Source organism: Rhodococcoides corynebacterioides (assembly GCF_019834675.1).
GTDB lineage: Bacteria > Actinomycetota > Actinomycetes > Mycobacteriales > Mycobacteriaceae > Rhodococcoides > Rhodococcoides corynebacterioides_A.
The window spans coordinates 741,361-798,177 of the sequence record NZ_JABUBU010000001.1; the positions used below are offsets into that span (position 1 = coordinate 741,361).

A 56,817-nucleotide genomic window follows, 5' to 3' on the forward strand; every position below is an offset into this window, starting at 1 on the left:
ACCTCGAGAACCATCGAGCGGGCGACGATGTCGCGGGGCGCGAGGTCCTTGATGGTGGGCGCGTAGCGCTCCATGAACCGCTCGCCGTCCGCGTTGCGGAGGATGCCGCCCTCGCCGCGGACCGCCTCGGAGATGAGGATGCCCAGGCCCGCCAGACCCGTCGGGTGGAACTGGTGGAACTCCATGTCCTCGAGCGGCAGACCCTTGCGGAAGATGATGGACATGCCGTCACCGGTGAGGGTGTGCGCGTTGGACGTCGTCTTGTAGATGCGTCCCGAGCCGCCGGTCGCGAAGACGATCGACTTGGCGTGGAACACGTGGAGCTCGCCGGTGGCCAGCTCGTAGGCGATGACGCCGGTGGCGACGGGACCGTTCTCGGTCTCGGTCAGCGCGACGTCGAGCGCGTAGAACTCGTTGAAGAACTCCACGTCGTGCTTGACGCACTGCTGGTAGAGCGTCTGCAGGATCATGTGACCGGTGCGGTCCGCGGCGTAACACGCACGGCGCACGGGTGCCTTGCCGTGGTCACGGGTGTGACCGCCGAAGCGGCGCTGGTCGATCTTGCCCTCGGGGGTGCGGTTGAACGGCAGCCCCATCTTCTCGAGGTCGAGCACCGCGTCGATGGCCTCCTTGGCCATGATCTCGGCGGCGTCCTGGTCGACCAGGTAGTCACCACCCTTGACGGTGTCGAAGGTGTGCCACTCCCAGTTGTCCTCCTCGACGTTGGCGAGGGCGGCGCACATGCCGCCCTGCGCCGCGCCGGTGTGGCTGCGGGTGGGGTAGAGCTTGGTCAGCACCGCGGTGCGGGCGCGCGGCCCGGCCTCGATGGCGGCGCGCATACCCGCGCCACCGGCACCGACGATGAGCACGTCGTAACGATGTTCCTGCATGTGCCTGCCCCCTTAGCCTGCGGAGATGTTGGGGTCGAAGGTGAAGATCACGTAGGTGCCCAGGCCCATGATCAGGATCATGGACAGCACCAGCAGCGTCGTCAGCCAGAACCGGGTGGAGTCCTTGCGCGAGTAGTCGTTGATGACCGTGCGCAGACCGTTGCCGCCGTGGAGCTGGGCGAGCCAGAGCATGGTCAGGTCCCACACCTGCCAGAACGGGCTGGCCCAGCGGCCGGCCACGAAGGCGAAGTTGATGCGGTGCACGCCGTCGTCGAGCAGCAGCATGATCGACATGTGCCCGAGGACCAGGATCACCAGGGCCAGGCCGGAGAAGCGCATGAACAGCCAGGCGTAGAGCTCGAAGTTTCCGCGGTTCTTGCGGCGCGGCGAGCGAGGGTTGTCCAGACCGGCGGGCCGGTCGTGGGAGGTCCCCAGCGTGATGGCGCGCGCGGAACCGGCGTCGGTGGTCGCCATGGTCAGTGCCCCCCGGTGAAGGTGTTGTAGAGGATGCGGCCGGCGGCGGGAACCATCAGCACGAACCAGAGGCCGAGGATGACCCACAGCATCAGGCGCTGGTACTGGGTGCCCTTGGACCAGAAGTCGACGAGCATGACGCGGATGCCGTTGAGTGCGTGGTAGAGCACGGCGGCCAGCAGGCCCAGCTCCATCAGACCGACGATGGGCGTCTTGTAGGTGTCGATCACCTCGTTGTACGCCTGCGGATCGACACGCACGAGCGCCGTGTCGAGCACGTGGACGAACAAGAAGAAGAACGTGACGACGCCGGTGATCCGGTGCAGAACCCAGGACCACATGCCCGGATCTCCGCGGTAGAGAGACCGCGTGCGCTCCCGCGCGGGCGCGGTCTCGGTCGTGGTAGCCATCGAGTGCAGTGCCTCCAACATCGGTGATGGACGCGACGAGCGCAGACTCCCCGTGGACACCGGAAACATCCAGCTCGATCGTGTATGTGAAACGACTGAGAACGACTGTAATCCCCTTCTCGGAGAGGGAACTAATTCGCCTGTCGTTCACGATTCGCGTCGTCAATAAAGTTAGGTTTGCCTGCCCAATCAGCAGGTCGGGTCGGCGCGAGTGCCTGCGGTGAGCGGTCGGACGTGACAGGATCGGCGATCGTGCAGGACATCGACTGGAAATCGTTGCGAGACAGTGCTCGTGACGCCATGAGCCACGCCTACGCGCCGTACTCGAACTACCCCGTCGGCGCGGCCGCCCTGGTGGACGACGGCCGGGTGGTGACCGGGTGCAATGTGGAAAATGTCTCATACGGTCTGGGCCTCTGCGCGGAGTGCGGGCTGGTGTCCGCGCTGAATTCCAGCGGCGGCGGTCGACTGATCGCGTTCGCGTGCTGCGATTCCCGCGGCGCGATTCTGCTGCCGTGCGGGCGGTGTCGGCAGTTGCTGTTCGAGTTCGGCGGCACCGAGTTGCTCGTGGACACCGCGTCCGGAGTGCGTCCACTGGGCCACCTCCTCCCCGATGCGTTCGGCCCCCACGACCTCGCCGCGGGGCAGGTAGTCAACACCGCGTCGTCCCCCTCGGCGGTGCAGCATGGCTGATGCCGTGTCCGTCATCGCGGCCAAGCGGGACGGCGACACCCTGAGTTCGGACCAGATCGCGTGGATGGTCGACGCGTACACCCGCGGGGAGGTCGCCGACGAGCAGATGTCCGCCCTCACGATGGCGATCCTGCTGCGCGGCATGGACCGACGCGAGATCGCGGACTGGACGGCGGCGATGATCGCCTCCGGTCGCCGAATGGACTTCTCGACGCTCGCGCGTCCCACCGTCGACAAGCACTCGACCGGCGGTATCGGCGACAAGATCACCCTCCCGCTCGCGCCGCTGGTCGCCGCGTGCGGCGCCGCCGTCCCGCAACTGTCCGGCCGCGGCCTCGGCTACACCGGCGGGACGCTGGACAAGCTGGAGTCCGTTCCGGGGTGGCGCGCCGACCTCACCGCAGAGGAGATGACGCGCATCCTCGACGACCCGGCCGTCGGGGCGGTCGTGTGCGCCGCAGGAGCGGACCTCGCGCCCGCGGACAAGAAGCTCTACGCCCTCCGCGACGTCACGGCCACCGTCGAGTCGATCCCCATGATCGCCGCGTCGATCATGAGCAAGAAGATCGCCGAAGGCACGGGCGCGCTGGTCCTCGACGTCAAGTGCGGCTCCGGGGCGTTCATGTCCACCCTGGACGACGCGCGGGAGCTCGCCCGCACCATGGTCGACCTCGGCACCGACGCCGGGGTCCGCACCGTCGCACTGGTGACCGACATGAACACCCCGCTCGGTCGCACCGCCGGCAACGCCCTCGAGGTCGAGGAGTCGGTGGAGGTGCTCGCCGGCGGCGGCCCGGCCGACGTCGTCGAGCTGACGCTCGCCCTCGCCCGCGAGATGGTCGCCGCGGCGGGCCTCGACGTCGACCCGGCCGACAAGCTGGCCGACGGCACCGCGATGGACCGGTGGCGGGCGATGATCGCCGCGCAGGGCGGTGATCCCGACGCCCCGCTTCCCGTCGCGCGCCACACGCACGAGGTGACGGCGGAGCGCTCCGGAGTGCTCACGCGTCTCGACGCCCGCGCCGTCGGCATCGCGGCGTGGCGGCTCGGGGCCGGTCGCGAACGGCAGGGGCAACCCGTCCAGGCGGGTGCGGGCGTGCGGTGGCACGCCGCGCCGGGTGACACCGTCACGGCGGGTCAGCCGCTGCTCACGCTGTGCACGGACACGCCCGAGCGGTTCGAGCGCGCGCAGGATGCGCTGGCCGGTGGCTGGACCATCGAGGACGGGGCCGCGCAGGAGCGGCGGCTGATCCTGGACCGGATCGGATGATCGCCGGGAGGCGGCGCGTCGGCGCGGTCGTCGCGGCGCTCGCCGCCGTGCTCGCCCTCCTCGGGGTGGCCGGCTGCTCGTCGGGCAGCGGCGCGTCCGACCTCGACGACGGGGTGCTCGTCGTCGGCACCGAGGGCACGTACAGCCCCTTCAGCTTCCAGGGCGACGACGGGCAGCTGACCGGATACGACGTCGACGTGGTGCGGGCGGTCGGGGAGCGGCTCGGCGTCCGCGTCGACTTCGTCCAGACCCCGTTCGACTCCATCTTCGCGGGGTTGCAGAGCGGTCGGTTCGACCTGATTGCCAACCAGGTCACCGTCAACGACGAGCGCCGCGAGCGCTACGACCTCTCCCGGCCCTACACGGTGTCGGAGGGCGAGATCCTCGCCCGGACGGGGGACACGTCGATCACGTCCCTCGCCGATCTGGCCGGGCGCACCACCGCGCAGTCGTCCACGAGCAACTGGGCCGAGGTGGCGGCCGACGCCGGCGCTCGCGTCGAGGCCGTCGAAGGGTTCGTCCAGGCCGTCCAACTGGTCAAGGACGGGCGCGTCGACGCCACCGTCAACGATTCCCTCGCCGTCGCCGAGTACTTCGCGCAGACCGGTGACACGGGCGTCGCCGTCGCGGCGCAGACGGGCGACACCAGCCTGCAGGCCTTCGCCGCACGCAAGGACAGCGGCCTGATGGACCGCGTGAACGAGGCCCTGCAGGGTCTCTACGACGACGGCACGCTGACGCGGATCTCCGAGCAGTACTTCGGGTCCGACGTCGCGGTGCCGGACGAGGCCGAGTTCGCGGCGACCGAGGAGGCGACCGGCGGCTCGGGGACGTCGACCGGCGACCTGATCGCGCGCAACCTCGTGCCGATGCTGAAGGCGACCGTCACGATGACGTTGCCGCTCACCGCCATCAGTTTCGTGATCGGGCTGGCGATCGCGCTGGCCGTCGCGCTGGCGCGCATCTCGTCGATCCGGCCGCTCGCCCTCGCCGCCCGGTTCTACGTCTCGATCGTGCGCGGGACGCCGCTGCTGCTGCAGCTGTTCATCGTGTTCTACGCGCTGCCGCAGTTCGGCGTCGTCATCTCGCCGTTCCCCGCGGCGGTCGTCGCGTTCAGCATCAACGTGGGCGGATACGCCGCGGAGATCATCCGTGCGGCGATCCTGTCGGTGCCGAAGGGGCAGTGGGAGGCGGCGCAGACCATCGGCATGGGCTACCGCACCACGCTGCAGCGCATCGTTCTGCCGCAGGCCCTGCGGACCGCCGTCCCGCCGCTGTCGAACACGCTGATCTCGCTGGTGAAGGACACCTCGCTGGCGTCGACCATCCTGGTCACCGAACTGCTGCGCACCGCGCAGTTGGCGGCGGCCCCGACGTTCGACTTCTTCGCTCTGTACTCCGTTGCCGCGCTGTACTACTGGGTGATCTGCATCGCCCTGTCGTTCGTGCAGGGGCGGCTCGAGACCCGACTGGACAGGTACGTGGCGCGATGACCGCACCCTTGATCGAGGTGACCGGACTGCGACGCGCGTTCGGCGACCGCACCGTCCTGGACGGCATCGACTTCACCGCCGAGCGGGGGTGCGTCACCGTCGTCATCGGCCCGTCGGGATCGGGCAAGACGACGCTGCTGCGCGGCCTCAACGCGCTCGACGCGCCGGATGCGGGTCAGGTGCGCATCGGGGACGCGGCCGTCGATTTCGGTGCGCTGCCGTCGGGGCGGGGCGAGGCCCGTCGGGCGATCGCGCGGCTGCGGGCGCAGAGCGGCATGGTCTTCCAGAATCACAACCTGTTCCCGCATCGCACGGTGCTGCAGAACGTCACCGAGGGACCGGTGGTGGTGCAGGGGCACGCGCGCGCCGACGCCGAGCGTGAGGCGAAGGAGCTGCTCGATCGCGTCGGGCTCGCCGGCACCGAGGATCGCTTCCCGTTCCAGCTGTCCGGAGGCCAACAGCAGCGCGTCGGTATCGCGCGGGCGCTCGCGCTGCACCCGGAGATCGTGCTGTTCGACGAGCCGACGTCGGCGCTGGACCCGGAACTGGTCGGCGAGGTGCTCGCCGTGATGAAGCAGCTCGCGAGCGAGGGGTGGACGATGGTCGTGGTCACCCACGAGATCCGGTTCGCCCGGCAGGTGGCCGACCAGGTCCTGTTCCTCGACGGCGGGGTGGTGGCCGAGCGGGGAAGCGCCGAGCAGGTGCTCGAACACCCGACGCAGGAACGCACGCAGCGCTTCCTCACCCGGATTCTCGACCCGCAGTAGGGTCGGAGGCATGGCTGCGGTGGAGGAGATCGGAACGAACGGGACGACCACGGGCGGCCCTGCGCCGCTCGATCTGCGCACTCTCGCGCAGGCACCGAAAGCCCTGCTGCACGACCACCTCGACGGTGGGCTGCGCCCGTCGACCGTGGTGGAGCTCGCCGCCGACTGCGGGTACGACGGGCTCCCCGCGGCCGACGCCGAGAGCCTCGGCCGGTGGTTCCGCGACGCCGCCGACAGCGGGTCGCTCGAGCTGTACCTCGAGACGTTCGCCCACACCGTCGCGGTGATGCAGACCGCGGAGGGCCTGCAGCGGGTGGCGCGGGAATGCGCCGAGGATCTGGCGGCCGACGGCGTGATCTACGCCGAGGTGCGGTACGCCCCCGAGCAGCACCTCGAGAAGGGGCTGACTCTCGACGAGGTGGTGCAGCACACCCTGGAGGGATTCCGGCAGGGCGAGAGCGCGGCGCGGGCGGCGGGCAAGCAGATCCGCGTCGGGTGCCTGCTCACCGCGATGCGCCACGCCGCGCGCTCGCGGGAGATCGCGGAACTGGCCGTGCGGTACCGGGATCAGGGTGTGGTCGGCTTCGACATCGCCGGCAAGGAAGCAGGGTTCCCGCCCAGCCGCCACCTCGACGCGTTCGAGTACATGCGAACGAACAACGCGCACTTCACCATTCACGCGGGGGAGGCGTTCGGGCTGCCCTCCATCCACGAGGCGATCGCGTTCTGCGGTACCGACCGCCTCGGCCACGGCGTCCGCATCGTCGACGACATCCACACCGGGGACGACGGCACCCCGCAGCTCGGCCGGTTGGCGGCGTACGTGCGAGACAAGCGCATCCCCCTCGAACTGTGTCCCAGCTCGAACGTCCAGACGGGCGCGGTGGCGAGCATCGCCGAGCACCCCTTCGACGTCTTGGCGCGCTTGCGGTTCCGCGTCACCGTCAACACCGACAACCGACTGATGAGCGACACGTCTATGAGCCGCGAGATGAAGGCCCTCGTCGACGCCTTCGGCTACGGGTGGTCGGACCTCGAGCGGTTCACGATCAACGCGCTGAAGTCGTCGTTCCTGCCGTTCGACGAGCGCCTCGCCCTCATCGACGACGTCGTGAAGCCGGGATATGCGGTGTTGCTGGGGTAGACGCCGGGACCGCCCGATCCGCTTCCCCGCGCAGTTCGGTGCAGTAGTCCACCCGGGAGGTGGACTACTGCACCGAAACCCGTCAGGCCGTCAGGTCGTACATCTGCACCCCGTCGACCGTCTGCGCGGTGAAGGTGGCTTCCACCCATGCCGCGATCTCGGCGGCGGGTCCGGAGCTGCGGCCGCCCTGGCCGCCGGCGAGGAAGTAGTGGATCCGCCGCTCGGCGACGTACTGCTGGAACTGCTCCAGCGTCGGCGACGGGTCGGATCCGTTGAAGCCGCCGATGGGCATGACCGGATCCTCGGTCGCCAGTTGGTAACCCGAGGCAGCGTTCGATCCCACGGTGGCGGCCACCCAGGTGTAGTTCCCGGCGTCCTGCTCGAGCAGCGCGGTCAGCTCGGCGCCGGGAGTGCTGCCGGTCAGCAGTCCACCCGCGCCGCCTCCTGGAGCACCGTCCGATGCGGGAGCGCCGGGCGGGGGACCTCCGGCCGGCACACCTCCGGTCGGAGCTCCGGGGAACCTCCCCGCGGCCTGGCCGTCCCCGCGTCCTCGCCCGTCGCCGGGCCCGCCCATGCCGCCGCGTTCACCCTCGACGGACGGGCCGGCGGAGACGATGGAGCCGGTGTGCGGAGTCGCGATGGTGTGCACCGTGTAGGCCGCGGGGCCGGCGAGCCCGGCGATCAGGGCGGCCATCACGGTGGCGGCGGCGAGACGACCCCGGGTGAGCCGGGGCACCAGCAGGCCCACCACGGCCACCACAGCGGCACCGACGACGACGAATCTGAGCCACGGAACGAAATCGGCGCTGCGCGACAACAGGATCCACGCGGTCGCGACGGTCGCGATCACCGCCGCGGCGAGCACCAGTCGCGACGCGATGCGGTCCCGTCGACGCCAGACCACGACCGCCCCGGTACCCACCAGGGCCGCGACGGCGGGGGCGAGCGCCACGGTGTAGTACGCGTGGAAGATGCCGGCCATGAAACTGAACGTCAGGCCGGTCACGACCAGCCAGAGACCCCACAGCACCACTCCCGCGCGCAACCCGTCCGTACGAGGGGCACGCCCGCGGAGCACCAGTGCGGCGAGTCCGAGGATCAGCGCGGCCGGAATCAGCCAGGCGATCTGACCGCCCTGGGCCGGCTCGAACAGTCGGAGGATGCCGGTCTCGCCCCACTGTCCACCGCCGCCCCCGCCGCCGGGCACCACCGAGCCGGTCTCCTCACCGTTCAGACGGCCCAGGCCGTTGTACCCGAGCGTGAGCTCGAGGATCGAATTGTTCTGCGACCCACCGATCCACGGCCTCGACGAGGCGGGCCACAGCTCGACGACGGCGATCCACCACCCGGCGGTGACGGCGGCGGCACCGAGGGCGGCGACCGACTGAACGACGCGGCGGGGCAGCGACACCGGGCCGGCGAGGAGGTAGGTGAGCGCGATCGGCGGCACGACCAGCATCACCTGAAGCTGCTTGGTGAGGAAGCCGGCTCCCACCGCGGCGCCGGCCAGGACGAGCCAGCGGGTGCGACCGTCGTCCACGGCGCGCAGCGCGGCCCAGACGGCGACGATCATGAGCAGCACCAGCAAGGCGTCGGGGTTGTCGAACCGGAACATCAGCGCCGCAACGGGTGTCAGCGCGAGGGTGAGTCCGGCGAGCAGACCCGCGGCCGGACCCGCGTGGCGGCGCACCGTGCGCCACAGCAGCGCCACCGAGGCCGCCCCGACGATCACCTGCGGCGCCAGCACCGACCACGAGTTCAGGCCGAACAGGCGGACCGACAATCCCATGACCCACAACGACATCGGCGGTTTGTCCACCGTGATGGAGTTCGCGGCGTCCGAGGATCCGAAGAAGAAGGCCGTCCAGGACTGCGAACCCGCCTGCACGGCAGCGGCGTAGAAGGAGTTGCCCCATCCGCTCGCCGAGAGGTTCACCAGATAGGCGACGGCGGTGCCCACGATCAGCAGGGTCGCGGCGGGTGTTTCCCAGCGGGGTGTCCGGCGGGACGGCGCCGGGGTGGGTGAGGGCCGCGTGGGCAGCAGCGTGGTCATCGAGCGAGGTCCTTTCCGGACGGACGAACGGCGGGGGAGCGGAAGACCCGGCGGAGGGCGACGAATCGGATGACGGTGGCGACGGCGTTGGCCAGGACCAGGACGGTCAGCTCGAGGTGCTTCGACGCGTCGGGACTCCAGCGGTGCAGCAGCAGAAGCGATCCCGCGGTCACGGCCCACCCGAGCGCGAAGATCGCCAGACCGTGCAGGTGGTGGCCGACGGCGCCGGCGGCCCCGCGAACACCGAAGGTGACGGCGCGGTTGGCCGCGGTGTTGAGGACGGCCGTGATCGCCAGAGCGAGGAGGTTGCTCGTCTGGGCCCCGAGCACGGGGTGGAGCAGCAGGTAGAGGACTCCGTAGGCGATCGTGCTGAGCCCTCCGATCCCGGCGAAGCGCACCAGTTGTCCCACCATGCCGATCGGCACGCCCTGGACCAGCGGCTCCCGCCCGACGCTCCGGCGCAGATCGCCGAGCGGCAGAGCGCCCGTGGCCAGGGCGCGGCCGACTCGCCAGCACCCCTTCAGGTCCGCGACCGCGGTGGCGGCGATGTCCACCGTCGAGTGCGGATCGTCGACCCAGTCCACCGGAACCTCGTGGATGCGCAGGCCGGCTCGCTCGGCGAGGACCAACAGTTCCGTGTCGAAGAACCAGCCGGTGTCCTGCACCAGCGGCAGCAGTTCCCGCGCGACGTCGGTGCGCAGGGCCTTGAACCCGCACTGGGCGTCGGAGAATCGCACGCGCAACGATGTCCGCAGGATGAGGTTGTAGCTGCGCGAGACGATTTCGCGCTTCGGGCCGCGGACCACCCGCGACTGCGGGGCGAGCCTGGACCCGATGGCGACGTCGGAGTGTCCCGACGCCAGCGGGGCCAGGAGCGGAAGCAACGCGCGGAGGTCCGTCGAGAGGTCGACGTCCATGTACGCGACGATCGTGGCCGACGACGTCCGCCAGACGGCATCCAGCGCGCGGCCGCGCCCCCGGAGGTCGAGACGGACGACCTCCACGCGGTCCAGTTCGGCCGCGAGGGCGGCCGCGACGCCGGGGGTGTCGTCGGTGCTGGCGTTGTCCGCGACGACGATGCGGGTCCGGTAGGGCACGTGAGCGGCGAGGTGTCGGTGGAGACGCCGGATGCTGTCCGCGAGGACGGCGGCCTCGTTGTACACGGGGACGACGATGTCGACGGTGACGGCCGTGGACGGAGGTCCGTCCGGTCGCGTCACGAGCCGGCCGGTGGCGAGTTGTTCGGTAGTCATGGGATTCGACGGTCGTGGGCGCGCCCGGGACGGGCCCGGGTCCGCCCCGGGAGTCACCCGGGAGTCGCGACGGTTCCCGGGAAGTTCCCGGGTTCGTCCCGGGAACCGCACGGGCTCGGGGCCGATCCTGGATCCGTGAGCGAGAATGCGTCGATGACGTCCGATACGGTTCCCGGCGCCCCGGAAGCGACGGTGCTGGTGGTCGACGACGAGCCGACCATCGTGGAGCTGCTCGCCGTCAGCCTGAAGTTCCAGGGCTTCGCGGTGCGCACCGCGCGCAGCGGACCGGAGGCGATCGACGTCGCCCGCAGCCTGCGGCCGGACGCCCTGATCCTGGACGTCATGATGCCGGAGATGGACGGGTTCGGGCTGCTGCGGCGACTACGTGCCGACGGGATCGACGCGCCGGTGCTGTTCCTCACGGCGCGGGATGCCGTGGAGGACAAGGTCACCGGTCTGACGATGGGTGCCGACGACTATGTCACCAAGCCGTTCAGCCTCGAGGAAGTCGTGGCACGACTGCGCGTGATCCTCCGTCGACGCATTCCGGGAACCGAACCGCAGCCGTCCCGCATCACGTTCGCCGACATCGAACTGGACGACGACACGCACGAGGTGTGGAAGGCAGGAGAGCCGGTCTCGTTGTCGCCCACGGAGTTCACGCTGCTGCGCTACTTCATGGTCAACGCCGGAACGGTGCTCTCCAAGCCTCGCATCCTCGATCACGTCTGGCACTACGACTTCGGCGGGGAAGTCGGAGTGGTCGAGTCGTACGTGTCCTACCTGCGGCGCAAGATCGACACCACGGAACCCCGTCTGCTGCACACCCTTCGCGGCGTCGGCTACGTGATGCGGGTGCCGCGCCGGTGAGACGACCGAACGCCGTGCCGTTGCGCGTCACCCTGGTCGCCGCGCTGCTGCTGCTGGTCGCGGTGGGTCTGGCGGCGTCCGGACTCGCGGTGACCACCGCCCTGCAGAACACTCTGCTGGCCCGCGTGGACACCCAACTCGAGGAGGCGGCGTCGGGCTGGGCGCGTCCCCGCGAGGACCGCCCACCCCCGCCGTCGGGGGACATCGGGCCGGGTCGCCCGCCGACGTCGTTCTACGTTCGGTCCGTCACGGCGGACGGCACCGTGCGCACGTCGATCAACGACAACTCCTCGCCGGGACCGGATCTCACCGCGGTCGCGTCGCCGACCCCGGTGACGGTGGGGTCGGCGAACGACGGCGACGAGCAGTGGCGCGTGGTCACCGTGTCGAACCAGGACGGATCGACCACCGTCGGGGTGTCCCTCGCGGAGAACGCTGCGATCGTCGGACGCCTGGTCGTCCTCGAACTCTCGATCGGTGCGGGCGTCCTGGTGGTCCTGGGCCTCGTCGCCTGGTGGGTGGTGCGGCGCAGTCTGCGCCCGCTGCGGGAGGTGGAGGCGACGGCGGAAGCGATCGCCGCGGGTGATCTGCATCGCCGTGTCCCCGAACGCGATGCGCGGACCGAGGTCGGCCGACTGTCGGCCGCGCTCAACGGGATGCTGGCGCAGATCCAGCAGGCGGTCGCGGAATCCGCTGCCTCGGAACGCACCGCGCGCGCGTCGGAGGACCGGATGCGACGATTCGTCGCCGACGCCTCGCACGAACTGCGCACCCCGCTGACGACGATCCGGGGCTTCGCCGAGTTGTATCGGCAGGGCGCGAGCACCGACGTCGAGCTGATCATGACGAGAATCGGTGGCGAGGCGGCCCGCATGGGGCTGCTGGTGGAGGATCTGGTGATGCTTGCGCGGCTGGACGCGGAACGTCCCGTCGCCAGCGCGCCCGTGGACCTGTTGCAGATCGCGGCCGACGCGGTCCACGACGCTGCGGCGGCGGCCCCGTCGCGCACGGTCGATCTCGAGGTGCTGCCCGGCAGCGGGGTGCCCGAGGTGCTCGGCGACGACGCCCGGCTGCGTCAGGTGCTGGGGAACCTGGTGAGCAACGCGCTGCGCCACACGCCGGACACCGCGTCGATCACCGTGGCCGTCGGCACGGTGGGGGAGACGGCGATTCTCCGGGTGCGCGACACCGGACCGGGACTGTCCGACGAGGACGCCGGCCGCGTCTTCGAGCGCTTCTACCGAGCCGACCGATCCCGGACCCGGGAGAGCGGCGGCAGCGGGCTCGGGCTGTCCATCGTGGCGGCTCTCGTCGCCGCACACGGGGGTCGGGTCACGGTCGATTCGTCGCCGGAACGGGGGTCGACGTTCACCGTGGAACTGCCACTGCTGCAGCGCGAGTCGGCTCCGGCGGAGTGAGGACACGGCCGACGACGGTGCTCACGCCGGTCTCGACCGGAACAGCGCGCTCCACGTGGAGACGGCGGCGCCCGCGAGCAGCCCCCCGGTCAGGACGAACACCGCACCGGCCCCCGCGGATCCGGCGATGGCGCCGGCGGCGAGCGGAATCACCACCTGCCCCAGTCGGTTTCCGGTCAGCCGCAACGACAGTGCGGAGGCGCGGTTGGACGGGTTGACCAAGCCCGCCACCCAGGTCATGGTCAGCGGTTGCGCCAGGCCCCAGAAGAATCCGGCGATCGAGACGAGAATGCCGACCACCCAGGGTTGGGGGAGTACCGGCACGAGAATCATGGGGAGCGCCGAGCACAGACTCCCCGACACCAGGAGCCAGTTCCGGGGCGCCACCGCGAGCAGGCGGGTCAGCAGGGTGCGGGAGACGATGGCGGCGACGGACCGCGCGGTCAGGATGACGGTCACCACCATTACGCTGTAGCCGTGGTGCTCACCGAACACGGGCAGATAGGCGATCATCAGGTCCATCGACGTCAGGATGATGAGGCTCGAGAAGACCGCCGGCCGCATACCGCGGGTGGTGAGCATCGCGCGCGTCGACTGGGTCTCGTACTCGGCCCGCACCTGCGCGGAGTCACGGCTGATGGTGAGCGACGGTGCCGCGGTCAGAGCCGTGGCGACCGCGGCGACGCCCAGCATCGCGATCAGCGCACCGGTGGTGTCGACGTGCCCGATGTCGCTGCGCGAGGCGAGAACGCCCACCACCGGAATGCCGATCGACTGACCCACCGAGATCCAGACGGTGAGGCCGCCGAAGCGGCGGTCGTAGTTCTCCGGCCGTGAGCGGACCGGAACGTATCCCTGGCTCGAGACCATCGTCAGGATGTGGCTGAAGCCCAGCAGGACACAACCGAGCGCGAGGAGGGGAATCGCCGAGCTCACCAGCACGATGGCCACGGCGACGAGAGACAGGGCGGTGCCGACGCGGAGGATCGTGGCGGCGCGTCGGCCGTCGACCGCACGGCCGATGCGCATCGCGGCCATTAGTGGCACCAGCGAGTAGAGCGCGGTGAGGATGCCGACGGTCACGCCGTCGCCCCCGAGTTCGAGGGCCTTGTAGGTGATCATCACGCGGACCGCGGCGTACACGGCCTGGATGAGTGCCGTGGTGGCACAGAGCATGACGAACCACGATCGCGTCATCGCACGTGTTCCCGAGCCGTGGCGCCGCGGCGCCCGGTCGGGGCGTCAGGCATTCGAGAAGTTCTCGGTTTCGTCCGCCCCGGATGCGCGCAGATCGGGCTGCTGCTCGCGGATTCGACTGGCGCGCGCGACGTGGTCGGCCGTCAACCGTCCCGCCGCCTCGGCGTCGCCCCGTTCGATGGCGTCGAGGATGCGGTCGTGGTCGGCCTGGAGCTCGGCCGCGTCCGCCGGGTGGCGCCACACGGTGGTGCCGGGAGTGAAACGCGCCCACAACAATTCGAGGTGTTGCACGATGAGCGGCGACGTCTGCCGGTAGATGGCGAAGTGGAACGCGCGGTTCAGCACGGACAATTCGGCCGGTGCCGCGGTGCCCGCGGACTGTGCGGCCGCCAGGGCCGCATGCGCCGCGCGGATCTCCTCGAGTCCACGAGGAGTCATGCGCTCGACGGCCATCTCCGCGGCCGTGCGTTCGGCGGCGGCGCGGAGCCGGTAGAGGTCGCGGGCCGTGTCCGGGGTCATCTCACGCACCGACGCGCCCTTGTGCGCGTCGTAGGAGACGACGCCGTCGGCTTCGAGCATGCGCAGTGCCTCGCGCACCGGCGTGGCGCTGACGCCGTACCGCTTGGCCAGCACGGTCTGCTTGATCAGCTCACCCGGCTTGATGGCGCCGCTCGCGACGTCCTCCTTCAGGCGTTCGACGACGTATTGCGTCCGGCTGACCGGGGGAGCGGAACTCTCGACACTCATGCCGGACCCTTTCTCGCGTGTGTTGCGTGGTCGACAGCAGCGCTGCCGTTCGTTCTGCGTTCTACATTCTCTACCCCATCGAGTGCCGAGCATACGTCCGATACGGCGCCGTTGAGTGCTTTCTATGAACGGTAGACAACACTCTATAGAGTGTGTAACGTGCGTCACGAGGCCGAAAGGGTGTGACCGACACCTCCCCGCCCGACATGCTTGTCCCGCCGATCGTCGCAGCGGGACGATGACCACCACCCGAAGACGGAGATGCCCATGAGCTCCCACGCCACCCTCACCCGCACGGTCGCGGAGTGGATCGTCCACCAGAGCTCGACGGCATTGCCCGTCGAGATGGACCACCACGTGCGCCGCATGCTCCTCGATCACCTCGCGGGTGTCGCGGCGAGTTCGGTCGGCGAGGTCTCGGCGGCGGTCGGCGTCCACGTCGCCCGAACCTACCGAGGGTCGACGGCCACCGCGATCGGCCACGGCCGCACGTCGGCGCTGGGGGCCGCCGTCCTCAACGGCACCAACGGACACGGCATCGAATCCGACGAGGGCTACACCCCGGGTTCGATGCACCCCACGTCGGTGGTCTTCCCGGCCGTGTTCGCCGTCGCCCAGGAGCGAGGCATCAGCGGCGATCGCGTGCTGCGCGCCGCGGCCATCGGCATGGAGCTGGCCTGCCGCCTCGCCGACGCCGGCCACCCCGCCACGCGGAACCGGCACTTCCACAACACGCCCGTCGCCGGTGTCTTCGGGGCTGCGGCCGCCGTCTCGGTGTTGCTGGGCCTGGACGAGGACGGCGTCGCCAACGCCCTCGGACTCGCCGGATCGCACGCCGGCGGCGTGTTCGAGTTCCTCGGTGGGTCGGCCGAGGTCAAGCGGTTCCATCCCGGCAAGGCGGCGCGGGACGGCATCACCAGCGCGGACTTGGCCGAGGCAGGGTTGACCGGTCCGACCACGATTCTCGAGGGTCGCGACGGCTACTTCGCCGCCTTCGCGGGGGAGGAGGGCACCGACTGGTTCGCCGACACCGTCACCCGCCGACTAGGCGAAGAGTGGGTGCTGCTGCGGACCTACGTCAAGCCCTACCCCTGCTGCCGCCACCTGCACGGCGCCATCGACGCGATGCTGGCGCTGCGGGACGAATTCGACCTCGACCCCGAGTCCATCACCTCCATCGAGGTCGGCACCTTCGCCATCGCGACACGTCACGCCGGCCGCGTCCTCGACACGGTTCTGCAAGGCCAGCTGAGCCTGCCGTTCACCGTCGCCGTGGCTGCACTCACCGGATCGGTGACGCTCACCGACTTCTCCGAGACCGCCCGACAGGACCCTCGCGCCCTCGCTCTGATGGACAAGGTCGTCGTCCGTCTCGACGAGGCCGCCGATGCCTCCTACCCCAAGACCGGGCGTCCCGCCGACGTCACCGTCGTGACCTCCGACGGCGCGCGCTACCAGCATCGCGTCGAACAGCCCTACGGCGAACCGACCAACCCCATGTCGGACACGGACCTCGAGGTCAAGGCCTACGGGTTGCTCGAACCCGTGATCGGCCTCGCCGGGGCCAAGACCCTCGTCGAGGCCTGCTGGAACTTCGACACCCTCGACTTTCTCGACGAACTCGACGCAGCCGTTCGGTCCGCCAAGCCCGTCTGACCCCTCACGCCCACTCCGGCGCCTGCGGGCGGTCGGACACCAGAAAGGACCTCTCATGGAGGTTGCAGTACACGATCTGGATCTCGCCTACGGCGATTTCACCGCGATCAAGAGTCTCGATTTGACCATCCCCGACGGCGAATCCGTCGTCCTGCTCGGCCAGTCCGGCTGCGGCAAGACGAGCACGATGCGGTGCATCGCCGGCCTCGAGACGCCCACCGGCGGAACAATATCCATTGGCGACAAGACCGTTTTCGACGGCAACTCCGGTCGCGTTGTTCCCGTGTACAAGCGCAACGTCGGCATGGTCTTCCAGTCCTATGCGGTCTGGCCGCACAAGACGGTGCTCGAGAACGTCGCGTTCCCGCTCAAGATGAAGGGCGTCGCCAAGGCCCGCCGCCGCACCGAGGCGCTCGCCGTTCTCGAACTCGTCGGGCTCGCCCACCTCGCAGATCGGGGAGCAAGCATGCTGTCCGGTGGTCAGATGCAGCGCGTCGCGCTTGCTCGGTCGATGGCGATGTCGCCGAGCGTGTTGCTGCTCGACGAGCCGCTCTCCAACCTCGACGCTCGGCTGCGGGACGACCTGCGCGTCGAGCTCCGCCGCATTCAGACCGAGCGCGGACTCACCAGCCTCTACGTCACGCACGACCAGCAGGAGGCGCTGGCGCTGGCCGATCGGATCGCGATCATGCAGGCCGGTCGTATCAGTCAGCTCGGGACGCCCGAGGAGATCTACGGCACGCCCGCCAGCGCGTCGATCGCCAGCTTCCTCGGCGTGACCAACGTGTTCCCGGTCGCACCGGGATCCACCTCGCGCGCGCTCGAGCTCGCTGACACCGAAGTCGTGTTGCGCACCGACCGGGCCGTGCCCGCGGTGGCGTCGAGTGCCTGCATACGCCCCGAGGACATCACGGTCACGCTCGATTCCGGCAACGACGTCAGTGACCTGTCGGGCAAGCGAGGCGACGCCAATCACCTGGGCGGCGTCGTCCGCATCGCGGTGTTCCAGGGCTCGACCATCCGCTGCAAGGTGGAGATCGACGGCGGCATCGAGCTCGACGCGGTGTGCCCGCCGCCCTCGACCGGTGTCCTCGCGCCCGGCGCCCGCGTCACGGTGTCCGTCGACGCTGCCGCGGTCAAGGTTCTGCCGGACGAGGTTCCGTCCGCCGAGACCCGGGCGGCGGTGGCGGCATGAGCCAGGCCGTGCTCGACCGACCCGCCGCCGACGTGCCCACGCCGCCGCCGGCTCGCAAGCGCAACCGCAAGATCGGCCGTCGCGGGAAGCTTGCCAGCATCCCGCTGCTCGCCGTGGTGGCGTTCCTGGTCCTGGTGCCCGCCGGCTTCGTGCTCCTCGCGGCCTTCAGTGAATCGGTGCCCCGCCCGGGCAGCATCTCGTTCGATCTGACGCTGCGCAACGTCGACGTCCTCCTCGAGGCCGGCGTCCTGGGCGCGACGGGCAACTCTCTCGTCATCGCCGTCTCGGCCACGTTCCTCGCCCTCTGCATCGGCGGCTTCCTGGCCTTCATCACCGCGCGAACTAACGTGCGCTGCAAGGGGTTCGTGTTCCTCATCGGCCTCATGCCGATGTTCCTGCCGTCGTACGTCGGCGCGCTTGCCTGGTCGATCCTCGGCAGCCCCGGAGCGGGCCTGATCAACGTCGGCACTCGCGACCTCGGCATGGGGAGCCCGGTGAACATGTACTCGGTCGAAGGCGTGGTGATGGTGTTCGCCATGTACTACGCGCCCTACGCTTTCCTGCTCATCCACGCGTCGATGTCGATGATGAACCCCGACCTCGAGGACGCGTCGAACGTGCACGGCGCCTCGACGTGGCGGACCATTCGGTCCGTCACCGCTCCGCTCGCATTGCCGGCGATCATGGGCTCGGGCCTGCTGATGTTCATCCTCATCCTCGAGAACTTCCCCGTCGCCCAGGTTCTGGCGACACCGGGTCAGATCGACACCCTGCCCACGTTCATCTACCGCCTGATGAACACGTCGCCGTCGCGTGGCAACGAGGCCTCGGTCATCGCGATCGTGCTGGTGGCCGCCGTCATCGCCATCACCGTGGTGCAGCGCAAGGTCTTGGCGAAGCGATCTTTCACCACCGTGTCGGGCAAGGGTGTCAAGGCCCGCACGCTCGACCTGGGCAAGCTTCGGACGCCCGCGCTGCTGCTGGCGCTCGTCTACTTCGTTCTCGCGATCGTGCTGCCGCTGCTGGCGCTGTTCCTCTCGGCCATCCGCAGCTCGCCGTACATGCAGTCCTTCTCGAGCCTGGCCGAGCCCGGTGCGCTGGACATCACGTCGTTCTCGGACGTCCTGACCTCGGACGTGTTCCACACCGCCGCCACCAACAGTGTCCTCGTGTCGATCATGGCCGCCGCCGGCGGCACGGTGCTCGCCTTCCTGGTCGGGTACACGGTCTACCGGACCAGCTCGTACGCCCGCGGACTCCTCGAAGCGCTGTCGATGGTGCCCCTCGCGATCCCTGCGATCGTCCTCGGTATCGGCTTGCTCTGGACCTGGCTGGTCATGCCGGTACCGGTCTACGGCACGCTGTGGGTGCTCATCATCGGTTTCGTCGCCGTGCAGATGCCGCAGGGCTTCCGAGGCATCGCCGCGGCGATCCAGTCCACGGATCGTGACCTCGAGGACAGCGCAGTTCTGCTCGGCGCGCGCCGCTCTCGGGCCATCTCCTTCGTGACACTGCCCCTGCTGCGGGTCGCCGTCTCGTCGACGTTCCTCATGCTGCTGATGCTCAGCATGCGTGAACTCACCGTGCCGCTGTTCCTCTACACCACCGACACACGGATCCTGTCCATCGCGATCTACGACCAGTTCGAGAACGGTGGAGCCCTGCGGGAAGCGTCGGCTCTGGCCCTCGTCTACTGCGCCATCATGTTCCTCCTCAGCTACCTGCCTCGCCGCATCGGCGCCAAGAGCGGAGTCGGCCATGCGTGACCCGAATCACAGTGTCGGAACGCCGACTACGACTTCGAAAGGACGCACCGTGAGCGCACCGCGACGGGTTGCGAGACGACGGACCACCCGGTTGGCGGGGATCCTGGCCGTGGCCACGGCACTGGTGGTCTCCACGGTCGCCTGCGGGCAGGAAGGTGGCGGCAAGGACGAGCAGGCTCGGGAACTGCTGCCCCCCTCCGAGGTCGACACCAGCAACGGTCTCGTCATCGACGGCGAGCTCGTGGCCGACAAGGAACTCTGGGAGGCAGCGCAGGGCCAGGTGGTCAAGCTGTACTCCGGAACCGGCAAGGAGGCGGAGGACCTCACGGCCGCCCGATTCAAGCAGGAGACGGGCCTCGACATCGAGCTCACCCGACTGCCCACCAACAAGCTCGCCGAGCGCGTGCTCTCCGAGCAGGGTGCCGGCAAGCTCGGTGCGGACATCGCTCGGGTCACCGATCCGCGTGTCGCACGGGAGTTCTCGGAGCAGGGCGTGTTCGTGCCGTACACCACGCCGTTCGACCGGCTTCTGCGCGAGCAGAACACAGGGGTGCGCGACACCTACCTCAACTGCTACTACTTCGTGAACGCGATGGGATACAACGACGCGATCATCGAGGAGGATCAGCCCACCCAGTGGGAAGACCTGGTCGATCCGAAGTACGCCGGCAAGCTGGGCGTGGTCGCGGTGACCACCGGTGGCACGCTCAACGCTCTGGCGCACTTCCAGATCTCCACGCTGGGACGGGAGTTCCTCGAGCAGCAGGGCCGGCAGAACCCGCGCATCTTCGACTCGACGTCCACCGAGGTCGACGCCCTCGCCCGCGGCGAGATCTCCGTCGCCTCGCTCAGCTTCAACAACGCCTTCGCAGCAGAATTGGCCGGAGCCCCGCTGGAATTGGTGATTCCGGACAAGGGCGTCTCCGCGTCGGAGAATCTCATGGGCATGACGGCGAACGGTCTGCAGAATCCCGCCGCGCAGGTGTTCATGAACTGGACGATGTCGAAGTCAGGCCAGTCGTTCGCCGCGGCCCAAGGATTCGTGCCCGCTCGCACGGACATGGAGCCGGTCAAGGCCGGCGGGAAATACCAGTTGCCGCAGGCCGATTCGCCCCAGTTCCACTTGTTCTCCGAGGAGGACTACGAGAAGTACGCGGCACGCGACGAGGAATGGTGGAAGCAGGCGTTCGACTACATGGGCTGACCCCCGGGGGTGTGGACGAGTCGCGCCACCGTCGCTGACCCAAGACTCTATAACCTATCGAATCTCGAATACCCAGAGGAAATTCCATGACTGCAGTGATGACCGAGCGCGAGGCGCTCGTCGATTCGGTTCGTGCGTTCGCCCAGCGTCACCTCGCGAGCGGTGCGCTCGAGCGCGCGCACGATCCGGCCTACTCCTGGGACATCGCCCGCCTCCTCGGCGCCCAGGACCTCCTCGGCCTGACCATCGCGGAGAAGGACGGGGGACAGGGGGCGACCCTGGCCGACGCCGTCGCCGTGATCAAGGAGGTGGCGCAGTTCTGCCCGAAGAGCGCGGACATCCTCCAGGCCGGCAACTTCGGCGCGATCCGCACGTTCGCGGAATTCGGCACCGAGGAACAGAAGGCGAAGTATCTGCCGGACCTGTTGTCCGGCAACGCCTTGATCAGCCTGGGGATGAGCGAGCCGGAGGCCGGGTCCGCGGCGACCGAGCTGCAGACCTCGGTCACCGAGGAGGGTGACGGTTATCGGTTGAACGGCACCAAAATCTGGGGCACGCACAGCGTCGACGCCACCCTCTTCCTCGTGTACGTCCGCTTCGGACCGGGCACCCGGAACATCGGCTCGGTGCTCGTCGAGCGGGGTGCCGAGGGGTTCACGCTCGGACAGCCCTCGAACTACATGAGCGGCGAGCAGTGGTGTCAGCTCTACTTCGACGACGTGTGGGTGCCACGGGAGAACGTGCTCCTCGGGCCCGGTGGCTTCAAGAAGCAGATGAGCGGCTTCAACGTCGAGCGCATCGGGAACGCCTCGCGCGCACTGGCGTTGGGTCGTCTGGCGTTCGACACCGCCCGCGCCCACGTGAGTGAGCGCACGCAGTTCGGGCGCACCCTGAACGAGTTCCAGGGCCTGCAGTGGAAGTTCGCGGAGGTGGCCGTGGCACTCGACGGTGCCGAACTGCTGCTCGATCGCGCTGTCACCAACGCGGCGGCCGGGCTGCCGAGTGCCTACGAGACCTCCGTCGCCAAGCTCGCCGCCAACGAGGCCGGGTTCCTCGCGGCCAACGAGGCCATGCAAGCGATGGGTGCCCTCGGATACAGCCAGGAATCGCTGGTCGAATACTGCATGCGACGCACCCGCGGGTGGATGATCGCCGGTGGTTCGCTGGAGATGCTCAAGAACCGCATCGCCGAAGAGGTCTTCGACCGCAAGTTCAGCCAGCGCGCCCCGCGCCCGGAGACCGCGCGATGACCCTGACCACCAGCGCGCCGCCGACGTCGGTGGTCGGTTACGACGTGGACGGCTCGGTCGCCGTGCTCACGATCGACAACCCGCCCGTCAACGCCGGCAGCGCGGCGGTGCGAGCGGGGTTGCTGAGCGGCCTGGACCGGGCGCTGTCCGACACCGGCGTGCGCGCCGTGGTCGTGATCGGCGCGGGGGCGAACTTCGTCTCCGGCAGCGACCTCAGAGAATTCGACGGGCCGGTACCGGAGCCGACGCTGCCCACAGTGATCGAGGCGATCGAGGCGTCGCCGAAGCCCGTCGTGGCCGCCCTGTCCGGGGCCACGCTGGGTGGAGGGCTCGAATTGGCCCTGGGATGCGACGCGCGAATCGCACACCCGGACACCGTCGTCGGCCTGCCCGAGGTCACGCTCGGCATGATTCCCGGCGCCGGCGGAACGCAACGGCCGCTCCGCATCCTCGGCCCCGCTCGCACGCTGGAGTTCGCGACGTCGGGCAAGCGCATGCCGGTTCGATGGGCGGCCGAGTGCGGTCTCGTCGACGACATCGCCGTCGGACCGCTCAGGGCGGCGGCCGTCGAGTTCGCCGCGAGCCGAGCGGTGAAGCGGGTCCTGCAGGACCTTCCCGTCGCGGCGGATTCGTCCTCGGCCGATCTCGAGGGGGCCGCGGTCGCCGTCGTGGCGGCCGGACGAGGTCGACCGCAGTACGCCGCGGCCGTGGCGGCCGTCGTGTCCGGGATGGCGCTTCCCGCGCGAGCTGCGCTCGCTTTCGAGCGCAGCGAGTTCACCCGTCTGCGCAACGGGTCCGAGGCGGCCGCACTGCGGCACCTGTTCTTCGCGCGTCGGGCGACCACGAAGGCGAACAAGCCCTCGCTTCCGCGCGAGGTCGACTCGATCGGCGTCGTGGGCGCCGGCACCATGGGTGCCGGTATCGCTCGGGCCTTCGTCGAGGCCGGCCGGTCGGTGATCCTCGTCGACCGGAACCCCGAGGCTGCGACCGGTGCGGTCGACCGCCTACGAGCGACGTACGACGCCGCGGTCGCGCGGGGGCGGATGCAGCGGGACGACGCCGAGTCGGCTCTGCTTCTGCTGTCGGCGGGCAGATCCGTGACCGCGCTGGACGGTTGCGATCTGGTGATCGAAGCGGTCTTCGAGTACATGGACGTCAAGAAGGACCTCCTGCGACGCCTCCAGCGCGTGGTGCCGTCGCACGCGACACTGGCCACGAACACGTCGTACCTCGACGTCGACGAGCTGGCCACGGCGCTCGACCGACCCGAGCGGCTGGTGGGCATGCACTTCTTCAGTCCCGCGCACCGCGCGGCGGTACTCGAGGTGGTGCGAGGGAAGCAGACCTCGCGGGCGTCCCTCGACCGCGCTCTCTCCGCGGCGGCGGTGCTGAGGAAGCTGCCCATCGTCGCGGGCGTCTGCGACGGGTTCGTCGGCAATCGGATCTACAACGCCTACCGACGACAGTGCGAACTGATGCTCGAGGAAGGCGCGGTGCCGGCGCAGGTCGACCGCGCCCTGGTCGAGTTCGGTTTCGCCATGGGACCGTTCGCGGTCTCGGACATGTCCGGTCTCGACATCGCCTGGCGGATGCGTCGATCTCGTGATGCCGTGCGGGATCCCGCCGAGCGTTACCCCGACGTCGCCGACACGCTGTGCGAGATGGGCAGATTCGGTCAGAAGACCGGTGCGGGGTGGTACCGCTACCCGGACGGATCGCGGCAACCCGTCGATGATTCCGAGGTCACCCGGCTCGTCGAGCAGTCGTCGGCGCGCAAGGGAATCGCACGACGACCGTTCTCCGACGAGGACATCGTCGATCGCGCGCTTCTGTCGATGACCAACGAGGCCGCCCTGCTGCTGGCGGAGGGAATCGCGGATCGTCCCGGCGACGTGGACCTGATGCTCACCTCCGCCTACGGATTCCCCCGACACATCGGCGGACTCGGTCCGTGGGTGCGCGGACAGGACGCCGCCGATCTCGACCGGCGTCTGGCGGACCTCGCGGCCGTCACCGGGCCGGGCTTCGTCACGGCCGATCTCGGAGTCTTCCGATGACTCCCGTCCCTTCCGACGGGTCGAATTCCGTGTCGAACGACCCCGCCACCACGCCCGGCCATGCGGCCGGGCGTGGTGGCGTCTCCGGACGCATTCCACCCGCGTCCGCCGTCGGTGAGGTCGCCGAGCGAGTGCGGGCCCGTCGTGGCGGCGCACTGACCCCACTCGACCTGGCGCTGCTGCACAGTGCGCGGTTCGCCGACGGGTGGAACACCCTGCTGGGGGCCGTGCGCTCGTCGATGACACTGCGCGGCGACCTCCGCGAAGCGGCGATCTGCCGGATCGCGGTGCTGAACGGCGCGGCTTACGAGTGGAACGCGCACGCACCGCTCGCCCGGAGCGAGGGCGTCACGGCCGCCCAGCTGTCAGCGTTGCGGGATCGTGAAGTCGACAGTGCCGCACTCGGCGGCGAGCTCGCCCTGATCGTCTCCTACACCGACGCCATGACCCGCACGGTGACGGTTCCGCAGGAGCTCTTCGACGCGGTTCTGGACGAGCTCGGCGTCGCGTGCACCGTCGAGCTCACCGGCACCGTCGCCGCGTACAACATGGTCTCCCGCTTCCTCGTCGCGCTGGACATCGGACGCGGCCGGCCGGAGACCCCACTGCAGATCGAACGGGAGTCACCATGACAGGACGATTGGACGGACGAGTCGCCGTGGTCACGGGCGCGGGGAGCGTCGGGCCCGGATGGGGGAACGGACGAGCCACGGCCGTCCGATTCGCCGAGGAGGGAGCCACGGTCTTCGCCGTGGATCTCGACCCGGCCGCACTGGACGAGACGGTGCGTCGGTCGGGTGAGCACAGCGGCTCGATCGTGCCCGTCCAGTGCGACGTCACCGACAGCGCCGCCGTGGAGGCCGTGGTGAGGCGGTGCATGGCCGAGGCCGGCCGTCTCGACGTCCTGGTCAACAACGTCGGTGGCTCGCGCGCCGGTGGCCCGGTGGAGATGAGCGAGGACGAGTGGTCGGCGCAGCTCGAGTTCAACCTCACGACGACGTTTCTGCTGTGCAAACACGTTCTTCCGCACATGAAGTCCGCCGGCTCGGGGGCGATCGTGAACACGTCGTCGACGTCCGGGTTGCGATGGACCGGGGCCGCCCAGTCGGCGTACTCCGCCGCGAAGGCGGGCATCGTCGCGTTCACCCGGTCGATCGCCGTCCAGCACGCGCCGTTCGGAATCCGGGCCAACACGGTCGTGCCGGGACAGCTCCACACCCCGATGGTGGAAACCCGCCTCGCCGGGCAGCGAGCCGGCGGCGACGTGGCCGCTCTGCTCGAGCAGCGTCTCGCGCGCATCCCGCTCGGCTTCATGGGCGACGGGCGGGACACCGCCAACGCTGCGCTGTTCCTCGCCAGCGACGACGCGCGATTCGTCACGGCGACCGAGATCATCGTCGACGGGGGAATGTCGGCGCGCTGCGACTGACCGCATCGCGATCGACACGCCGAAGGCCGGCCACCGAATTCGGTGGCCGGCCTTCGATGCGTCGACGGTCAGCTCTGTGCCGCGACCGTGTCGTCCGTTCGCGGGGCGGCGGCGTGGTGATCACGGGACACCGCCGTCCGAACCAGCGAGTCGAGCGCCAGTACCCCTTGGCCCCGCGGCCGCACCGACACGGGGTTCAGTTCCGCCTCGAGCACCTCGGTGTTGGACACAGCCAGGGTGGAGACGGCGACGATGGTGTCGGCCAGAGCGTCGAGGTCCCCTTCGGGTAGACCGCGGTATCCGGTGACCACGGACAGTCCCTTCACCTCGCCGATCATCTCGCGGGCGGTCTCGCGGGTGACCGGCGCGAGCCTGATCGACGAGTCCGCGAAGATCTCGGCCAGCACGCCGCCCGTGGAGAGGACGACGATGGGACCCACGTCGCGGCTGACCCGATAGCCGACCAGCGCGTCGGCGAGACCGCGAGAGGCCATCTGCTGCACGAGCACTCGGTCGACCACGACCTCGGGCGCGTGGGCGGCGACGTTCGCGACGATGCTCCGCGCCGCGGCGCGGACACCGTTCGCGTCGGTGACGTTCAGAACGACTCCGCCGACGTCGGACTTGTGCGGAACCTCGTCCGAGAGCACCTTGACGACGACGGGGTAGTCGAACGGGAGGTCGATCTCGACGCCGTCGTCCGCCAGGCTCGCGGTGTCGAGCGCGACGAACGGGCTCACCGCCACTCCGAGCCGACCGAGAAGCTGTCCCGACTCGAGCTCGTCGAGGACCGCCGTGGGGGCGTCGGCGTCCACCGCGAATCGGGTGCCGCCGCCGATGGTGGCCGGGACGCGGTGGTAGGTGGCGGCGATGACGTCGGCGCAGGACTCGGGCGTGCGGAACGCCGGGACGCCGGAGGTGTTCAGCAGCGCGGCGGCGTCCGGGGCCTCGGGGAGGGCGAACGCCACGATGGGAACCTCGTGGTCGCCGCGCTCGGAGATCGCCTGCACGGCCAGTTCGGGATTGAGGCGTGCGGAGGACCCGATGACGAAGACGATCAGGTCGAACTCGCCGCTGTTCTGCAGGGCGTCGAGTGCCGCGGTGACGACGTCGTGGCGCGCACCGGCGAGACCCAGATCGGCGATGCCGCTGTGGGGGATCGGTGCGCCGCGCTCCGCCATGGTGGCGACGAGGTCCTCGCTCGGGCCGACGACCGTCAACCCGTGGAGAGCGAGCTGGTCGACCATGATCGCGGCTCCGCCGCCGGTGGTGGTCACCACGCCGACGCGCGGGGAGACGGGAGTGGGGGAGGTGGGGACGCGGAGCAGCAGTCCGGGCGCCTCCACGAGGGACTCGAAGCAGTAGACGCGTGCGAACCCGCAGGCACGGAAGAAAGCTTCGGATTCACTGTCCTCACCGGCGAGGGCTCCCGTGTGCGAGACCGAGAGCGCGGCGGCCTCGTCGGAGCGGCCGAGCTTGTAGACCGCGATGGGCTTGCCGGCGGCTGCCGCGGCGCGGGCGAACGACGCGAGATCCTCGGAATGGCGGAGCGATTCGAGGAACAGGGCGAAAGAGGTGACACCCGGATCGTCGACCATCGACTCGCACAGCGCGCCGAGCGACAGATCGGCCTCGCCGCCCGTGGAGACGAGTCCGGCGAAACCGATGCCGCGGCCGCGGGCGCGGCTGACGAGGGAGCCGATGACGCTGCCGGACTGCGAGGCGACGAAGATGCCGCCGGCCGGGATGTTCGGCTCGCCGAAGGCGGCGTTGCCGGTGAGCATCACGCCGGTGCGGGGGTTGACCACCCCGAGGCTGCTCGGGCCGATCACGCGGACGGAGCCCGTGGCGGCGGCGGCACGCAGGCGCTCCTCGCGCTCGACGCCCTCGGGGCCGTCCTCCGCGAAGCCCGAGGACAGCACGGTGGCGGCCGTGACGCCCAGTGCGGCACATTCCTCGACCGCGGCGATCGCGGCCTCGGCGCCCGTCATGATGTAGACGTGCTCGGGAACCTCCGGCAGCGCGGTGAGGCTCGGCCACGCCTTGGCGCCCTGCACCGTCTCGCGTCGGGGATTGACGAAGTAGGCGTTGCCTCGGTAGCCGGCCTGCGCGAGGAACTGTTGCGGACGAGCCGTCGTCTTCGTCGGGTCGTCGGAGGCACCGACGATGGCGATGGACGCCGGGTCGATGAGGCGTTCGGCGAACGAGCGGTCGTGGCGGTGGTCGGTCATGGGCTCAACTCCTGCGAGCAGCGGTCGGGGGCGGCGTGACGGCGTCGCGCGGTGGGGTGGACCACACCACTGGGCCGACATGACGTACATTACACACTCTATAGACTACTGTCTATCAGGATGGGAGGTCATCGTGACCGAATGGGAGACCGACGGCGACGACACGTCCGAGCCCGGTGTGATCAACCGCGAGACGCTGGTCGAGCGGTTGGCCGTCGTTCGGCACGCGAGCGCGCGCGCCGACACCTTCGTCGGACATCCGGTGCGCGGCTTCGCGCAACGCACGTTCGGTGGGCACCTGGTGGCGCAGGCGATGCTCGCCGCGGCCGAGACGGTCGAGACCTCCGATCGGGTCGTGAATTCGCTGCACTGCTCGTTCCTTCGTATCGGGACGCACGCGCACCCGCTCGAGTACACGGTCTCCCGGATCAGGGACGGCCGGTCGTTCTCGGTGCGCGAGATCGCCATTCGTCAGGACGGGCGCGAACTGGCGCGCCTGTCGATCACGTTCTGCACGAGCGCGGCTCACGGCACCCCGTCATCGTCGACCGTGTCGCTCGACGTGCCCGCTCCGGACGCACTGGAACCGCTGCACCGCCGACGGGCTCTCGGTCTGCCCGCGGACGGCATCAAGCTGCCGGCACGGGAACACTGGTGGACCGCGTCGCGTCCGGTCGACATCCGTTACGTCGACGGGACCGACGACCGCACCTTCTGGTTCCGCACCGCCCCGGCCGAGGACGCACCGCAGAACGTGCACCGCGCGATGCTCGCCTTCGCCAGTGACCGGTCACTGCTGCCCGTCATCAGTCACGCTCGCGGCGACCTCGAGACTGCCCACCTCATGCGCACCGCCAGCGTGGACCACGCCCTGTGGTTCCATGCCGACGTGACAGCGGGGGAATGGTGTCTCTACGTCCAGGATTCACCGTTCCACACGGCTCGATCCGGTCTCGCCCGCGGCAGCATCCTCGGACGTGACGGCGAGCTCGTCGCCACCGTGATGCAACAGGGGCTGATCAACGACGACGGCCCCACTTCGACCACCCGAACCTGACGATCCACACCCGATACCCGGAGGACCTCATGCCCGACGCCGTCGTCTGCACCCCGCTGCGCACCCCCGTGGGCCGCTTCGGCGGAACGCTGAAGGACGTCACCGCCCCCACCCTCGCCACCACCGTCGTCGCCGAGATCCTCACCCGCACCGGCCTGTCCGGCACCGACATCGACGACGTCATCCTCGGCCAGGGCTCCCCCAACGGCGAAGCTCCCGCCATCGGCCGCGTCGCGGCCCTCGACGCCGGCCTCGGCATCGGCGTCCCCGGCCGCCAGGTGGACCGCCGCTGCGGCTCCGGACTGCAGGCGGTGCTCGACGCCGCCATGCAGGTGCAGTCCGGCGCGAGCGAGATCGTGCTCGCCGGCGGAGTGGAGTCGATGTCGCAGACCGAGTTCTACTCCACCGGGATGCGGTGGGGGGTCCGCGGCGACGCAGTCGCCCTGCACGACCGCCTCGCCCGCGCCCGAGTCACCGCCGGCGGCACCGCATTTCCTGTACCCGGCGGCATGATCGAGACCGCCGAGAACCTGCGCGCGCAGTACGGCATCTCCCGCACCGACCAGGATGCGCTGGCGGTGCAGTCGCACCGACGTGCCGTCGCGGCGCAGGAGAGCGGAGTCTTCGCCGAGGAGATCGTGCCCGTCACCGTGCCGAACCGCCGCGGAGACGTCGTCGTCGACCGGGACGAGCACCCCCGCGCCGACACCACCACCGAGTCCCTCGCCCGACTGCGCCCCCTCCGCGGCGCGATCGACCCCGAAGCGACGGTCACCGCCGGCAACGCCAGCGGCCAGAACGACGGCGCCGCCCTCTGCGTGGTCACCACCCCGGAGAAGGCCGCCGCCCTCGGGCTCGACCCGATGGTGCGCCTCGCGGGCTGGGCGGTGTCCGGTGTCGCCCCCGCCACGATGGGGATCGGACCGGTGTCCGCCACCGCCGCCGTTCTGGGCCGCCTGGGTCTGACCCTCGCCGACATGGACGTGGTCGAGCTGAACGAGGCCTTCGCCGCGCAGGTGCTCGCCGTCCTGCGCGAGTGGGAGATCGATGCCGACGACCCGCGGCTCAATCGCCACGGGTCGGGCATCTCCCTCGGACACCCCGTCGGTGCGACGGGAGCCCGCATTCTCACCACGCTGGCGCGGGAGATGGTCCGCACCGACGCACGCTACGGTCTCGAGACCATGTGCATCGGCGGCGGTCAGGGCCTCGCGGCGGTCTTCGAACGCGTCTGACCGGCCTACACTCTCTTCGTGCATCGCATTTTCACCACCCCGGTGTCCTCGGTCTATCCGCACTACGTCACCAAGGCGGAGCGCAAGGGGCGGACCAAGGCCGAGGTGGACGAGATCCTGCGCTGGCTCACGGGTTTCGACGACGCCGAACTGGCCCGTCACCTCGCGGAGGACACCACGTTCCTCGACTTCTTCGACGCGGCGCACCTCAACCCGAACGCGCCGCTGATCACGGGGTCCGTGTGCGGGGTGCGCGTGGAGAACGTCGAGGACCCCCTCATGCAGAACATCCGCCGGCTGGACAAGCTGATCGACGAGCTGGCCAAGGGCCGTCCGATGGAGAAAATTCTGCGGACTTGATTCGGCGGCACCGGGCGGCACCTGCCTGGATGCACACGACTCGGCCCGATCGACGGATACCCGCCGATCGGGCCGACCTGTGTGCGCTGGGGCAGGTCGATCCAAGGAGCGTCGCCGCGTGTCGTCCGGGTTACGCGAGTGAGCACAACGAAACACAGTGGTGTTCCAGCGATGACCAACCGGACACGCGCCGAGCGTGTACTCGATGTCGAAGGCGCACCACAGGTTTCGGTCCCGCGCCTTCCACGACTCCGGGAGGCACGCCATGGCCGCGTTCGATCAGACCATCCTCGACAACATGTCCGCCTCGCTGGCGGAGATCCCGCACCCGTCGTTGCCCAAGGGCAGCACCATCTACGGCGGCACCAAGATCTTCCCGGACTACAAGGCGGAGAACGGCGAGTCCTACTTCACCCTGGTGCACGGTATCGCGCACGAGTCGTCCGTCAGTTTCGTCGCCGTCCTCCAAGCCACCCGCGCGCTGCGGAAGGGCTACGAGTCGGCGATGTACTTCTACGGTCCCGGTGCGATCAACTGCCTCGCGACGCGCGGGTTCCCCACCACCGGAGATTCCGGCTTCCCCGGCGAGCAGAACATCAACGACGCGCTGGCGACGTTCATCTCCGAGGGTGGCACCGTTTTCTGCTGCCGCTTCGGGCTCGCGCTGCACGGTGGCCGCGAGGAGGACCTCATCGAGGGTGTCGTGCCCGCGCATCCGTTGGACGTGCAGGACGCGCTGATCCACTACGCACGCAAGGGCGCGATCATCAACTCCACGTACATGGTCTGAGGGGGCGAGACCCGTGTCCGACGCCACCGTACGAACGAGGAACCACCGGGTGGACCTCGCGCTGCTCGGCATCAGGGGCACGCCTCCGGTGCGACGGACGGCCGGGGCGGGCCCGAGCGACGACGGTCATCTGAGCATCGAGGGACTGGGTGCCGCGTTGCCCCGCAATCCAGCGAGTCCCTATGTGCTGGAGGGGGATCGGGTCCTCTTCGACGGCGACGACATCGGTCTCGACGTCGCCGCCATCGCGCGGCCGGCGTTCTACGACCTCACCACCGACGAGGGTGTGCCCTACGAGAAGCTCGCCAAGCTGCACGGCATCGGCGTTCTCGCGAGCACCGTGGTGCAGACCTGCATCCGCTACGACGAGTCGCAGCGCTGCCGCTTCTGCTCGATCGAGGAGTCGCTCCGCTCCGGGGCCACCGTCGCGGTGAAGAAGCCTGCGGACCTGGCCGCGGTCGCCGAGGCCGCCGTGCGTCTGGACGGCATCACGCAGATGGTCCTCACCACGGGGACGTCGGCCGGGCGCGACCGCGGCGCGCTGCACCTGGCCCGGTGCGTACGCGCGGTGCGCGCCGCGGTGCCGGACCTGCCGATCCAGGTGCAGTGCGAACCTCCGGGCGACCTCGCGACCATCCAGGAGCTGTACGACGCGGGTGCGCGGTCGATCGGCATTCACGTCGAGTCGCTCGACGACGACGTGCGTCGCCGCTGGATGCCGGGCAAGGCGTCGGTGTCCCTCGCCGAGTACCGCGCGGCCTGGGTCGAGGCGGTGCGGGTGTTCGGCCGCAACCAAGTGTCGACCTATCTGCTGGTGGGGCTGGGTGAGAACCCCGACGAGGTGGTCGCGGGTGCCCGCGAGCTGATCGAGATGGGGGTCTACCCGTTCGTCGTGCCGTTCCGGCCGCATCCCGGCACGCTGGCGGTCGACGTGGACGGGGCCGGCGCACCGTCCGCCGAGCTGCTCACCGACGTCAGCGTCCGCGTCGCCGCTGCGCTGACCGAGGCCGGAATGCTCGGTGCCGATCAGCAAGCGGGGTGCGCCGCCTGCGGCGCGTGCTCGGTCCTGCAGACGATGGGCGGCTGAGATGACCGTCGACCTGTCCGTTCTCACCGGGCCACCCGCGACGCCCACCGCACCGTTCCTGGTGCGGCAGGCGGACTCCGTCGCCGACCTGGCCGCGTACCGGTCGCTGCGCCGACAGGCGTTCGTGGTCGAGCAGGGGCTGTTCGACGGGACCGACCTCGACGAGGTGGACGACGATCCCCGCACGGTGGTCCTGGTGGCCACCGCTCCCGACGGCACGGTCCTCGGCGGCGTGCGTGTCGCACCCCGAACGGAACCCGATTCCGGCTGGTGGGCGGGGAGCCGGCTCGTCGTCGCGCGGGGGAGTCGTCGCGGCACCGTGGGTCCGGCCCTCGTGCGAGCCGCGTGCGCGTTCGTGGAGACGGCGGGCGTGCTGCGGTTCGACGCGGTGGTGCAGGCACGACACGCGGAGATGTTCGCGTCGATCGGCTGGATCACGACGGAACGGACCGCGGTGAACGGCACGCCCCACGTGGTGATGCGGTGGCCGATCGGTGCGGTGCAGCGTCTGGTCGACTCGACCAAAGCCGTGCTCGCCGCCGCACTCGCGCCGTTCGCCGACGCGCGGATGGGGCTGGGCGGCAGCGGGTTCCGCGGCGACGACGGCGCTCCCGTTCCCGGCTCCGACCTCGTCGCCGCGTGCGATGCCATCGTCCCGTCGATGGTCGAACGCGATCCGGAGTGGGCGGGATGGTGCGCCGCCCTGGTGAACGTCAACGACCTGTCGGCGATGGGGGCCGCTCCGGTCGGCCTGCTCGATGCGGTCGGCGCGCCCACGGCGTCGCACCTCGCCCGCGTCGTGCGCGGTCTGGCCCGGGCGTCGCAGGTCTGGGGCGTTCCGGTGCTCGGTGGCCACACGCAGGTCGGGGTCCCGGCGGCCCTGTCCGTGACGGCACTCGGACGGACGCCGTCGCCGGTGCCCGCGGGCGGCGGACGGGTGGGTGACCACCTGCGTCTCACCGTCGATCTCGGCGGTGGCTGGCGCCCCGGATACACCGGAACGCAATGGGATTCGACCTCGACCCGCTCGTCGGACGAGTTGCGCGCGATGGGTTCGTTCGTGGCGCGGGCCGCGCCACATGCGGCGAAGGACGTGAGTATGGCGGGCCTCGCCGGCACCGCGGGCATGCTCGCCGAGGCGTCGGGCACCGGCGTCGAACTCGACGTGACCGCGATACCGCGACCCGACGGCGTCGACACGGGTCGGTGGCTCACCTGCTTCCCCGGCTTCGCCATGATCACGGCCGACCGCCCGGGACACACCGTCCCGGACGCGGGCCCGGCCACGACCGCCGTCTGCGGACGGCTCACCTCCACTCCGGGCGTCACCTTGCGGTGGCCCGACGGAGTGACCACCACTGCGGTCGAGTCCGCAGTCACAGGATTGGGACGAGCATGATCACGATTTCCGTAGCGGCGCAACGGTTCGGTCGCGACATGGAGGAATCCTTCGCCACCATCGGGCGCCTGATCGACGAGGCGCGCCGCCGAGACACGTCGTTGCTGGTGCTCCCGGAGGCATGTCTCGGGGGCTACCTGCCGAGTCTCGGCGGCGGCGACGAGTCCGAGGAGACCCGACAGCGCCGACTCCGCAACCTGCCGCCGGCGCTGGACCTCGACGGTCCCGAGATCGCTCGTGTGGCGGCGATGGCGGGCGGCATGGTGGTGACCTTCGGATTCTGCGAGGCGGACGGAGCGGACCGCTACAACGCGGCCGTGACGGTCCACGGGGACGGCGTGCTGGGCTCGTACCGCAAGGTGCACCAGCCGCTCGGGGAGAACCTCTGCTACGCAGCAGGTTCCGAGTACCGGGCGTTCGACACCCCGGTCGGTCGGATGGGGATGCAGATCTGTTACGACAAGGCTTTCCCGGAGGCCGCGCGTGAGCTCGCGCTCGACGGCGCCGAGATCATCACCTCCCTCTCGGCCTGGCCGACGTCCCGAACGGGGCGCGCCGAGAACATGGCCGACGACCGGTGGACTCACCGCTTCGACATCTATGACCGGGCCCGCGCGCTCGAGAACCAGGTGGTGTGGGTGGCGTCGAACCAGGCCGGATCCTTCGGCTCGCTCGACTTCGTCTGCAGCGCCAAGATCGTCGGACCGGGCGGTGAGGTCCTGGCGGGGACCGGGGTGCGCCCCGGTCTCGCGACGGCCACCCTCGACGTCCGAGACGCCATCGCGGCGGCACGCGGCGGAGGCATGTACAACCTGCGCGACCGGCGACCGTCGGTGTACGGCACGTTGGTCGACGACGACAGCATGTCGCGCGTGGATCGGGTGATGAGCCGTGCCTGAGATGACCTTCACCGTGCAATGGCCCGACGGACGTCGACGGCGGTATTACTCGCCGTCCCTCGTGATCACCGAGCACCTCACCGTCGGTGCTCGATACGAAGTCGGGGACTTCCTCGACCGCAGCGCGGCCGCATTGACCGAGGCGAGCGACCGCGTGCAGGCGAAGTACGGGTTCCCGTGCTCCTCGGCGGCCGCGAGCCTGCGCGACATCCGGACCGCCGCCGCTGGGACGTCGGGCTCCGTCGAGGTTCTCGCGTTCGAGGGTGCTGTGTCCGAGAGTGCAGGGGGTGGGCGATGACCGAGCATCACACCGCCGTCGTGATCGGCGCGGGCCAAGCCGGACTCTCCATGAGTTGGCACCTGACGCAGCGGGGCGTCGACCACGTGGTCCTCGAGCGGGACACCACCGCGCACGAGTGGATCGACGGCCGCTGGGACAACTTCACCCTGGTGACCCCGAACTGGCAGTGCGTCCTGCCCGGATACGCCTACGACGGGGACGATCCCGACGGGTTCATGACACGGGACCTGGTGTACGACTTCGTCCGTCGCTACGCCGACTCGTTCGACGCGCCGGTGCGCGAGCACGTGGCGGTCCACTCGCTACGGCAGCGACTCGGCGGCGGCTACCACCTCGAGACGTCGGCCGGGGCGATGACCGCCGATCAGGTGGTGGTGGCCGTCGGCGGCTACCACCTTCCGTCGATTCCCCGCCTGGCGGAACGCATCTCACCGGACGTCACGCAGATCCACTCGTCGCGGTATCGCAGCGGCGCCGCACTGCCGGACGGCGCCGTGCTGGTCGTCGGGACGGGGCAGTCGGGCGCCCAGATCGCCGAGGATCTGCATCTCGAGGGGCGGCAGGTCCATCTGGTCGCCGGATCCGCACCGCGCGTGGCACGGTTCTACCGCGGACGTGACTGCGTGGCGTGGTTGCAGGACATGGGCGTCTACGACGTCTCGATCGCCGACCATGCGGGCGGACTCGCCAAGCGCGAGAGCACCAACCACTACGTGACGGGGCGGGACGGCGGACGTGACATCGACCTGCGTGCGTTCGCACTCGAAGGGATGCGCCTTTACGGGCGGCTCACCGACGTCGACGCGGACGGTGTTCTTCGGTTCGCGCCGACCCTCGAGCAGTCGCTGGATGCGGCGGATGCCGTGGCCGACGGCATCAAGAACGACATCGACGCCTATGTCGCTGCGGCCGGCATCGACGCGCCCACCGAGCCGCGCTACACCCCGGTGTGGCGACCGGACGTCGAACCGACCGAGCTGGACCTCGCCGCCGCGGGCATCACGTCGGTGGTGTGGGCGGTCGGGTTCCGGCGCGACTATCGGTGGGTGAAGGTCGGAGTGTTCGACGGCGAGGGGCATCCCGCCCACGTCCGCGGTGTCACCGGTGCCGAGGGTCTCTGCTTCCTGGGTCTGCCGTGGCAGAACACCTGGGGTTCGGGACGTTTCGCGGCCATCGCCCGCGACGCGGAGTACCTCGCCGAACACCTGGCGTCGATCTCCTCCCGCGAGCCGGCCGGAGTCTGAGGCGCACCGTGGTCACGACGCGCGTCGGGGCGCTCGCCGGGCACTTCGGACGGGACGTCGACCGATGTGTCGACAAGGTCGTGGGGATCATCGAGGACGGTCACCGCCGCGGGGTCGATCTGATCGTGTTCCCCGACGCGTGCCTCGGCGGTTATCTCGGCGACCTGACCGACCCCGACGTGGACGACCTGCCCCCGGCGCTGGACCCCCGCGGCCCCGAACTGACGCGGATCGTCGGGGCCGCCGGCGGCATGACCGTCTGCCTCGGCTACACGGAGTGTGCCGTCGGCGAGCGCTACAACGCGGCGGTCTGTCTCACCGGTGACGGGATCCTCGGCTCGCACCGCAAGGTGCATCGGCCCGCCGGGGAGCATCTGGCCTATGCGGCGGGGGAGTCGTTCTCCGCCTTCGACACTCCCGTCGGGCGCATGGGGCTGCTCATCGACTACGACAAGACGTTCCCGGAGGCCGCCCGCACCCTTGCCCTCGACGGTGCCCGCGTGATCGCGGCACTGTCCGCGTGGCCCGCCAGCGTCACCGACCGGGCGTCGAAGTTGGCGAACGACAGGCAGTCTCGCCTGTTCGACCTCTACGACGGAGCGCGGGCGGCGGAGAATCAAGTGGTGCTGCTGTCGTCCAACCACACCGGCGTCATGGGCTCGCTGCGGTTCCTGGGGCAGGCGAAGGTGGTCGGCCCCGGCGGCGAGGTGCTGTGCCGCACACGGGACAAGGGGGGTTTGGCGTGGTGCGACCTCGACATCGACGCGGAGGTCGAGCGGGCCCGCCGCACCTTGCACCATCTGTGCGAACGGCGTCCGGAAACTTATCGCTCCCACCACCGTGTCGACCAGGGGGACCCGTGCGCGTCGCACTCCTGACCTACTCCACCAAACCGCGCGGCGGCGTCGTGCATACCGTCGAACTGGCGGAGGCACTGGCCGCCGCCGGAGCCGACGTCACGCTGTGGTCGCTCGCACGTGGGGGCGACGAGGGCTTCTACCGTCCGATCGATCCCGCCGTCACAGTCCGGCTGGTGCCGTTCCCGCACCGTGAGGCCGAGTCGGTCGGTGACCGGATCCTGCGCTCGATCGCGTTGCTCGGCAGCGCGTTCGAGGCCGACTCGGCGGACATCGTCCACGCCCAGGACTGCATCTCGGCCAATGCTGTCGGGCGTTGCATCCGCACGATTCATCACCTCGAGACCTTCACCACGCCCGCCCTGGCCGCCTGTCACGAGAAGGCCATCGTGCAGCCCTACGCGCATCTCTGCGTGTCGCGGTCCGTCGCGGACGAGGTGGCCGCGGGCTGGGGCCTCGACCCGACCGTCATCCCGAACGGTGTCGACGCGGCGCGATTCGCGACGGCGGACGGCGACGGGTGGCGGGCTCGCTTGGGTCGGTACGTCCTCGCGGTGGGCGGGATCGAACCGCGGAAGGGCAGCCTCGACCTGCTCGAGGCGTATGCGGTGCTGCGCGAGCGGCGTCCCGACGTGCGGTTGGTCTTCGCCGGGGGTGAGACCTTGTTCGATTACCGCGACTACCGCGCGCGGTTCGACGCGCGACTCGCCGAGCTGGGCGGGACGCCGCCGGTGGTCCTGGGCACCGTCGACCACGACGTGCTCCCGTCCGTCGTGGCCGGCGCCGCGGCGTTCGCGTTCCTCTCGACCAAGGAGGGGTTCGGGTTGGCCGCGATGGAGGCGCTGGCGGCGTCGGTCCCCGTGGTGGTCCGCGACCTGCCGGTTTTCCGGGAGGTGTTCGGGCACGCCGTGCGTTACGGGGGATCCACCGAGGCGACAGCCGACGCCCTGGAGTCGGCGATGGACTCGGATTCACTGGCGGCCGCGGGGCGTGCGCTCGCGGGGTCGCTCACCTGGGCCGACGCCGCCGCCCGGCACCTCGAGTTCTACGAGCGCGTGGGGTGATGGGCCGGGGTGCTGGGCCCCGCGGGCATGCCCTGGTGCACACAGGTCGCACCCGATCGGCGGGATCCCGTCGATCGGGGCGACTCGTGTGCACTGAGGCAGGTCGGTCAGGTGGTGACGCGCAGCCGCGTCTCGAACTCCCGCTCGAGGTCGCGCCAGGACTCGGCCTCGGCGTCGAACGGCGGGCTCGGCGCCATCCGGCCGGGCGTCGGCTCGAGAATCCCCGACACCAGCCAACCCAGCGGGGTGGAGGGTGCGAGCGCCTCCTCGACCGACGAGTCACCGGCGAAATCCGCTGCGTCGGTGAACAATTCGACGGCGAGGTCGAGCTGGTCGACGTCCACGGCCTCGGGTCCGCGGGCGAGATCGTCGGCGATCCCGGGCAGGACGTAGACGTTCTCGTCGGTCACCACCACGTCGAGGGAGCCGTCGACGGCGGCGGTCCGCACGTCGTCGTACGTCTCGAGGGAGGCGAGGTCGTGCTCGTGGTCGTCGGCGAGGTAGCGCGCGAGAGCCCGCTCACTGGTGAAGACGAGAACGGCGCCGGACCGTCCGAGGAACACCGGCTCGTCGTCGAGGTAGCACCGCAGGGTGTAGTACGTGTTCTCGCCGGTGATGATCCGGATCGGATCGATCCCGACGGACGCCCAGAAGTCGTCCTCGTCGTCCTCGTCGTCCTCGTCGGTGTCGTCGTCCTCGGTCCCGGCCGCGGCGACTCCACCCACGGCGGGCACCGCTGCGGCGTCGGTGCGGGGCTCGACGTCGAGGTCGGGGTCGTCGATCTCGTCCGGGTCCTCCGCATCCACCACGTTCTCGGCGGCGGCCGTGATCTCGGCGTCCGCATCGGCCACCGCGGCGTCGTCGACCTGCGGGGTGACCAACACCGTGTCGATCGCGTCGAGCACGTCGTCCCACCCGTCGGCCAGCGCGGTTCCGATGCGGTTCCACAGCTGCTTGCCCTCGCGCCCGACGAAGGCGTCGGCGCCCCGGCCCAGCACCGCGAACAGATGGTTGGCCGAGAAGTACCGCGTGACCGTGTCGAGTTCGCAGACCTCGCCGAGCGTGCGCGCCATGCCGAGGGAGCGGGCGAGCTCGACGACGACGTCCTCGGTGGGCTCCTCCGCCGCGAGTTCCGGTACTCCGATGAGGTCGTATACGTGATCGTCGTCGGGCTCGATGTGTTCGGCGGACAGGGCCCGCACGGTGCGCCACTGCGGATGATCGACCAGATCGTTGTCGTCGTCGGCACGGACGAACGCCGCGAGGTGGGCGACCGACGGGAAGGCGAACAACGCGTCGTCGCGGCCGAGGAAGGCCTCCCACTCCTCGCCGTCCTCGCGCCATTCCGGCGCCCACAGGGTGACCAGGTCGCCGGCGGTGACTCCGAGCTCGATCGGGACGATGTCCTGTGCCATGCGCGCGAGCCTATCTCAGCGGCAGGGAAGCAGGAGGTCGTGCATCACGGGCTCACTCTGTCGGCCGGTAGAAACCGTGAAAGGCCATGCCCGAGTTGGTGGTTCGGACCGGTGACACCGACACCGGATCACCCGCCTCGACCAGTTGACCGTTGCCGACCACCATCGCGACGTGGCCGTCCCACACCGCGAGATCCCCCGGCATCAGATTCTCCACCGACACCGGGCTGCCGACCGACTGGTCGGCGGCGAGACGGGGAATGTCCACGCCGGCCTGGCCGTACGCGCTCTGCGTCAGTCCGCTGCAGTCCAATCCCTGGCCGGGAGTGGTGCCGCCCCAGACGTACGGGGTGCCCTGCTGCGCGAGGGCGAAGCGGACGGCGTCGGCTGCCTGCGCGTTGGGCGCCAGGGCGGTGGATCCGTCCGGGAGCACCACCTCGCGGCCGGTCCCGCCCGCGGCGGGGTCGTAGAACCGGTGGTTGGACGCCGACTCGGCGGGCCCGGTGTCCGGGACGGCCGGATGCGGTTCGAGCGCGCTGCGCAGGAACCGCTCGGCGTCCGTGACGACCGACGAGGCTCCCGGAACCGACGGCACGACCGGCGGGATCAGAGCCGACACCTCGGCGCCCAGCGCGTCCAGTTCGGCCCGCACCCGCGCCGCGACGGCCCCCGCCTTCGTCACGGCCGACTGCGCCAGTGCCGCCAGTGCCGCGGCACCGGCCGGAGTCACGGCGGTCGGCAGCAGCGGCGCCGCGGCGGCGACGAACGAGGCCGCGATCGCCTCCACCTCCGCGGTTCCTCGTGCCACCACCTCGCAGGCCCGTCCGGCGAGCGCCCCCAACGCCTCGGACTCCCGCGCCAAGGCCGTCGCCGCCTCGGCGGCCCGACCGCACATCTCGCCCACCGCGGTCGCGGCGGCGCCGGACCACCGGGAGTCGTCGACGGTGCCCCGCAGCGCGGACCCGACGGCCTCGATGGTGGTCGATCCGGCCGCCAACACGGAGTCCACCGACCCCGGCGGCAGGACCCCGCGCCCCAGGGTGTCGAGAACGTCCTGGATCGGGGCGAGCAAAGCGCTGGGGTTCGGCACCGTCAGCGTCACGGTGATCGTGTCCGGGGCGGGGGCAACCGGATCGGTGACCGCCTTCATCCGCGCAGGTCCGCGGCGGTGGCGTCGTCACCCTCGCGGTACGTCCGCGATGCCGAGAGCACCGACGTCCCGACCGTGTCGACGACGTCGGCGAGCGAGCCGAGGGCGGCGCAGTGGCGTTCGACGGCCGCACCGAAGAGGGCGGCGAAGGCGCCCCCGATCGGCCCCAGGGCGGGACCGACGACGGCGGCCGCGCGCCCGGCGGCGGCCGCGTCCGAGACCACGGCGGCGGTGCCGTGCAGCGAGGTGGCCAGGGTCGGCAGGTACTCCGGGTCGACGTGCACGTCGGGGGTGGTCATGGCGGTGTCCTCTCGCGAGCGGCCGCGGCACCGGGGTGGGCCCGGCACCGTTCTCCGTGTGTTGGACGCCGCGCCCCCGGTTCCGGTTCCGCCCTCTAGGGTCGACGACGTGAACACCACGCCCGGTATGGAGACGATCGTCCTCGACCACCCCCTCGCGTCCGCGCTGCTGACCCAGATGCGTGACCGCTCCACCGACAACCCGGCCTTCCGGTCGGCGCTGCGCCAGCTGACCCAGATGCTGGTGTACGAGGCGCTGCGCGGCGCGCCGTTGGTGGAATTCGACGTGGACACCCCCGTCGCCACGACGACGGGCTACCGGCTGGCCTCGCCGCCGCTCCTCGTGCCGGTGCTGCGCGCCGGACTGGGCATGGTGGAGAAGGCGAGCTCGCTCATCCCGCAGTCGCGGGTGGGCTTCGTGGGCATCGCCCGCGACGAGAAGACGCACCAGCCCACGCCGTACATGGAGTCGCTGCCCGACGATCTGGCCGGCTACCCGGTCTACGTCCTCGACCCGATGCTGGCCACCGGCGGGTCGATGGTGCACACCATCGAACTGCTCGTCCAACGCGGCGCCGACGACGTCACCGCCATCTGCGTCGTCGCGGCACCCGAGGGCGTCGAGACGCTGGGCGCGGCGGGGTTGCCCGTCCGGCTGATCGCGGCCGCCGTCGACGAGGGCCTGAACGAGAACGCCTACATCGTCCCGGGCCTCGGCGACGCCGGCGATCGCCAGTTCGGGCCGCGCTGACGCTCAGAACGTCCTGGCGAACTCCGCCAGCTCGGCGAGCACGGCACGGCCGCGCGCTCGGGCGGACTCGAGGTCGCCGCGCCCGTCCACGGGCTCGACCACCTCGAGATACGCCTTCAGCTTCGGTTCCGTTCCCGACGGGCGCACGATCACGCGGAACCGGTCGCCGGTGAGTTCGATCGCGTCCGTGCGCAGATCGTCCGTCCGGTCGTTCAGGTCCGACATCGTCACCGCGGATCCGGCCAGTGTGGCGGGGGGCCGGCGCCGGAGTGTCGTGGTCATGGCGGTGATCTCGGCGAGGTCCTCGACGCGTCGGGACACCTGCGCGCCCACGCGGGCACCGAACTCGACGTCGAGGTCGTCCAGGACGTCGAGCAGAGTCCGCCCGTCGTGGGCCAGCTCGGCGGCGACATGGGCGAGCAGGACGGCAGCGGAGATTCCGTCCTTGTCGCGCACCGCATCCGGGTCGACGCAGTGGCCGATGGCTTCCTCGTACGCGTAGACCAGACCGTCGCCGGCGCGCACGAGCCACTTGAACCCGGTGAGGGTCCGACGGTGGCGGGCGCCGCGGGCAACCGCGAGCGGGCCCAGCAGCGTGGACGAGACGATCGTGGACGCCACCAGGGCGCCGGGTGCGCTGGACCGCAGGATGTGGTCCGCGAGCACGGCGCCCGTCTCGTCGCCGCTGAGCATCCGCCACCCGTCCGGCCCCCGCACGCCGACGGCGCAGCGATCGGCATCCGGGTCCAGGGCCACGGCGAGGGTCGCGTCGGACCGCTCGGCGAGTGCGAGCAGGAGATCGGCGGCTCCCGCTTCCTCGGGGTTCGGGAACGCGACCGTCGGGAAGTCGGGGTCCGGGACGAACTGCTCGTCGACCGTGACGACGTCGTCGAATCCGGCGCGGCGCAGCGCCTCGACGGCGAGGTCGCCGCCGACACCGTGCAGTGGAGTCAGGGCGATCCTGACGCGGGAGTGGCTCTCCCGCGGGGGAACGCGGCGCAGGAGGCGGTCGAGGTACGGCCCGACGACGTCGTCCACGGTGGGACCGACGGGGACCCGGGGGACGCGGGACGCGCCGTCGGCGGACCGGATGAGGGCCTCGATCTCCCGGTCGGCGGGGGAGACCAACTGGGCACCGCCGTCGAGGTAGAGCTTGTAGCCGTTGTCGGCGGGCGGGTTGTGCGAGGCGGTGATCTGGACGCCCGCGACGGCGCCGCGCGCGCGGGTCGTGAACGCCAGGATCGGCGTCGGGAGCGGGTCGGGGAGCAACGTCACGCGAAACCCGCTCGCGGCGAACACTTCCGCCGCGGCGGCGGCGAACGCCGCCGAGCCGTGTCGGGCGTCGCGACCGACCACGATCTCCGACCCCGGTGCGTGCCGCGCCGACAGGTACGCGGCGACGCCGGCGCTCGCGCGGACGACGACCGCGACGTTCATGCCGTTCGGGCCCGCTCGGACCGGGCCGCGCAGACCCGCGGTGCCGAAGGCCAGGGTGGCGGCGAACCGATCGGTCAGGTCGTCGTCGGAGGCCGCCAGCAGCTCGGCGCGCGCGTCCGGATCGGGATCGTCGGCGAGCCAGCGTTCGAGGCGGTCGCGGTTTACGGCGGTCACAGGTGCGGAACCAGGTCGCGCAGCAGCGTTCCCATCCGGACGGCCGACGCCGCGCCGGCGGCGATGACCTCCTCGCCGTCCAACGGCTCGCCGGTGATGCCTGCGGCCAGATTGGTCACCAGGGAGATGCCCAGGACGCGCGCGCCCACGGCCCGCGCGGCGATGGTCTCGTGGACCGTCGACATCCCCACCAGGTCCGCGCCGAGGGTGCGGAGCATGCGGATCTCGGCGGGCGTCTCGTAGTGCGGGCCCGGCAGTCCGGCGTAGACGCCCTCGGCGAGCGTCGGGTCGATGGACCGGGCCACCGCGCGCAACTCGGCGGAGTAGGCGTCGACGAGGTTCACGAACTGCGCCCCGACCATCGGGGAGCGGCCCGTCAGGTTCAGGTGGTCCGAGATCAGGACGGGGTCGCCCACGGCCATGCCGTCCCGGATACCGCCGGCGGCGTTGGTCAGCACGACCGTCCGCGCGCCCGCCGCGGCCGCCGTCCGCACCGGGTGGACCACCCGCGCGAGGTGATGTCCCTCGTAGGCGTGCGTGCGGCCCAGCAGGATCAGCACCGGCGTCTCGCCGACCCGGACCGACCACATGGAGTTGCTGTGGCCCAGGGCGCGGGGCGCCGCGAAGCCGGGCAGCTCGGACATCGGGACGACGTGGTCCGGGTCGCCGAACTGCTCGGCGGCCCGTTGCCACCCCGACCCCAGGACGACGGCGACGGGATGACGGTCGACGCCCGTGATCCGCGCGAGGGCGGCCGCGGCGGCCTCCGCGGCGGCGGTGGGGTCGAGTTCCGGGTCGGCGGCTGCGTGGGGGGTGTTCACCCGACCGACCCTAGTGCGATCGCCGGGTCAATCCGCGTACGTCCGGTAGAGCCGCCAGAACCACACGGACGCCGCCGATCCGAGGACGACGCCGGAGCCGTAGGCGCCCACCGACACCAACATCGCCGACGCCGCCACGAGGACGACGATGACGACGGTCTGCAGAACGGCCGCGAGGTGCACCGATCACCGCTCCTCTCGCTGTCGACCGGCGCCGCCGTGCGGGGTTACCGGTGAGTACCATCCGATCATGCCTGCACTCGAGCGCGACGGCGACGTCTTCGTCCTCTCCCTTGCCCATGCCGACGGTGTCAATCCCGAGAACCGCTTCCATCCGGACTGGATCGAGCAGGTGCACGCGCTGCTCGACGAGGTCGACGCGGTCGAGGGACCGGCCGCCCTGGTGACGGTCGGCGCAGGCAAGTTCTACTCCAACGGACTCGACACCGACTACCTCTTCGCGCACGCCGACCGCATTCCGGAGTACCTGGACCTCGTGCACACGGTCTACACCCGCCTGCTGCGCTTCCCGATGGCGACCGTCGCGGCGATCAACGGCCACGCCTTCGGTGCCGGGGCCATGCTCGCGCTGTGCCACGACACGTCGGTCATGCGGGCCGACCGCGGTTTCTTCTGCCTGCCGGAGGTCAGCCTCGGCATGCCGTTCACCGAGGGCATGTCCACGCTGCTGCTCGAACGGCTGCCGAACGCCACGGCCGTGGAGGCCATGACCACCGGCCGCCGCTACGGCGCCGCCGATGCGGTCGCGCACCACATCGTGGGGGAGAGCGCGGCCGAGGACGCCGTCGTCGCCCGGGCGGTCGAGATCGCCGCGGCGCGGACGGCGACGCACGGCCCGAACATGACCTCGATCAAGGACAGCATCCACACCCGCACCCTGGCGGCCCTGTCGGTGCAGACCGGGGACAGTTCGTTCTCCTTCGGTTCCTGACGGGCCCCGGGCCGGCCCCGATCGGCGTCCCGATCCGCGCCTGACCCGTCCGCGTGAGTCGGCCGGTGCGAGACTGTCCGTCGTGACCTCCTTCCCGGCCGACGCCCTCGACGGCGTCGTCACCGCCGCGACCCCGGACCTCGTCGCGCTGTCGCACGCGATCCACGCGCGTCCGGAGCTGGCGTTCGAGGAGACGTTCGCCTCGGCCGCGACGGCGGACCTGCTCGTTGCCGCCGGCTTCGAGGTGACGCGGGGTGTGGCGGGTCTGCCGACGGCGTTCGACGCGCGGTACGGGTCGGGTGACCTGGTGATCGCCCTGTGCGCGGAGTACGACGCGTTGCCGGAGATCGGCCACGCCTGCGGGCACAACATCATCGCGGCGTCGGCCGTCGGCGCGGGGCTGGCGCTCGCCTCCGCCGCGGACGAGCTGGGGCTGACCGTCCGCGTGCTCGGCACGCCGGCCGAGGAGACCGGCGGCGGCAAGGTGGTCATGCTCGAGGCCGGCCTGTTCGACGACGTGGGCGCGGCGATGATGGTGCATCCCGGTCCGTTCGACATCGTGGCGGCCCGGTCGCTCGCGCTGGCGGACATCGCCGTGCGGTACCGCGGGCGAGAGGCACACGCCTCCGCCGCGCCGGAGTGGGGGATCAACGCCGCCGACGCCGCGACCGTCGCCCAGGTGAGCATCGGTCTCCTGCGGCAGCATCTGCGTCCGGGTCAGCAGGTGCACGGCATCGTCGGGCACGCCGGAACGGCGCCGAACATCGTGCCCGGCTCGTCGGAACTGCTCTACTACCTGCGGGCCGACACGGCGGAGGAGCTCGACGACCTCGACCGGCGGGCGCGGGGGTGCTTCGCGGCCGGCGCCGTGGCCACCGGGTGCACCCACGAGGTGGCGACGGTCTCGCCCACCTACACCGAACTGACCCCCGATTCCTGGTTGGTCGAGCGCTACCGCGACGTCGTCGGCGACCTCGGTCGCACCGCCGTTCCGCGCGAGTTCGAGACGTCGCGGCCGTTCGGCAGCACGGACATGGGTAACGTGACTGCGCGCGTCCCCGGCATCCACCCCGTCATCGGGTTGGACTCGCGGGGCGCCGTCACCCATCAACCGCAGTTCACCGCGGCGTGCGTGACCGAGTCCGCCGACCGTGCCGTGGTGGACGGTGCCCGTGCTCTGGCGCGGGTCGCCGTGCTCGCGGCCACCGACGCACACCACCGCGACCGCCTCGTCGCGGCAGCACACGAGAGGACGAGAAGACCATGAATCCCGCCGACGCCTGGATCGATGCGCACGGTGCGGATCTGGTGGCGTGGCGTCGTCGTATCCACGCCCATCCGGAACTGGCTCGGCAGGAGTTCGCGACCACCGCCTTCGTGGTCGAGACCCTCCGAACGGCCGGCTTGTCGCCGACGGTGCTGCCGGGGGGCACCGGGGTCGTGTGTGACATCGGCCCCGCGGGTCCGCGCATCGCGCTGCGGGCGGACATGGACGCACTGCCGCTGACGGAGTTCACGGGCGCGGAGTACTCGTCGACGGTCCCCGGGGTGTCCCACGCGTGCGGACACGACGCCCACACCACCGTGCTTCTCGCGACCGGCCTGGTGCTGGCCTCGCTGCCGTCGCTGACGCAGGGGGTGCGCCTGATCTTCCAACCCGCCGAGGAGGTCATGCCCGGCGGCGCGATCGACCTGGTCGCGGCGGGCGTGCTCGACGGCGTCTCCCAGATCCACGCGCTGCACTGCGATCCCCGGCTCGAGGTCGGCAAGGTCGGCATCCGCGTCGGCGCGATCACCTCGGCGGCGGACACCGTCGAACTGCGTCTCGATTCGGCCGGCGGCCACACCTCGCGGCCGCACCTGACGTCCGACCTGGTGTACGCGCTGGGGTCCGTCATCACCGCGCTGCCGGGTCTGCTGAGCCGCCGAGTGGATCCGCGGACCAGCACCGTCATGGTGTGGGGCGCCGTCGTGGCCGGTCAGGCGCCGAACGCCATCCCGCAGAAGGGCATGCTGACCGGCACCGTCCGCACGGGCGATCATCAGACGTGGGAACTGCTCGAGCCATTGGTGCACGAGATCGTGGCCGGTGTGTTGGCGCCGACGGGCGTGAAGTTCGAGGTCGAGTACCGGCGTGGAGTACCGCCCGTGGTGAACGACGAGCACGCCACGCGCCGCTTCGAAGCGGCCATCCGGTCTCTCGGACCGGACGCGTTGGCCGACACCGCGCAGTCCGGCGGTGGGGAGGACTTCTCCTGGTACCTCGAGCACGTGCCGGGGGCGATGGCGCGACTCGGGGTGTGGTCGGGACACGGGCCGCAGCTGGACATCCACCAGGCGACGTTCGATCTGGACGAGCGGGCGCTCGCGGTGGGCGTGCGGGTCATGACGGCGCTGGCCCTCGGTCTCGACGGTCCCGAGCGCGACTAGCCCGTCGGCCGCGCGATCAGGGCGCGGTGCCCGGTCCCACGTTCCGGGAGTTGCGGGTGCGCAGGTCTCGCACGTAGTCCGCGGGTGCGCCGGCGATCTCGGCGGCCTCGGCCATCACGCCCAGGTAGCGGGCGCTGGGCAGCCCGCCCTCGTACGCGTCGAGGACGTAGAGCCACGCCAGCACGGGACCGTCCTGCGTGTCCACGCGGAGTCGGATCTTGCGGTGGATGCCGAGCTCCGAGCCCTCCCACCGGTCCAGGCGGTCCTCGTCCTCGGGCGGCACGTCGTAGAGCACGACGAACACGCGCGACTCGGGGTCCTCGACGACCGTGGCCAGCGCGCCCTCCCAGCCGATGTCCCCGCCGCCGAACGTCAGGCGCCACCCCTGCAACCATCCGGTTCCGGCCACGGGCGAATGGGGGCACCGCTCGAGCATCTGCTCGGGATGCATGTTGGAACCGTAGGCGGCGTAGATCGGCACGGCGGTCAGCCTAATCCGTCGGCGCCGCGACCTCGGGCCGGGGAGCGGACCGTCGGTGCGGTGAATTAGGTTGAGGGGGTGTGAGTGACCCTCACGCACGCTCGTTCTCCCGCACATCCACCACGGAGGCTCTTCATGACCCGCATCGTGATCATCGGCGGCGGACCGGCCGGCTACGAGGCCGCGTTGGTCGCAGCGCAACACGGTGGGTCGGTCACCCTGGTCGATTCCGACGGCGTGGGTGGAGCCTGTGTGCTGTGGGACTGTGTGCCCTCCAAGACCTTCATCGCCTCCACCGGCATCCGCACGGACATGCGTCGGGCGTCGGATCTGGGCATCGAGCTCGACCCGTCGTCGGCGGTGGTCGACCTGCCGCAGATCCACAACCGCGTCAAATCCCTTGCGCAAGCACAGAGTTCGGATATCCGAGCGCGCCTGCAGACGGTCGGCGTGCGCGTGCTCTCCGGCTCGGCCAAGGTGGTCGACACCCAGCCGGGCCTCGCCGCGCACACGGTCGAGGCCGCGTTGTCGACGGGGCAGACCGAGCGGATGGATGCCGAGGTGGTGCTCGTCGCCACCGGCGCCAGCCCGCGGGTGCTGCCGGGTGCGCAGCCGGACGGCGAGCGCATCCTCACCTGGCGTCAGCTCTACGACCTCCGGGAACTGCCGTCGCACCTGATCGTGGTCGGGTCCGGTGTCACCGGCGCCGAGTTCGTCTCCGCCTACACCGAGATGGGCGTCAAGGTCACCGTGGTGTCGAGCCGTGACCGTGTGCTGCCCGGCGAGGACGCCGACGCCGCCCTGGTGCTCGAGGACGTGCTGTCCGAGCGTGGTGTCACCCTGGTCAAGCAGGCTCGGGCCGATTCCGTGACCCGCACCGACGACGGCATCGTCGTCACGCTCTCCGACGGCCGGACCGTCGAGGGGTCGCACGCGCTGATGACCGTGGGATCCGTGCCCAACACCGCGGACCTCGGACTCGAGAACGTCGGGCTCGAACTCGACCGCGGGGGCTACCTGCGCGTCGACCGCGTCTCGCGTACCAGCGTGCCCGGCATCTACGCCGCCGGTGACTGCACCGGCCTGTTGCCGCTCGCGTCGGTCGCGGCGATGCAGGGCCGCATCGCGATGTACCACGCGCTGGGCGAGGGCGTCAGCCCGATCAAGCTCAAGACCGTCGCCTCGGCCGTCTTCACCCGCCCCGAGATCGCCACCGTCGGCGTCGGGCAGTCGGCCATCGACAACGGCGAGGTGCCGGCGCGCACGGTGATGCTGCCGCTGAACACCAACCCGCGCGCCAAGATGTCCGGCCTGCGCCGCGGCTTCGTCAAGATCTTCTGCCGCCCGGCCACCGGCGTGGTCATCGGCGGCGTGGTGGTCGCGCCCACCGCGTCGGAGCTCATCCTGCCCATCGCGATCGCGGTGCAGAACAACCTCACCGTTCGCGATCTCGCCCAGACGTTCTCGGTTTACCCCTCGCTCACCGGGTCCATCACCGAGGCCGCGCGTCAGCTCATCAGCCACGACGACCTGGACTGAGTCCGGGCGTCAGTCTCCGGTGACCGGTTGGCGCAGGATCGTCCGCAGGCGCTCGGGCGCGGTACGACGGGCGTCGTTCAGGTAGATCTCGTGGTGGCGGCCGGTGAGCGACCGGCCCCGGGCCGTCGCCTCGTCGTGCATCGCCGCGATGACCGGACCCTCGGCGTCGTAGGGGCCGACGTGCAGGGTCTGCACGACCGCGCCCTCCTCCATCGTCCGCATCTCGACCGAGCGCGGCGGCGGCCCACCGGCACGTTCGCGCACCCGGCCCTGCACGGTGTCCACGTGCTCGTCCGTGAGCCACTCGGGGACGACGGTGAGCACGGTCCAGTGCCACCTGTTCTTGTTCCGGCCCGAGGTGAACGCCTCCAGGTCGTCGGCCCACCACAAGGCTTCCAGCGGCGGAATGCGGTAGTCGCGGTGCAACTCTCGGGAGGACAGGAACTTCAGGCCGTACGTGACGGGGTACAGCGACGCGAGGGCGTCCGCGTAGGCCGACGACGTGTTCGGGTCACCCGTTCCGTCGACGGCGAGGTACCGACGCGCGGGCAGGTCGAGGAGGTCGATGCGGCCGCGGCGCGCCGTGTACCCGACGAGTTCGCGGCGGGGATCGAACGGCACGGGCACCTCCGGACCGGGACGGGACACGGTGGACGGGTCGACGGGACCGCCCGTTCTCGCGACCGTGTGACGCAGACGGTACGTCCGCCACCGTCGAATGCGCGACCCGATGGTCAACGTGCGCAATCCCGCGGCCATGTGTTGCGCGGACTGCATCGTCTTGTTTGAGTTGTGTGGATCACACCGGGGACGATCTCTCCGGGTGCGACGACGACGAGAGGACCCGACCATGGGCGCCCGCAGCTTTCTTCTTCCCGATCTCGGCGAAGGCCTCACCGAAGCAGAACTCATCAGCTGGTCGGTGACTCCGGGCGACACCGTCGAACTCAACCAGGTCATCGCCGAGGTGGAGACGGCCAAGGCCTCCGTGGAGCTGCCGTCGCCCTACGCGGGCGTCGTGCTGGCCCTGCACGTCGACGCCGGGGACACCGTCGAGGTGGGCACGCCGATCATCGACATCGGTGACGGAGCGGACGACGTCGCGTCCCCGAGTGCTGCGTCGCCGAGTGCCGTGTCTCCGAGTGCCGTGTCTCCGAGTGGCGAGGCCGCGAGCGTCGAGGCCCCGAGCACCGCCGCGCGGAACGGAGCCGACCACGACGACGCCGGTCCGGACGGCCGCGTTCCGGTCCTGGTCGGGTACGGCGTCGCGGGCGAGACGGCCAGCCGCCGCGCCACCACGACCCCGGCCGACACGACGCCTCCGGTCGCCACCCCGTCGGAGCCGGACTCCCGACCCCTCGCGGCGCCGCCGGTGCGGTTCCTCGCCCGGCAGGAAGGTATCGACCTCACGGACGTGCCGCCGACCGGCCCCCGCGGTGAGGTGACCCGCGAGGACGTCGCCGCGTACCTCGACCGAGCCGCCGGCGAGTCCGACTCCGCTCCGCTCGACACTCCGGCGCGGGAGACCCGGACACCGATCAAGGGGGTGCGGAAGCACACCGCGGACGCCATGGTCCGCAGCGCGTTCACCGCGCCGCACGTGACCGAATTCGTCACCGTGGACGTCACACCGACGATGGAGTTGCTGGACCGTCTGCGACGGTCCGCCCACCTCGACGGCGTCCGACTCACCCCGCTGGTGCTGGTCGCGAAGGCGCTCCTGATCGCGGTGCGCCGCAACCCGTCGCTGAACTCGTCCTGGGAAGAGGAGAACCGCGAAATCGTCACCAAGCACTACGTCAACCTCGGCATCGCGGCCGCCACCCCCCGCGGGTTGATGGTGCCGAACGTCAAGGACGCCGACCGGCTGAGCCTGCGCGACCTCGCCCTGGCGCTGTCCGACCTGACCGCCGTGGCCAAGGAGGGCAAGACAGGCCCGCGCGACCTCGAGGACGGCACCATCACGATCACCAACGTCGGTGTCTTCGGGGTCGACTCGGGCACGCCCATTCTCAACCCCGGTGAAGCCGCCATTCTGTGCATGGGCGCCATCAGGCCGCGCCCGTGGGAGTTCGAGGGGCAGATCGCCCTGCGGCAGGTCACCACGCTGAGCGTCTCGTTCGACCACCGACTGGTGGACGGTGAGCAGGGGTCTCGGTTCCTCGCCGACATCGCCGCCGTGCTGTCCGACCCGATGGCACTGATCGCGATGAGCTGAGCCTCGTCCCGCGGCTGTGACGTCAGAAGGCGTACCGCACGGTGAGCCAGGGTGCGCGCTCGGCGATGATGTCCGTCAACCGCGCCACCGCGGCGGCCTTGACGTCGTTCCGGTAGCGGACGTTGAGCGCACCGTTCTGGGATCGCTTGACCTGCTGGGTGTGCGGCGTCCAGAGCACGTTCTCGGCTTTCGGGTGCCACCCCAGGTTGACCTGGTGCAAATCGCGGTTGTGGGTCAGCATGATGACCTCCACCGCGGCCTGCTTCTTGAAGTCGTCACCCGTTGCGGCGGCGACGGAGTCGATCAGCGTCGTCCACCGGTCCTCCCACCCCTCGACGAGCACGACCGGGGAGAAGTTCAGATGGACCTCGTAGCCGGCGGCGACGAAGTCGTCGAGCGCGGCCAGTCGGTCCGCGATGGGTGAGGTGCGGATGTCGAGCAGGCGCGACTCCTGCTCCGGCATCAGCGAGAAGCGGATGCGGGTGCCCCCGCGCGGGTCCAGTGACAGCAGATCCCGGTTGACGTACTTGGTAGCGAAGCTGGCCTTGGCGCCCTCCCACCCCGCGAAGGCGCGGATCAGGTCGGCGACGTTGTCGCTGACCGTGGCGTCGACGCTGCAGTCGCTGTTCTCCCCGATGTCGTAGACCCAGTCCGTCGGATCGCACTGGTTCGCCGCGGGCTTGGGCCCCTGCCGTGTCACGTGCCGGCCGAGGTAGCCGACGATCCTGTCGATGTTGGTGAACACCGTGATCGGATTGGCGTAGCCCTTGCGGCGGGGCACGTAGCAGTAGGCGCAGGCCATCGCGCATCCGTTGGCCGTGGACGGGGCGATCCAGTCCGCCGACCGCCCGTTGGGCCGCGCGGTCAGCGACTTCTTCACCCCGAGCACCAGGTCCTCGGTCTTGACCCGCACCCAGCGGTCGATGTTGCCCTCGTTGCCGTGCAGCGACGGGATCTGCCAGTGCGAGTCGACCTCGATCACCTCGGCGGACGGGAAGCGGGCCAGCACCTCCTGGCCGCGCAGGTCCGCGATCGCCTCCGGTTCGGCCCAGATGCGGCGCGGATCGAGCAGGGCGGGGGTGGGGGCATTCACCTCCCCGGGCTATCACGACCCACCGACACCGCCGGCGAGGAAGTCGAGTACAAGTGAACTGCAAGCGGCGCGGCGCACAGTCCTCGTGACGGCCGACCCTCCCGGGTCCGGCCCCGACGAGAGGACACGCCATGGGCACCAGCCCCGCCCGCCCCACCACGTTCGACGACACCCTCGGCATGCGGCTCTCGCACCGCGCGATGATCGCCGACGCGGGTCGCCTCACCGACCTGCTCGCCGGCCTGGCCGCGGGTGCACCCACCGACGCCCGGCACGGCGCGGCCGTCGCCGAGTACCTGCGCCTGTTCTGCACCAGCATCGAGCACCACCACCGCACCGAGGACGACGTCCTGTGGCCGATTCTCGTCGAGAACGCCGGCCCGCACGTCGACCTGTCCGAGCTCACCGAGGACCACGACGCGCTCGATCCGATCCTCGCGGCCGTGCGCGAGCTCGCCTCGCAGCTGCCCGACCGGACGGCTGCCGCGGCGCTCGCCGGCCACCTCGGTCGGTTGCGCGATCTGCTCACCGAGCACATCGCGGAGGAGGAGGCCACGATCTTTCCGATGATCACGGGGTACGTCCCTCTCGACCGGTGGGCGCAGGTGGAGAAGGCCGCCAAGAAAGGCGCCCGGCCCGATTTCGAGATCGCCCGCGCGCTCGACTGCCTGACCGACGCCGAGCGCCCGGCGATTCGTCGTGAATTCCCGCTGCCGGCGCGCCTGATGATCAAGGTGATGGCGTCGCGGCACCACCGTCGGGAACGGGCGGTGTTCGGGCCGTCAGCAGTGCTCGCGCAGCACGCCTGACCCGGTCCTCCGTCTCGTCGGCGCGGCGGCGATGGACCGCGGCGTCGTCGCCCCGGCCGAGTGCCGCGGCGCTCGCCGCCAGCGCGCCGTCGACGGTGCCCACCGAGAACGAGCCCGCGTCGAGCCCGCCGATCGTGCCGCTGAACGGACGCAGCGCGTCGTACACCGCGCGGCACTCGTCGACGTCGCCCGCCGCCGCCGCGAGGTGGGCGCGCATGACCGTCCAGGCGCGCCAGGCGTAATCGCGGGCCGGTCTCGGGCTCCTGCGGTACAGCGTGGCCGCGGTGGCCCGGTCGCCCGCCAGCAGATGGACGAAGGCCGTCGGCACCTCCACCGGGAACCACGTGTCCTCGCTCGCGCGCCGGGTGCGCTGCCACAGGTCGTCGTCGACGACTCCGGTGTGGATCGCTCGCATCACCCGGCTGATCAGGCCGAACACCGACGCCAGCGAGAGGCCCTGCTCGGCCATGTCGCGGGCGAGGGCGTCGTAGCGGCGAACGGCCTCGTCGAGATCCCCGGCGAGGGCGTGCAGCAGGGCGTCGAAGAGTTCGGCGACCCCGACCAGTTCGAGGAGCTGGTGACCCGCCGCCGCGGACAGCGCCCGGTCCAGTTCCGCGCGCGCCGCCTCGAGGTCCGCGCGGGCGCACGCGGCGAGGAAGAGCTGGAAGTACGCGACCGCGACGTGATCGCCGCGCCCCTCGTCGGCGGCGACGGCGAGCAACCGGCGTGCGGCAGGCTCGCGCGCGTCGTCGTGGTCGGGCCCGTACGCGAGGTATCCGAAGGCGCCCAATGCTCGGCACAGGGCCTCCGGATCGTCGCTGCGGTCCGCCTCGGCCACGGCGGCCACGGCGTGGTGTTCTGCTGCTGCGTCGTCGAGGCCTTCCCACTCGAAGAAGGCCGCCGCGTGCAGGCGTGCGCGGTCACCCGGATCGTCGGTCGTGTCGAGCAACCGGTCCAGCACCGCGATCAGCGGCAGGTCCGGCTCGGCCGCATCGCGCACCGACCACACGGGAGGGGCGGTCCACCCGGTGGCCGCGGCGAACGGGGACCGACCGAGACGGTCGGCGAGAGCGAGGGCATCGCGGCGGATACGACGGGCGCCGGTGGCGTCGCCCGCCCGCGCCGCGGACCCGATCAACGGCACCACAACGTCGTAGACGAGAGCCGGGTCGGGCGGGTCCGCGGTCTCCGCGAGCGTCCGCGCGCGCCGACGCAGGTCCAACGACGTCGACCACGCGCCGGCCTCGTCCGCCGCGCGAGCCGCGGCGAGGGCGAGACCGACACCGTCGGCAGCGGTCGCCGCCGTGGCCGACGCGAGCGCGTGGTGGGCCAGCGCCGTCGGGTCGGACCGGCTCCGGGTGCGCAACGCCGCGGCGACCCGAGCGTGGATCCGGGCGCGACGCAGCTGCGGTTGGTCGGTGTAGAGGACGTCGCGGAACAGCGTGTGCGAGAACCGAACCAGGGTCGACCCGACCTCGTCGAGCACGCCGTCCACCACTGCGGGTTCGAGGGCGTCCAGGACGTCGTCGTCGTCCGAGACGGCGGCCAGGAGGTCGAGGTCGACGTCGCGGCCGAGCACGGCGGCGCGGCGCAGCACCACCGACGTGTGCTCGGGGAGGCGTGCCAACCGGGCCCGCAGGATGGCCTCGATGCCGTCGGGCACGGCGACGTCCGCCGCACGCGGACCGTGCGAGCCCACCAGCCGAGCGAGCTCACGGACGAAGAGCGGGTTGCCTCCACCGCGGCGGGCGATCCGGTCGGCGACGTCCGCCGACAGCACGACCCCCGCGGCGCGGGCCACCGCGCGGGCACCGTCCGCGCCCACCGCGGTCAGCGCGATCACGTCCGACCGGTGTCGACCCGGGGCCAGCGCCGGCAGCAGGGTCGGCGTCACCTCGGACGGCCGGTAGGTGGCGACGACGGCGAGCGGACGCTCCCAGAACGTCGCGACGAGGTGGCGCAGGACGTGCACCGTCGTCTCGTCGGCGCGGTGCAGGTCGTCCAGAACGAGGACCAGCGCACCCTCGGCGAGGTGCCGCTCGCAGACCTCCTCGAGCCGGCGCGCGCGGTCGAAGGGAGACACGGCGGCCGGGGGTGGCTCGTCCTCGGTCAGCGCGCCGGCGATCTGCGCCCAGGGCCAGCCGGGCGGCGCACCGGGGACCTCCGAGCACCGTCCGGTCGCGACGGTCACCCCGCGGGCGCGCGCCTCGTCCGCCGCCAGCCCGGCCAGGGTGCTCTTGCCCTCGCCGGCCTCGCCCGCCACCCAGACCGTGGCAGCGCGGGACTCGGCCTCGACACGAGCGATCGCCGCGCGCAGGCGGTCGAGCTCGGCCGGGCGCGCGTTCGCCGACACCGCCGCGGCGGTCTCCGGGTGCGGCGACCCCAGCGTGGCGACGGGCCGGGCCGGTGGATCCGGAAGGGTCGCGTCGGGCGTCGGGACGCCGACGTCCCGGTGGGCGAGGATGTCCGCTTCCAGGGCGCGCAGGCGCGGCGCCGGGTCCACGCCGAACTCCTCGGCGAGGTGGCGTCGGCTGCGCGCGAGCACGTCCAGTGCGTCGAGCTGACGGCCGAGTCGATAGAGCGCGGTGGCCAGCAGCCGCACGCTCTCCTCGCGGTCCGGCCGGGTCTGCACGACCCCGCTGAGTTCGGCCACGACCGCCGCGTCGTCCGAGAGGCGGATCCCGCACGCGGCGTGCATCTCTCGGGCGAGGGAGCGGAGATCGTCGAGTCGCGCGGCCTCGGCGACGGCCCAGGCGGCGTCGCGGACCTCGGCGTACGCCGACCCGCGCCATCGAGCGAGTGCGTCGGCGAGCACCCGGCGCGCGACGGCGGCGTCGGGTGCGTCGCGGGCACGGGTCAACGCACGGTCGACGAGGCGGGCGTCCACCGCGTCCTCGGGGAGCACGAGGCCGTAGCCCGGCGCCGCGCCGACCAGCAGGCGGGGCCGCCCACGCGCGGGGCGGTTCGGCTCGAGGATGCGGCGCAGGTTGGACACGTGCACCTGCAGGGCCGCGAGCGCGCGCGGCGGCGGCGTGGCCCACAGGTCGTCGACCAGTGTGTCCACCGGGACGACGTCCCCGCCGCCGATCACCAGGCGCTGCAGCAGCGCTCGTTGCCGCCGACTCCCGGTCGACACCTCCCGCCCGCCCACCGTCACCACGAGCGGGCCGAGGACGGAGATCGTCACCGGTGCGGGAGCCGAGTGGGAGTCCGACGCGGGCGTGACCACGCCGGTCAGGCTACTGCGCGGCGGCGACGGCCACCGGTGGTTGGCATCGCGGACACCAGTAGATCTGCCGCTCCTCGGTGGGGTCGTCTCCGAGGTGGCCGAACCGGATGGCCGTCCCGCACCGACGGCACGGTTTCCCGTCGCGCCCGTAGACCCAGAAGTGCCGCCCGGCGCGGAGGTCCCCGGTGAAGGTGCGCGCGTTCCGGTCCTTGTTGGCGACGATGCTGCGGTGCGACAGGTCGACCATCGGCGCGAGGTC

Annotated in this window: 52 protein-coding genes (2 of these 52 cut by a window edge); 33 read left to right on the forward strand and 19 right to left on the reverse strand. The window is 70.8% G+C overall.

Going from position 1 to position 56,817, the window contains the following annotated elements; translation table 11 throughout:
• The 3 genes in view from sdhA to sdhC are tightly spaced (at most 12 nt apart) and all read right to left on the reverse strand, a layout consistent with a single transcriptional unit that may run on beyond the window.
• Positions 1 to 890, reverse strand: the 5' portion of a protein-coding gene (sdhA, locus tag HQ603_RS03455) for a succinate dehydrogenase flavoprotein subunit (protein WP_222682910.1). The gene continues 862 nt to the left of window position 1, outside the view; 890 of the gene's 1,752 nt are visible here — the first part of the coding sequence; its start codon is at positions 888 to 890; its stop codon lies off the left edge, out of view.
• Positions 891 to 902: 12 nt separating this feature from the next.
• A complete protein-coding gene (locus tag HQ603_RS03460) occupies positions 903 to 1,364 on the reverse strand; it encodes a succinate dehydrogenase hydrophobic membrane anchor subunit (protein WP_068102048.1) in 462 nt (153 codons plus the stop codon).
• 2 nt (positions 1,365 to 1,366) lie between these two features.
• Positions 1,367 to 1,774, reverse strand: a complete 408-nt coding sequence (gene sdhC / locus HQ603_RS03465; protein WP_068144521.1) for a succinate dehydrogenase, cytochrome b556 subunit — start codon at positions 1,772 to 1,774, stop codon at positions 1,367 to 1,369.
• 252 nt (positions 1,775 to 2,026) lie between these two features.
• On the opposite strand from sdhC, the gene HQ603_RS03470 reads away from it, so the two are divergent.
• Genes HQ603_RS03470 through HQ603_RS03490 form a run of 5 tightly spaced genes read left to right on the forward strand, consistent with a single transcriptional unit; the run spans position 2,027 to position 7,141 of the window.
• Entirely contained in the window at positions 2,027 to 2,467 is a 441-nt protein-coding gene (locus tag HQ603_RS03470) for a cytidine deaminase (protein WP_222683256.1), read from the forward strand.
• Positions 2,460 to 3,737, forward strand: a complete 1,278-nt coding sequence (locus HQ603_RS03475) for a thymidine phosphorylase (RefSeq protein ID WP_222682911.1) — start codon at positions 2,460 to 2,462, stop codon at positions 3,735 to 3,737. Before HQ603_RS03470 ends, HQ603_RS03475 begins: the two co-directional genes overlap by 8 nt.
• On the forward strand, positions 3,734 to 5,230 hold the full coding sequence (locus HQ603_RS03480; protein WP_222682912.1) for an ABC transporter permease subunit: 1,497 nt from the start codon (positions 3,734 to 3,736) through the stop codon (positions 5,228 to 5,230). Before HQ603_RS03475 ends, HQ603_RS03480 begins: the two co-directional genes overlap by 4 nt.
• Positions 5,227 to 5,997, forward strand: coding sequence for an amino acid ABC transporter ATP-binding protein (locus HQ603_RS03485; protein WP_308126341.1), 771 nt, complete (start codon positions 5,227 to 5,229; stop codon positions 5,995 to 5,997). Before HQ603_RS03480 ends, HQ603_RS03485 begins: the two co-directional genes overlap by 4 nt.
• Positions 5,998 to 6,007: 10 nt before the next feature.
• Positions 6,008 to 7,141, forward strand: coding sequence for an adenosine deaminase (locus tag HQ603_RS03490; RefSeq protein WP_222682913.1), 1,134 nt, complete (start codon positions 6,008 to 6,010; stop codon positions 7,139 to 7,141).
• Positions 7,142 to 7,223: 82 nt separating this feature from the next.
• On the opposite strand, the gene HQ603_RS03495 is transcribed toward HQ603_RS03490, so the two are convergent.
• Positions 7,224 to 9,194: a glycosyltransferase family 39 protein gene (locus HQ603_RS03495; protein WP_222682914.1), complete on the reverse strand. Its 1,971-nt coding sequence runs from the start codon at positions 9,192 to 9,194 to the stop codon at positions 7,224 to 7,226.
• Positions 9,191 to 10,447 carry a bifunctional glycosyltransferase family 2/GtrA family protein gene (locus HQ603_RS03500; RefSeq protein ID WP_222682915.1) on the reverse strand — a complete coding sequence of 419 codons (1,257 nt, stop codon included), beginning with the start codon at positions 10,445 to 10,447 and terminating at the stop codon, positions 9,191 to 9,193. Before HQ603_RS03500 ends, HQ603_RS03495 begins: the two co-directional genes overlap by 4 nt.
• Before the next feature lie 153 nt (positions 10,448 to 10,600).
• On the opposite strand from HQ603_RS03500, the gene HQ603_RS03505 reads away from it, so the two are divergent.
• Positions 10,601 to 11,317 (forward strand): response regulator transcription factor, encoded by a 717-nt coding sequence (locus tag HQ603_RS03505; protein ID WP_222682916.1) that lies wholly within the window; start codon positions 10,601 to 10,603, stop codon positions 11,315 to 11,317.
• A complete protein-coding gene (locus HQ603_RS03510; RefSeq protein WP_308126342.1) occupies positions 11,314 to 12,735 on the forward strand; it encodes a sensor histidine kinase in 1,422 nt (473 codons plus the stop codon). Before HQ603_RS03505 ends, HQ603_RS03510 begins: the two co-directional genes overlap by 4 nt.
• A 21-nt stretch (positions 12,736 to 12,756) precedes the next feature.
• Here HQ603_RS03510 and HQ603_RS03515 read toward each other — a convergent pair whose 3' ends face one another.
• Together HQ603_RS03515 and HQ603_RS03520 are read right to left on the reverse strand one after the other, a co-directional pair.
• Positions 12,757 to 13,932, reverse strand: coding sequence for an MFS transporter (locus HQ603_RS03515; RefSeq protein WP_222682917.1), 1,176 nt, complete (start codon positions 13,930 to 13,932; stop codon positions 12,757 to 12,759).
• A gap of 45 nt (positions 13,933 to 13,977) precedes the next feature.
• Positions 13,978 to 14,679 (reverse strand): GntR family transcriptional regulator, encoded by a 702-nt coding sequence (locus HQ603_RS03520; protein ID WP_222682918.1) that lies wholly within the window; start codon positions 14,677 to 14,679, stop codon positions 13,978 to 13,980.
• A gap of 267 nt (positions 14,680 to 14,946) precedes the next feature.
• Here HQ603_RS03520 and HQ603_RS03525 point away from each other — a divergent pair, with 267 nt between their 5' ends.
• From HQ603_RS03525 to HQ603_RS03560, 8 genes are all read left to right on the forward strand, one after another.
• Positions 14,947 to 16,335: an MmgE/PrpD family protein gene (locus HQ603_RS03525; RefSeq protein ID WP_222682919.1), complete on the forward strand. Its 1,389-nt coding sequence runs from the start codon at positions 14,947 to 14,949 to the stop codon at positions 16,333 to 16,335.
• 55 nt (positions 16,336 to 16,390) lie between these two features.
• A complete protein-coding gene (locus HQ603_RS03530; RefSeq protein ID WP_222682920.1) occupies positions 16,391 to 17,530 on the forward strand; it encodes an ABC transporter ATP-binding protein in 1,140 nt (379 codons plus the stop codon).
• Positions 17,527 to 19,296: an ABC transporter permease gene (locus tag HQ603_RS03535; protein ID WP_222682921.1), complete on the forward strand. Its 1,770-nt coding sequence runs from the start codon at positions 17,527 to 17,529 to the stop codon at positions 19,294 to 19,296. The genes HQ603_RS03530 and HQ603_RS03535 overlap by 4 nt, the downstream gene beginning before the upstream one ends.
• A gap of 49 nt (positions 19,297 to 19,345) precedes the next feature.
• Positions 19,346 to 20,500: an ABC transporter substrate-binding protein gene (locus HQ603_RS03540; RefSeq protein ID WP_308126343.1), complete on the forward strand. Its 1,155-nt coding sequence runs from the start codon at positions 19,346 to 19,348 to the stop codon at positions 20,498 to 20,500.
• Between the two features lie 86 nt (positions 20,501 to 20,586).
• The gene (locus HQ603_RS03545; RefSeq protein WP_222682923.1) at positions 20,587 to 21,750 is read left to right on the forward strand and encodes an acyl-CoA dehydrogenase family protein; all 1,164 of its coding nucleotides are present in this window, start codon (positions 20,587 to 20,589) and stop codon (positions 21,748 to 21,750) included.
• Positions 21,747 to 23,807 (forward strand): 3-hydroxyacyl-CoA dehydrogenase NAD-binding domain-containing protein, encoded by a 2,061-nt coding sequence (locus tag HQ603_RS03550; RefSeq protein WP_222682924.1) that lies wholly within the window; start codon positions 21,747 to 21,749, stop codon positions 23,805 to 23,807. Before HQ603_RS03545 ends, HQ603_RS03550 begins: the two co-directional genes overlap by 4 nt.
• A 29-nt stretch (positions 23,808 to 23,836) precedes the next feature.
• Complete coding sequence (locus tag HQ603_RS03555) at positions 23,837 to 24,439, forward strand: carboxymuconolactone decarboxylase family protein (protein WP_308126344.1); 603 nt, start codon at positions 23,837 to 23,839, stop codon at positions 24,437 to 24,439.
• On the forward strand, positions 24,436 to 25,236 hold the full coding sequence (locus HQ603_RS03560) for an SDR family NAD(P)-dependent oxidoreductase (protein WP_222682925.1): 801 nt from the start codon (positions 24,436 to 24,438) through the stop codon (positions 25,234 to 25,236). Before HQ603_RS03555 ends, HQ603_RS03560 begins: the two co-directional genes overlap by 4 nt.
• A gap of 68 nt (positions 25,237 to 25,304) precedes the next feature.
• On the opposite strand, the gene HQ603_RS03565 is transcribed toward HQ603_RS03560, so the two are convergent.
• Positions 25,305 to 27,467: an acetate--CoA ligase family protein gene (locus HQ603_RS03565; RefSeq protein WP_222682926.1), complete on the reverse strand. Its 2,163-nt coding sequence runs from the start codon at positions 27,465 to 27,467 to the stop codon at positions 25,305 to 25,307.
• Positions 27,468 to 27,600: 133 nt separating this feature from the next.
• Here HQ603_RS03565 and HQ603_RS03570 point away from each other — a divergent pair, with 133 nt between their 5' ends.
• From HQ603_RS03570 to HQ603_RS03620, 11 genes are all read left to right on the forward strand, one after another.
• Positions 27,601 to 28,524, forward strand: a complete 924-nt coding sequence (locus HQ603_RS03570; protein WP_308126345.1) for an acyl-CoA thioesterase — start codon at positions 27,601 to 27,603, stop codon at positions 28,522 to 28,524.
• Positions 28,525 to 28,553: 29 nt separating this feature from the next.
• A complete protein-coding gene (locus tag HQ603_RS03575) occupies positions 28,554 to 29,759 on the forward strand; it encodes an acetyl-CoA C-acetyltransferase (RefSeq protein ID WP_222682928.1) in 1,206 nt (401 codons plus the stop codon).
• Positions 29,760 to 29,777: 18 nt separating this feature from the next.
• Positions 29,778 to 30,119, forward strand: coding sequence for a DUF2200 domain-containing protein (locus HQ603_RS03580; protein ID WP_214504325.1), 342 nt, complete (start codon positions 29,778 to 29,780; stop codon positions 30,117 to 30,119).
• Positions 30,120 to 30,384: 265 nt separating this feature from the next.
• Complete coding sequence (locus HQ603_RS03585; protein ID WP_068102031.1) at positions 30,385 to 30,909, forward strand: MSMEG_0572/Sll0783 family nitrogen starvation response protein; 525 nt, start codon at positions 30,385 to 30,387, stop codon at positions 30,907 to 30,909.
• Positions 30,910 to 30,958: 49 nt separating this feature from the next.
• Positions 30,959 to 31,996, forward strand: coding sequence for an MSMEG_0568 family radical SAM protein (locus HQ603_RS03590; RefSeq protein WP_308126346.1), 1,038 nt, complete (start codon positions 30,959 to 30,961; stop codon positions 31,994 to 31,996).
• Between the two features lies 1 nt (position 31,997).
• Positions 31,998 to 33,395: an MSMEG_0567/sll0787 family protein gene (locus HQ603_RS03595; protein WP_222682930.1), complete on the forward strand. Its 1,398-nt coding sequence runs from the start codon at positions 31,998 to 32,000 to the stop codon at positions 33,393 to 33,395.
• On the forward strand, positions 33,392 to 34,294 hold the full coding sequence (locus tag HQ603_RS03600; RefSeq protein WP_222682931.1) for a carbon-nitrogen hydrolase family protein: 903 nt from the start codon (positions 33,392 to 33,394) through the stop codon (positions 34,292 to 34,294). Before HQ603_RS03595 ends, HQ603_RS03600 begins: the two co-directional genes overlap by 4 nt.
• A 1-nt stretch (position 34,295) precedes the next feature.
• The gene (locus tag HQ603_RS03605; protein WP_261773353.1) at positions 34,296 to 34,592 is read left to right on the forward strand and encodes an MSMEG_0570 family nitrogen starvation response protein; all 297 of its coding nucleotides are present in this window, start codon (positions 34,296 to 34,298) and stop codon (positions 34,590 to 34,592) included.
• The gene (locus tag HQ603_RS03610) at positions 34,589 to 35,839 is read left to right on the forward strand and encodes an MSMEG_0569 family flavin-dependent oxidoreductase (RefSeq protein WP_222682933.1); all 1,251 of its coding nucleotides are present in this window, start codon (positions 34,589 to 34,591) and stop codon (positions 35,837 to 35,839) included. Before HQ603_RS03605 ends, HQ603_RS03610 begins: the two co-directional genes overlap by 4 nt.
• Positions 35,840 to 35,847: 8 nt before the next feature.
• Entirely contained in the window at positions 35,848 to 36,717 is an 870-nt protein-coding gene (locus HQ603_RS03615) for a carbon-nitrogen hydrolase family protein (protein ID WP_222682934.1), read from the forward strand.
• The gene (locus tag HQ603_RS03620; protein WP_222682935.1) at positions 36,699 to 37,760 is read left to right on the forward strand and encodes an MSMEG_0565 family glycosyltransferase; all 1,062 of its coding nucleotides are present in this window, start codon (positions 36,699 to 36,701) and stop codon (positions 37,758 to 37,760) included. Before HQ603_RS03615 ends, HQ603_RS03620 begins: the two co-directional genes overlap by 19 nt.
• A gap of 107 nt (positions 37,761 to 37,867) precedes the next feature.
• Here the strand turns inward: HQ603_RS03620 and HQ603_RS03625 are convergent, their stop codons facing one another.
• The 3 genes from HQ603_RS03625 to HQ603_RS03635 are packed head-to-tail and all read right to left on the reverse strand — an operon-like array spanning position 37,868 to position 40,624.
• On the reverse strand, positions 37,868 to 39,175 hold the full coding sequence (locus HQ603_RS03625; RefSeq protein ID WP_222682936.1) for a primosomal protein: 1,308 nt from the start codon (positions 39,173 to 39,175) through the stop codon (positions 37,868 to 37,870).
• A 52-nt stretch (positions 39,176 to 39,227) separates the two neighbouring features.
• On the reverse strand, positions 39,228 to 40,325 hold the full coding sequence (locus HQ603_RS03630) for a C40 family peptidase (RefSeq protein ID WP_222682937.1): 1,098 nt from the start codon (positions 40,323 to 40,325) through the stop codon (positions 39,228 to 39,230).
• Positions 40,322 to 40,624 (reverse strand): type VII secretion target, encoded by a 303-nt coding sequence (locus tag HQ603_RS03635; protein ID WP_222682938.1) that lies wholly within the window; start codon positions 40,622 to 40,624, stop codon positions 40,322 to 40,324. The genes HQ603_RS03630 and HQ603_RS03635 overlap by 4 nt, the downstream gene beginning before the upstream one ends.
• A gap of 127 nt (positions 40,625 to 40,751) precedes the next feature.
• Here HQ603_RS03635 and upp point away from each other — a divergent pair, with 127 nt between their 5' ends.
• Positions 40,752 to 41,375 carry a uracil phosphoribosyltransferase gene (gene upp, locus HQ603_RS03640; RefSeq protein WP_222683262.1) on the forward strand — a complete coding sequence of 208 codons (624 nt, stop codon included), beginning with the start codon at positions 40,752 to 40,754 and terminating at the stop codon, positions 41,373 to 41,375.
• Positions 41,376 to 41,378: 3 nt separating this feature from the next.
• On the opposite strand, the gene HQ603_RS03645 is transcribed toward upp, so the two are convergent.
• The 3 genes from HQ603_RS03645 to HQ603_RS03655 are packed head-to-tail and all read right to left on the reverse strand — an operon-like array spanning position 41,379 to position 43,990.
• Positions 41,379 to 42,986 (reverse strand): phospho-sugar mutase, encoded by a 1,608-nt coding sequence (locus HQ603_RS03645; protein WP_222682939.1) that lies wholly within the window; start codon positions 42,984 to 42,986, stop codon positions 41,379 to 41,381.
• The gene (locus tag HQ603_RS03650) at positions 42,983 to 43,807 is read right to left on the reverse strand and encodes a purine-nucleoside phosphorylase (protein WP_222682940.1); all 825 of its coding nucleotides are present in this window, start codon (positions 43,805 to 43,807) and stop codon (positions 42,983 to 42,985) included. The genes HQ603_RS03645 and HQ603_RS03650 overlap by 4 nt, the downstream gene beginning before the upstream one ends.
• A gap of 27 nt (positions 43,808 to 43,834) precedes the next feature.
• Positions 43,835 to 43,990 (reverse strand): hypothetical protein, encoded by a 156-nt coding sequence (locus HQ603_RS03655; protein ID WP_222683311.1) that lies wholly within the window; start codon positions 43,988 to 43,990, stop codon positions 43,835 to 43,837.
• A 67-nt stretch (positions 43,991 to 44,057) separates the two neighbouring features.
• On the opposite strand from HQ603_RS03655, the gene HQ603_RS03660 reads away from it, so the two are divergent.
• The 3 genes from HQ603_RS03660 (at position 44,058) to HQ603_RS03670 (ending at position 47,189) form a co-directional block, all read left to right on the forward strand.
• Positions 44,058 to 44,759, forward strand: coding sequence for an enoyl-CoA hydratase/isomerase family protein (locus tag HQ603_RS03660; RefSeq protein ID WP_222682941.1), 702 nt, complete (start codon positions 44,058 to 44,060; stop codon positions 44,757 to 44,759).
• A gap of 82 nt (positions 44,760 to 44,841) precedes the next feature.
• Positions 44,842 to 46,026, forward strand: coding sequence for a M20 family metallopeptidase (locus HQ603_RS03665; protein ID WP_222682942.1), 1,185 nt, complete (start codon positions 44,842 to 44,844; stop codon positions 46,024 to 46,026).
• The gene (locus tag HQ603_RS03670; protein WP_222682943.1) at positions 46,023 to 47,189 is read left to right on the forward strand and encodes a M20 family metallopeptidase; all 1,167 of its coding nucleotides are present in this window, start codon (positions 46,023 to 46,025) and stop codon (positions 47,187 to 47,189) included. Before HQ603_RS03665 ends, HQ603_RS03670 begins: the two co-directional genes overlap by 4 nt.
• A 16-nt stretch (positions 47,190 to 47,205) precedes the next feature.
• Here the strand turns inward: HQ603_RS03670 and HQ603_RS03675 are convergent, their stop codons facing one another.
• Complete coding sequence (locus HQ603_RS03675; RefSeq protein ID WP_222682944.1) at positions 47,206 to 47,670, reverse strand: gamma-glutamylcyclotransferase; 465 nt, start codon at positions 47,668 to 47,670, stop codon at positions 47,206 to 47,208.
• A 135-nt stretch (positions 47,671 to 47,805) separates the two neighbouring features.
• On the opposite strand from HQ603_RS03675, the gene HQ603_RS03680 reads away from it, so the two are divergent.
• Positions 47,806 to 49,209 (forward strand): NAD(P)H-quinone dehydrogenase, encoded by a 1,404-nt coding sequence (locus tag HQ603_RS03680; protein WP_222682945.1) that lies wholly within the window; start codon positions 47,806 to 47,808, stop codon positions 49,207 to 49,209.
• Positions 49,210 to 49,218: 9 nt separating this feature from the next.
• Here HQ603_RS03680 and HQ603_RS03685 read toward each other — a convergent pair whose 3' ends face one another.
• On the reverse strand, positions 49,219 to 49,986 hold the full coding sequence (locus HQ603_RS03685) for a GyrI-like domain-containing protein (RefSeq protein ID WP_261773204.1): 768 nt from the start codon (positions 49,984 to 49,986) through the stop codon (positions 49,219 to 49,221).
• Between the two features lie 73 nt (positions 49,987 to 50,059).
• Here HQ603_RS03685 and HQ603_RS03690 point away from each other — a divergent pair, with 73 nt between their 5' ends.
• Entirely contained in the window at positions 50,060 to 51,427 is a 1,368-nt protein-coding gene (locus HQ603_RS03690; protein ID WP_222682946.1) for a dihydrolipoamide acetyltransferase family protein, read from the forward strand.
• A gap of 22 nt (positions 51,428 to 51,449) precedes the next feature.
• On the opposite strand, the gene HQ603_RS03695 is transcribed toward HQ603_RS03690, so the two are convergent.
• Positions 51,450 to 52,520 (reverse strand): spore photoproduct lyase family protein, encoded by a 1,071-nt coding sequence (locus tag HQ603_RS03695; protein ID WP_222682947.1) that lies wholly within the window; start codon positions 52,518 to 52,520, stop codon positions 51,450 to 51,452.
• A gap of 131 nt (positions 52,521 to 52,651) precedes the next feature.
• On the opposite strand from HQ603_RS03695, the gene HQ603_RS03700 reads away from it, so the two are divergent.
• The gene (locus HQ603_RS03700) at positions 52,652 to 53,329 is read left to right on the forward strand and encodes a hemerythrin domain-containing protein (protein ID WP_222682948.1); all 678 of its coding nucleotides are present in this window, start codon (positions 52,652 to 52,654) and stop codon (positions 53,327 to 53,329) included.
• Here HQ603_RS03700 and HQ603_RS03705 read toward each other — a convergent pair.
• Positions 53,250 to 56,558: an AfsR/SARP family transcriptional regulator gene (locus tag HQ603_RS03705; RefSeq protein ID WP_222682949.1), complete on the reverse strand. Its 3,309-nt coding sequence runs from the start codon at positions 56,556 to 56,558 to the stop codon at positions 53,250 to 53,252. The two genes, HQ603_RS03700 and HQ603_RS03705, sit on opposite strands and share 80 nt — an antisense overlap.
• A 10-nt stretch (positions 56,559 to 56,568) precedes the next feature.
• Positions 56,569 to 56,817 carry the final stretch of a DNA-formamidopyrimidine glycosylase family protein gene (locus tag HQ603_RS03710; RefSeq protein ID WP_222682950.1) on the reverse strand. It continues 546 nt past the right edge of the window, so 249 of the gene's 795 nt are visible here — the last part of the coding sequence; its start codon lies off the right edge, out of view; its stop codon occupies positions 56,569 to 56,571.

What these genes read in the sequence shown, in the direction of transcription:
- HQ603_RS03460 (WP_068102048.1), bottom strand. Translation starts at nt 1,364, where the DNA reads ATGGCGACCACCGACGCCGGTTCCGCGCGCGCCATCACGCTGGGGACC.
- sdhC (WP_068144521.1), bottom strand. Translation starts at nt 1,774, where the DNA reads ATGGCTACCACGACCGAGACCGCGCCCGCGCGGGAGCGCACGCGGTCT.
- HQ603_RS03475 (WP_222682911.1), top strand. Translation starts at nt 2,460, where the DNA reads ATGGCTGATGCCGTGTCCGTCATCGCGGCCAAGCGGGACGGCGACACC.
- HQ603_RS03480 (WP_222682912.1), top strand. Translation starts at nt 3,734, where the DNA reads ATGATCGCCGGGAGGCGGCGCGTCGGCGCGGTCGTCGCGGCGCTCGCC.
- HQ603_RS03485 (WP_308126341.1), top strand. Translation starts at nt 5,227, where the DNA reads ATGACCGCACCCTTGATCGAGGTGACCGGACTGCGACGCGCGTTCGGC.
- HQ603_RS03490 (WP_222682913.1), top strand. Translation starts at nt 6,008, where the DNA reads ATGGCTGCGGTGGAGGAGATCGGAACGAACGGGACGACCACGGGCGGC.
- HQ603_RS03495 (WP_222682914.1), bottom strand. Translation starts at nt 9,194, where the DNA reads ATGACCACGCTGCTGCCCACGCGGCCCTCACCCACCCCGGCGCCGTCC.
- HQ603_RS03500 (WP_222682915.1), bottom strand. Translation starts at nt 10,447, where the DNA reads ATGACTACCGAACAACTCGCCACCGGCCGGCTCGTGACGCGACCGGAC.
- HQ603_RS03505 (WP_222682916.1), top strand. Translation starts at nt 10,601, where the DNA reads ATGACGTCCGATACGGTTCCCGGCGCCCCGGAAGCGACGGTGCTGGTG.
- HQ603_RS03515 (WP_222682917.1), bottom strand. Translation starts at nt 13,932, where the DNA reads ATGACGCGATCGTGGTTCGTCATGCTCTGTGCCACCACGGCACTCATC.
- HQ603_RS03520 (WP_222682918.1), bottom strand. Translation starts at nt 14,679, where the DNA reads ATGAGTGTCGAGAGTTCCGCTCCCCCGGTCAGCCGGACGCAATACGTC.
- HQ603_RS03525 (WP_222682919.1), top strand. Translation starts at nt 14,947, where the DNA reads ATGAGCTCCCACGCCACCCTCACCCGCACGGTCGCGGAGTGGATCGTC.
- HQ603_RS03530 (WP_222682920.1), top strand. Translation starts at nt 16,391, where the DNA reads ATGGAGGTTGCAGTACACGATCTGGATCTCGCCTACGGCGATTTCACC.
- HQ603_RS03535 (WP_222682921.1), top strand. Translation starts at nt 17,527, where the DNA reads ATGAGCCAGGCCGTGCTCGACCGACCCGCCGCCGACGTGCCCACGCCG.
- HQ603_RS03545 (WP_222682923.1), top strand. Translation starts at nt 20,587, where the DNA reads ATGACTGCAGTGATGACCGAGCGCGAGGCGCTCGTCGATTCGGTTCGT.
- HQ603_RS03550 (WP_222682924.1), top strand. Translation starts at nt 21,747, where the DNA reads ATGACCCTGACCACCAGCGCGCCGCCGACGTCGGTGGTCGGTTACGAC.
- HQ603_RS03560 (WP_222682925.1), top strand. Translation starts at nt 24,436, where the DNA reads ATGACAGGACGATTGGACGGACGAGTCGCCGTGGTCACGGGCGCGGGG.
- HQ603_RS03565 (WP_222682926.1), bottom strand. Translation starts at nt 27,467, where the DNA reads ATGACCGACCACCGCCACGACCGCTCGTTCGCCGAACGCCTCATCGAC.
- HQ603_RS03575 (WP_222682928.1), top strand. Translation starts at nt 28,554, where the DNA reads ATGCCCGACGCCGTCGTCTGCACCCCGCTGCGCACCCCCGTGGGCCGC.
- HQ603_RS03585 (WP_068102031.1), top strand. Translation starts at nt 30,385, where the DNA reads ATGGCCGCGTTCGATCAGACCATCCTCGACAACATGTCCGCCTCGCTG.
- HQ603_RS03595 (WP_222682930.1), top strand. Translation starts at nt 31,998, where the DNA reads ATGACCGTCGACCTGTCCGTTCTCACCGGGCCACCCGCGACGCCCACC.
- HQ603_RS03600 (WP_222682931.1), top strand. Translation starts at nt 33,392, where the DNA reads ATGATCACGATTTCCGTAGCGGCGCAACGGTTCGGTCGCGACATGGAG.
- HQ603_RS03605 (WP_261773353.1), top strand. Translation starts at nt 34,296, where the DNA reads ATGACCTTCACCGTGCAATGGCCCGACGGACGTCGACGGCGGTATTAC.
- HQ603_RS03610 (WP_222682933.1), top strand. Translation starts at nt 34,589, where the DNA reads ATGACCGAGCATCACACCGCCGTCGTGATCGGCGCGGGCCAAGCCGGA.
- HQ603_RS03625 (WP_222682936.1), bottom strand. Translation starts at nt 39,175, where the DNA reads ATGGCACAGGACATCGTCCCGATCGAGCTCGGAGTCACCGCCGGCGAC.
- HQ603_RS03630 (WP_222682937.1), bottom strand. Translation starts at nt 40,325, where the DNA reads ATGAAGGCGGTCACCGATCCGGTTGCCCCCGCCCCGGACACGATCACC.
- HQ603_RS03635 (WP_222682938.1), bottom strand. Translation starts at nt 40,624, where the DNA reads ATGACCACCCCCGACGTGCACGTCGACCCGGAGTACCTGCCGACCCTG.
- upp (WP_222683262.1), top strand. Translation starts at nt 40,752, where the DNA reads ATGGAGACGATCGTCCTCGACCACCCCCTCGCGTCCGCGCTGCTGACC.
- HQ603_RS03660 (WP_222682941.1), top strand. Translation starts at nt 44,058, where the DNA reads ATGCCTGCACTCGAGCGCGACGGCGACGTCTTCGTCCTCTCCCTTGCC.
- HQ603_RS03670 (WP_222682943.1), top strand. Translation starts at nt 46,023, where the DNA reads ATGAATCCCGCCGACGCCTGGATCGATGCGCACGGTGCGGATCTGGTG.
- HQ603_RS03680 (WP_222682945.1), top strand. Translation starts at nt 47,806, where the DNA reads ATGACCCGCATCGTGATCATCGGCGGCGGACCGGCCGGCTACGAGGCC.
- HQ603_RS03685 (WP_261773204.1), bottom strand. Translation starts at nt 49,986, where the DNA reads ATGCAGTCCGCGCAACACATGGCCGCGGGATTGCGCACGTTGACCATC.
- HQ603_RS03690 (WP_222682946.1), top strand. Translation starts at nt 50,060, where the DNA reads ATGGGCGCCCGCAGCTTTCTTCTTCCCGATCTCGGCGAAGGCCTCACC.
- HQ603_RS03700 (WP_222682948.1), top strand. Translation starts at nt 52,652, where the DNA reads ATGGGCACCAGCCCCGCCCGCCCCACCACGTTCGACGACACCCTCGGC.